The 56906-nt window shown below is 60.6% G+C and carries 54 protein-coding genes and 2 pseudogenes (1 of these 56 running past the window's edge); 37 read left to right on the top strand and 19 right to left on the bottom strand.

Translation table 11 applies throughout. The features are described from left to right. The 4 genes and pseudogenes from AC070A_RS28840 to AC070A_RS28855 form a co-directional block, all read left to right on the top strand. Positions 1-1420, top strand: a 1420-nt coding sequence (locus AC070A_RS28840) for a calcium-binding protein (protein ID WP_494773613.1), incomplete at its 5' end; no start/stop codon positions are given. Positions 1421-1428: 8 nt separating this feature from the next. Beyond that, positions 1429-3162, top strand: coding sequence for a type I secretion system permease/ATPase (locus AC070A_RS28845; RefSeq protein WP_113736941.1), 1734 nt, complete (start codon positions 1429-1431; stop codon positions 3160-3162). An 8-nt stretch (positions 3163-3170) separates the two neighbouring features. After that, positions 3171-4514: an HlyD family type I secretion periplasmic adaptor subunit gene (locus tag AC070A_RS28850; RefSeq protein WP_494773616.1), complete on the top strand. Its 1344-nt coding sequence runs from the start codon at positions 3171-3173 to the stop codon at positions 4512-4514. An 8-nt stretch (positions 4515-4522) separates the two neighbouring features. After that, a pseudogene (locus AC070A_RS28855) lies at positions 4523-4762 on the top strand (LysR substrate-binding domain-containing protein); the annotation flags it as partial. Between the two features lie 28 nt (positions 4763-4790). On the opposite strand, the gene AC070A_RS28860 reads toward AC070A_RS28855, so the two are convergent. The 3 genes from AC070A_RS28860 to AC070A_RS28870 all read right to left on the bottom strand — a co-directional run bounded on the left by AC070A_RS28860 (position 4791) and on the right by AC070A_RS28870 (position 6711). Beyond that, positions 4791-4994 (bottom strand): cold-shock protein, encoded by a 204-nt coding sequence (locus AC070A_RS28860; protein ID WP_057248655.1) that lies wholly within the window; start codon positions 4992-4994, stop codon positions 4791-4793. 209 nt (positions 4995-5203) lie between these two features. Then, entirely contained in the window at positions 5204-5989 is a 786-nt protein-coding gene (locus AC070A_RS28865; protein WP_113736939.1) for a pyrroline-5-carboxylate reductase, read from the bottom strand. Between the two features lie 2 nt (positions 5990-5991). After that, positions 5992-6711: a GntR family transcriptional regulator gene (locus tag AC070A_RS28870; protein WP_057248657.1), complete on the bottom strand. Its 720-nt coding sequence runs from the start codon at positions 6709-6711 to the stop codon at positions 5992-5994. Between the two features lie 199 nt (positions 6712-6910). Between AC070A_RS28870 and AC070A_RS28875 the strand changes: the two genes are divergently transcribed. The 10 genes and pseudogenes from AC070A_RS28875 to AC070A_RS28920 all read left to right on the top strand — a co-directional run bounded on the left by AC070A_RS28875 (position 6911) and on the right by AC070A_RS28920 (position 16194). Next, complete coding sequence (locus AC070A_RS28875) at positions 6911-7741, top strand: substrate-binding periplasmic protein (protein ID WP_057248797.1); 831 nt, start codon at positions 6911-6913, stop codon at positions 7739-7741. Between the two features lie 73 nt (positions 7742-7814). Then, on the top strand, positions 7815-8585 hold the full coding sequence (locus AC070A_RS28880) for an amino acid ABC transporter ATP-binding protein (protein WP_057248658.1): 771 nt from the start codon (positions 7815-7817) through the stop codon (positions 8583-8585). Between the two features lie 10 nt (positions 8586-8595). Beyond that, positions 8596-9264: an amino acid ABC transporter permease gene (locus tag AC070A_RS28885; RefSeq protein WP_057248659.1), complete on the top strand. Its 669-nt coding sequence runs from the start codon at positions 8596-8598 to the stop codon at positions 9262-9264. A 12-nt stretch (positions 9265-9276) separates the two neighbouring features. Further along, entirely contained in the window at positions 9277-9942 is a 666-nt protein-coding gene (locus AC070A_RS28890) for an amino acid ABC transporter permease (RefSeq protein ID WP_057248660.1), read from the top strand. Between the two features lie 35 nt (positions 9943-9977). Continuing rightward, on the top strand, positions 9978-10856 hold the full coding sequence (locus AC070A_RS28895) for a dihydrodipicolinate synthase family protein (RefSeq protein ID WP_057248661.1): 879 nt from the start codon (positions 9978-9980) through the stop codon (positions 10854-10856). Positions 10857-10919: 63 nt separating this feature from the next. Beyond that, positions 10920-12151, top strand: a pseudogene (locus tag AC070A_RS28900) (NAD(P)/FAD-dependent oxidoreductase). A 38-nt stretch (positions 12152-12189) separates the two neighbouring features. Then, positions 12190-13659 (top strand): aldehyde dehydrogenase family protein, encoded by a 1470-nt coding sequence (locus AC070A_RS28905; protein WP_113736938.1) that lies wholly within the window; start codon positions 12190-12192, stop codon positions 13657-13659. Further along, positions 13656-14687 (top strand): proline racemase family protein, encoded by a 1032-nt coding sequence (locus AC070A_RS28910; RefSeq protein ID WP_113736937.1) that lies wholly within the window; start codon positions 13656-13658, stop codon positions 14685-14687. Before AC070A_RS28905 ends, AC070A_RS28910 begins: the two co-directional genes overlap by 4 nt. After that, entirely contained in the window at positions 14684-15436 is a 753-nt protein-coding gene (locus AC070A_RS28915) for an SDR family NAD(P)-dependent oxidoreductase (RefSeq protein WP_113736936.1), read from the top strand. Before AC070A_RS28910 ends, AC070A_RS28915 begins: the two co-directional genes overlap by 4 nt. Before the next feature lie 5 nt (positions 15437-15441). Then, positions 15442-16194 (top strand): SDR family oxidoreductase, encoded by a 753-nt coding sequence (locus AC070A_RS28920; protein ID WP_113736935.1) that lies wholly within the window; start codon positions 15442-15444, stop codon positions 16192-16194. Between the two features lie 432 nt (positions 16195-16626). On the opposite strand, the gene AC070A_RS28925 is transcribed toward AC070A_RS28920, so the two are convergent. Next, positions 16627-17373: a FadR/GntR family transcriptional regulator gene (locus AC070A_RS28925; protein WP_058325941.1), complete on the bottom strand. Its 747-nt coding sequence runs from the start codon at positions 17371-17373 to the stop codon at positions 16627-16629. A gap of 474 nt (positions 17374-17847) precedes the next feature. Here AC070A_RS28925 and AC070A_RS28930 point away from each other — a divergent pair, with 474 nt between their 5' ends. The 10 genes from AC070A_RS28930 to AC070A_RS28975 all read left to right on the top strand — a co-directional run bounded on the left by AC070A_RS28930 (position 17848) and on the right by AC070A_RS28975 (position 28995). After that, the gene (locus AC070A_RS28930; RefSeq protein ID WP_113736934.1) at positions 17848-18321 is read left to right on the top strand and encodes a RidA family protein; all 474 of its coding nucleotides are present in this window, start codon (positions 17848-17850) and stop codon (positions 18319-18321) included. 24 nt (positions 18322-18345) lie between these two features. Then, positions 18346-19101 carry an amino acid ABC transporter ATP-binding protein gene (locus AC070A_RS28935; protein WP_057248668.1) on the top strand — a complete coding sequence of 252 codons (756 nt, stop codon included), beginning with the start codon at positions 18346-18348 and terminating at the stop codon, positions 19099-19101. A 9-nt stretch (positions 19102-19110) separates the two neighbouring features. Beyond that, entirely contained in the window at positions 19111-19779 is a 669-nt protein-coding gene (locus AC070A_RS28940) for an amino acid ABC transporter permease (RefSeq protein WP_057248669.1), read from the top strand. Positions 19780-19789: 10 nt separating this feature from the next. Then, positions 19790-20440, top strand: a complete 651-nt coding sequence (locus tag AC070A_RS28945; RefSeq protein ID WP_113736933.1) for an amino acid ABC transporter permease — start codon at positions 19790-19792, stop codon at positions 20438-20440. 38 nt (positions 20441-20478) lie between these two features. After that, positions 20479-21324 (top strand): transporter substrate-binding domain-containing protein, encoded by an 846-nt coding sequence (locus AC070A_RS28950; RefSeq protein ID WP_113133412.1) that lies wholly within the window; start codon positions 20479-20481, stop codon positions 21322-21324. 167 nt (positions 21325-21491) lie between these two features. Continuing rightward, entirely contained in the window at positions 21492-23582 is a 2091-nt protein-coding gene (locus AC070A_RS28955; RefSeq protein ID WP_113736932.1) for a hydantoinase/oxoprolinase family protein, read from the top strand. A gap of 14 nt (positions 23583-23596) precedes the next feature. After that, positions 23597-25234, top strand: a complete 1638-nt coding sequence (locus AC070A_RS28960; protein WP_113736931.1) for a hydantoinase B/oxoprolinase family protein — start codon at positions 23597-23599, stop codon at positions 25232-25234. A 72-nt stretch (positions 25235-25306) separates the two neighbouring features. Beyond that, positions 25307-26512, top strand: coding sequence for a pyridoxal phosphate-dependent aminotransferase (locus AC070A_RS28965; protein WP_057248674.1), 1206 nt, complete (start codon positions 25307-25309; stop codon positions 26510-26512). A 78-nt stretch (positions 26513-26590) separates the two neighbouring features. Further along, complete coding sequence (gene kdgD / locus AC070A_RS28970) at positions 26591-27499, top strand: 5-dehydro-4-deoxyglucarate dehydratase (RefSeq protein ID WP_057248675.1); 909 nt, start codon at positions 26591-26593, stop codon at positions 27497-27499. 62 nt (positions 27500-27561) lie between these two features. Further along, on the top strand, positions 27562-28995 hold the full coding sequence (locus tag AC070A_RS28975; protein ID WP_113736930.1) for an aldehyde dehydrogenase family protein: 1434 nt from the start codon (positions 27562-27564) through the stop codon (positions 28993-28995). Positions 28996-29329: 334 nt separating this feature from the next. On the opposite strand, the gene AC070A_RS28980 is transcribed toward AC070A_RS28975, so the two are convergent. Together AC070A_RS28980 and AC070A_RS28985 are read right to left on the bottom strand one after the other, a co-directional pair. Then, entirely contained in the window at positions 29330-30424 is a 1095-nt protein-coding gene (locus AC070A_RS28980; RefSeq protein WP_057251579.1) for a nucleotidyltransferase family protein, read from the bottom strand. A gap of 563 nt (positions 30425-30987) precedes the next feature. Then, entirely contained in the window at positions 30988-31944 is a 957-nt protein-coding gene (locus AC070A_RS28985; protein WP_492383635.1) for a LysR substrate-binding domain-containing protein, read from the bottom strand. Positions 31945-32031: 87 nt separating this feature from the next. On the opposite strand from AC070A_RS28985, the gene AC070A_RS28990 reads away from it, so the two are divergent. The 3 genes from AC070A_RS28990 to AC070A_RS29000 are packed head-to-tail and all read left to right on the top strand — an operon-like array spanning position 32032 to position 34499. Next, the gene (locus AC070A_RS28990; protein WP_057251578.1) at positions 32032-32511 is read left to right on the top strand and encodes a RidA family protein; all 480 of its coding nucleotides are present in this window, start codon (positions 32032-32034) and stop codon (positions 32509-32511) included. Next, on the top strand, positions 32505-33701 hold the full coding sequence (locus AC070A_RS28995) for an aminotransferase class V-fold PLP-dependent enzyme (RefSeq protein WP_440661875.1): 1197 nt from the start codon (positions 32505-32507) through the stop codon (positions 33699-33701). Before AC070A_RS28990 ends, AC070A_RS28995 begins: the two co-directional genes overlap by 7 nt. A gap of 15 nt (positions 33702-33716) precedes the next feature. Next, the gene (locus AC070A_RS29000; protein ID WP_113736929.1) at positions 33717-34499 is read left to right on the top strand and encodes an SDR family oxidoreductase; all 783 of its coding nucleotides are present in this window, start codon (positions 33717-33719) and stop codon (positions 34497-34499) included. A gap of 1445 nt (positions 34500-35944) precedes the next feature. Here AC070A_RS29000 and AC070A_RS29005 read toward each other — a convergent pair. The 10 genes from AC070A_RS29005 to AC070A_RS29050 form a co-directional block, all read right to left on the bottom strand. After that, complete coding sequence (locus AC070A_RS29005; RefSeq protein ID WP_112996603.1) at positions 35945-36985, bottom strand: Gfo/Idh/MocA family protein; 1041 nt, start codon at positions 36983-36985, stop codon at positions 35945-35947. Between the two features lie 18 nt (positions 36986-37003). Next, positions 37004-37453 carry a type II 3-dehydroquinate dehydratase gene (aroQ, locus tag AC070A_RS29010; RefSeq protein ID WP_113736927.1) on the bottom strand — a complete coding sequence of 150 codons (450 nt, stop codon included), beginning with the start codon at positions 37451-37453 and terminating at the stop codon, positions 37004-37006. Between the two features lie 27 nt (positions 37454-37480). Next, positions 37481-37849 carry a 5-carboxymethyl-2-hydroxymuconate Delta-isomerase gene (locus AC070A_RS29015; protein WP_113736926.1) on the bottom strand — a complete coding sequence of 123 codons (369 nt, stop codon included), beginning with the start codon at positions 37847-37849 and terminating at the stop codon, positions 37481-37483. 25 nt (positions 37850-37874) lie between these two features. Beyond that, complete coding sequence (locus AC070A_RS29020) at positions 37875-38750, bottom strand: shikimate dehydrogenase (RefSeq protein WP_162728148.1); 876 nt, start codon at positions 38748-38750, stop codon at positions 37875-37877. Between the two features lie 12 nt (positions 38751-38762). After that, positions 38763-39485 carry an amino acid ABC transporter ATP-binding protein gene (locus tag AC070A_RS29025; protein WP_113736946.1) on the bottom strand — a complete coding sequence of 241 codons (723 nt, stop codon included), beginning with the start codon at positions 39483-39485 and terminating at the stop codon, positions 38763-38765. Between the two features lie 64 nt (positions 39486-39549). Continuing rightward, positions 39550-40392 (bottom strand): transporter substrate-binding domain-containing protein, encoded by an 843-nt coding sequence (locus tag AC070A_RS29030; protein ID WP_112996600.1) that lies wholly within the window; start codon positions 40390-40392, stop codon positions 39550-39552. Between the two features lie 52 nt (positions 40393-40444). Further along, entirely contained in the window at positions 40445-41095 is a 651-nt protein-coding gene (locus AC070A_RS29035; protein ID WP_112996599.1) for an amino acid ABC transporter permease, read from the bottom strand. An 11-nt stretch (positions 41096-41106) separates the two neighbouring features. Next, positions 41107-41775, bottom strand: coding sequence for an amino acid ABC transporter permease (locus AC070A_RS29040; protein ID WP_112996598.1), 669 nt, complete (start codon positions 41773-41775; stop codon positions 41107-41109). 75 nt (positions 41776-41850) lie between these two features. Further along, positions 41851-42684, bottom strand: coding sequence for a sugar phosphate isomerase/epimerase family protein (locus AC070A_RS29045; RefSeq protein WP_112996597.1), 834 nt, complete (start codon positions 42682-42684; stop codon positions 41851-41853). Beyond that, positions 42685-43392: a GntR family transcriptional regulator gene (locus tag AC070A_RS29050; RefSeq protein ID WP_492383634.1), complete on the bottom strand. Its 708-nt coding sequence runs from the start codon at positions 43390-43392 to the stop codon at positions 42685-42687. A gap of 314 nt (positions 43393-43706) precedes the next feature. On the opposite strand from AC070A_RS29050, the gene AC070A_RS29055 reads away from it, so the two are divergent. Genes AC070A_RS29055 through AC070A_RS29070 form a run of 4 tightly spaced genes read left to right on the top strand, consistent with a single transcriptional unit; the run spans position 43707 to position 46971 of the window. Beyond that, the gene (locus tag AC070A_RS29055; protein ID WP_112996595.1) at positions 43707-44600 is read left to right on the top strand and encodes a dioxygenase family protein; all 894 of its coding nucleotides are present in this window, start codon (positions 43707-43709) and stop codon (positions 44598-44600) included. A 21-nt stretch (positions 44601-44621) separates the two neighbouring features. Then, positions 44622-45404, top strand: coding sequence for a 2-oxo-hept-4-ene-1,7-dioate hydratase (gene hpaH / locus AC070A_RS29060; protein WP_113736925.1), 783 nt, complete (start codon positions 44622-44624; stop codon positions 45402-45404). Between the two features lie 8 nt (positions 45405-45412). After that, positions 45413-46180: a 4-hydroxy-2-oxoheptanedioate aldolase gene (gene hpaI / locus AC070A_RS29065; RefSeq protein WP_113736924.1), complete on the top strand. Its 768-nt coding sequence runs from the start codon at positions 45413-45415 to the stop codon at positions 46178-46180. A 35-nt stretch (positions 46181-46215) separates the two neighbouring features. Beyond that, positions 46216-46971 carry a transporter substrate-binding domain-containing protein gene (locus AC070A_RS29070; protein WP_113736923.1) on the top strand — a complete coding sequence of 252 codons (756 nt, stop codon included), beginning with the start codon at positions 46216-46218 and terminating at the stop codon, positions 46969-46971. Between the two features lie 353 nt (positions 46972-47324). Here the strand turns inward: AC070A_RS29070 and AC070A_RS29075 are convergent, their stop codons facing one another. Together AC070A_RS29075 and AC070A_RS29080 are read right to left on the bottom strand one after the other, a co-directional pair. Beyond that, positions 47325-47501, bottom strand: coding sequence for a hypothetical protein (locus tag AC070A_RS29075; protein ID WP_244495640.1), 177 nt, complete (start codon positions 47499-47501; stop codon positions 47325-47327). Between the two features lie 80 nt (positions 47502-47581). Then, positions 47582-47770, bottom strand: coding sequence for a hypothetical protein (locus tag AC070A_RS29080; protein WP_492383633.1), 189 nt, complete (start codon positions 47768-47770; stop codon positions 47582-47584). 116 nt (positions 47771-47886) lie between these two features. Between AC070A_RS29080 and AC070A_RS29085 the strand changes: the two genes are divergently transcribed. Beyond that, on the top strand, positions 47887-48060 hold the full coding sequence (locus tag AC070A_RS29085) for a winged helix-turn-helix transcriptional regulator (RefSeq protein ID WP_494773617.1): 174 nt from the start codon (positions 47887-47889) through the stop codon (positions 48058-48060). 791 nt (positions 48061-48851) lie between these two features. Here the strand turns inward: AC070A_RS29085 and AC070A_RS29090 are convergent. Beyond that, entirely contained in the window at positions 48852-49778 is a 927-nt protein-coding gene (locus AC070A_RS29090) for a LysR family transcriptional regulator (RefSeq protein WP_057251583.1), read from the bottom strand. Between the two features lie 160 nt (positions 49779-49938). On the opposite strand from AC070A_RS29090, the gene AC070A_RS29095 reads away from it, so the two are divergent. The 5 genes from AC070A_RS29095 to AC070A_RS29115 all read left to right on the top strand — a co-directional run. After that, positions 49939-51627, top strand: a complete 1689-nt coding sequence (locus AC070A_RS29095) for a GMC family oxidoreductase (RefSeq protein WP_057251582.1) — start codon at positions 49939-49941, stop codon at positions 51625-51627. 24 nt (positions 51628-51651) lie between these two features. Beyond that, entirely contained in the window at positions 51652-54165 is a 2514-nt protein-coding gene (locus AC070A_RS29100; RefSeq protein ID WP_113736922.1) for a CoA transferase, read from the top strand. A 117-nt stretch (positions 54166-54282) separates the two neighbouring features. Beyond that, positions 54283-55284: an ABC transporter substrate-binding protein gene (locus AC070A_RS29105; protein WP_113736921.1), complete on the top strand. Its 1002-nt coding sequence runs from the start codon at positions 54283-54285 to the stop codon at positions 55282-55284. 88 nt (positions 55285-55372) lie between these two features. Continuing rightward, the gene (locus AC070A_RS29110) at positions 55373-56260 is read left to right on the top strand and encodes an ABC transporter permease (RefSeq protein WP_057251574.1); all 888 of its coding nucleotides are present in this window, start codon (positions 55373-55375) and stop codon (positions 56258-56260) included. Beyond that, positions 56253-56906, top strand: partial view of a quaternary amine ABC transporter ATP-binding protein gene (locus AC070A_RS29115; protein ID WP_112996589.1) — the 5' portion only. Its footprint extends 426 nt past the window's final position; only the first 654 of its 1080 coding nucleotides appear in the window; it begins with the start codon at positions 56253-56255; its stop codon lies beyond the right edge, outside the window. Before AC070A_RS29110 ends, AC070A_RS29115 begins: the two co-directional genes overlap by 8 nt.

Below are 56906 nucleotides of genomic sequence, written 5' to 3' on the forward strand. Positions count from 1 at the left end.
CGACAGCGGCGTTTCGTTCAGCTACACGATCAACGACGGCAATGGCGGCAGTGTCGCCGGTACCGCGAGCCTCGACCTCACCCCGGTCAACGACGCGCCCGTCAACACAGTGCCAAGTGCACAGACTGTCAATTCAAATACTGCGAGCGCGATCGGTGGTGTTGCGGTGGCCGATGTGGACAGTGCAAATGTGACCACGGCCGTCTCGGTCTCTCATGGCAAGCTGACGGTCGGGGCGGGCGGTGGCGTGACCGTGAGCAACAACGGCTCCAGTACCGTGACCATCAGCGGGACGCTCACCCAGGTCAATGCTGCGCTGGCTGCGTTGAGCTACATCAGCGATACAAACTATGGCGGCGCCGACACTTTGACGGTTGCAAGTTCCGACGGTCTCCTGAGCGATACCGATACGGTGGCGCTCACGGTCAATCCGCCGCCCAATCAAGCTCCGGCGGTCCCCGCCTTTACCTTTAATGCCGGGGCGGTGAGTGGAGACGATGGCAACAAGCTGCTTTCGGGCACGCATCTCGGCGCCTTCGCCGCGGTCGATCCCAATGGTGATACCGTCACATACGGTTTCGGGGGCGGGGCGACAGCCGGCTTGAGCCTGAACCCGACCACGGGCGCGCTCAACCTTTCCGCTGACCTCAACAATGTCGATCAAACGTTCAACGTGGTCGCCACGGATTCGCATGGAAATCAGTCAACCACGACCACCGTCCGGCTTTGGGTCGGAACCTCGGGCCAGAACACCCCTACCTTCACCAACAATAGCGAAACGATCATCGCTTTCGGTTTGAACCAGAGTGACACGATAACGATCACCGGTGGATCCGGACATGATGTTCTCGTCGGCGGCGGCGGCGCCGACGCCCTCAGCGGGGGCGGCGGCAACGACTGGCTTATCGGCGGCGGCGGCAACGACTGGCTTATCGGCGGCGCCGGCAACAACATTCTCGCCGGCGGGATAGGCGACGACACCTTTGACTTCGGAAACTTCGGCAGTGCGGTGAACCACGTTACGGATTTCGAAACCGGTACGAATTCGACGACCGTCGACAGGCTGCGTTTTGATGTGGGAACCGGGGCGGGCGCGTTCTCCGTCGGGGACAACGATGCGACCGTCGAGAATTTCAAGTCGGGGAACAATGCAGCACTCAATGTCGCTGGCACTGAGCTTGCCGTGAAAACAGATGCGAGCGTTACCAACGTCTCGGTCCAAAGCACGATTAACGGCTACGGCAACATCACCTCTGGCGCGTTCTTCGTCTTCCACAACTCGGATATGGGTCACGCAGCGGTCTACTACGACCCCAATCCTAGTGCCACAGGTGGTGCGATCCTCGTTACAGAACTCGATAATGTCACGCTGCTCGGCAATCTCGGCAACTTGAATGCCGGCGATTTCCAGTTCTCCTAGGAGCGACGATGAGCCGGGCATCAAATCAGTCCTCCCTCCAGGCGGTGATTGCCGAACTCCGGCGTGCCGCCTGGCCGCTCGTGGCCTTCAGCGCGGCGATCAACATCCTGATGTTGACGGCCGCACTCTACATGCTGCAGGTCTATAATCGGGTGCTTTCGAGCCACAGCCTTGAAACGCTGACGGCGCTTACCGTCATGGCCGTCGTTGCGCTCCTGGCTCTGGCCATACTGGAGACCGTGCGATCGCAACTGCTTATCGCGACCGGGATCTGGTTGAACGGTCGCCTGTCGCCGGTTCTCCTTGCCGCGTCGGTCGAGCAGGCGGCCGGAAAGCGGGGCAATGGCGGCGCTCGGACACTGCGCGACCTCGAGCAATTCGGGAATTTCGTAACCGGCTCGGCAATTTTCCCGATACTCGACGCGCCCTGGGCGCCGATCTTCTTTGCGGCAATCTTCCTTTTGCACCCTTGGCTCGGCTGGCTGGCTTTGGGTGGCGGTATAGCGCTTTTCCTTCTGGCCGTGCTTACGGAGCTTGTCACGCGACAGCCGGTTGCCCACGCGAACAGTGCTCAGAGCAAGGCCTATGCGCAAGCGGAAGCAGCGATCCGAAATGCTGAGGCCATACAGGCCATGGGAATGCTGCAGGCGATGATGTCCAGCTGGAAGCCGCTGCAGAAGGCTGCGGCCGAGGGGCAGGCGACTGCAAGCCTTCGTTCGGCTGCCCTTGCCGCGGCGGCACGCTTCCTGCGTCTCGGTCTGCAGATCGGCGTTCTCGGGCTCGGAGCCTATCTTGTCGTGCACGCCGAAGCGTCTCCCGGCGCGATGGTGGCGGCTTCCATCCTGATGGGGCGGGCACTCGCACCCGTCGAGCAGGCGATCGGCACGTGGAAGGCGATCGTGAGCGCGCGATCTGCATATCAGCGACTATCGGGAGTGGCCGGCGCTCGGCGTGAGGAAGCGCCCATTCTGCCATTGCCGCGGCCTGAGGGACGGCTTGTCGTCGAGAACGTCATTGTTGCGCGCGAGGGCGGCGGCGAACCAATCCTGAAGGGCGTGAGCTTCCAGCTCGAACCCGGCGAGGTACTCGCGGTCATTGGTCCGTCTGCGGCGGGCAAGACGAGCCTGGCGAGACTCATCGTGGGGGCTGCTACGGCCGGCCACGGCCGGGTGCTACTCGGTGGCATGGATGTCGCGCAATGGGCGACCGCCGATCGTGGCCAGCATGTCGGCTACCTGCCACAGGACATCGAGCTTTTCTCCGGAACCGTCGCCGAGAACATCGCTCGATTTCAGGAAGTCAACGAGCAATCGTTCCGGGATGTCGTGCGCGCTGCCTGCGAGGCGGGGGTCCACGAGCTCATCAAAGGGCTCCCGAAAGGCTACCACACAGAAATCGGGGAGGCGGGGGCGGTGCTCTCGGGCGGCCAACGCCAACGCATCGCGCTTGCACGCGCGCTCTATCGGGATCCGGCGTTCTTGCTTCTGGACGAACCCAATTCGAACCTTGATCGTGACGGCGAGCAGGCACTGAACAACGCGCTACAAGCGCTGAAGGCTGCGGGAAGAACGGTCGTTCTGATTACGCATCGCTCAAACATGATGGAAAGCGTCGACAAGGTTCTCGTGCTTCAGCGCGGTCAGATCGATCTCTTCGGTCCGCGTGACGATGTGTTACGTGCAATGGAAGAGCGAGCGCGAGCCGCGACGGCTGCCCCGCGATTGGGGATCGTGAGCGCATGACTGCAAAGCTGACAGCCCTTGGTCGCGGCGATCCCACGGCATACACGGCTTCTGACGATCCGCGGCTTCAGCCGCGACTAAAACCCGCCATTGCGATCGGGAGTGTGGTGGTACTCGCATTCTTTGGCATCTTCGGCGGCTGGGCAGCTCTGGCGCCGCTCGACAGCGCGGCAGTTGCGCAGGGCGTCGTCAAGGTCGAGGGCGAACGCAAGGTGATCCAGCATCTCGAAGGCGGTATCGTTTCGAAGCTGAAGGTCGCCGACGGGGAGCACGTCAAAAGTGGCGAGGTCCTGATCAAGCTAGATGACACGCAGGCGGCCGCGCACCTCGATCTCCTCAGGAACCGCTTACTGTCTCGCAAGGCGTCGGCCGCCCGCTTGCGAGCCGAGCGGGACGGTAAAGACGAAATTGTCTTCGAGCGAGAGCTTCTGATCGCCTCGTCCTCGTCGTCCGCCCGAGAAGCGGTTGCGGTGCAGAGCGAAGTTTTTCGGGCGCGGCGTCTGGCTCTTGGCAACGAAACCGGCATTCTGCATCAGCGCATCCTGCAAAGCGAGAATGAGATCAAAGGGCTCGAAGACATGGTCGCGGCCCAGGACCAAGTGATGGCGTCCATTGAAACAGAGGCGGCTGATCTTGAACAGCTGTCGAAGAAGGGCCTCGCCACGCGCGAGCGGCACCTTCAGTTGCGCCGGCGCCAGGGAGAGCTCAAGGGAGAGCGCGCCACGAACATCGCCGCAATCGCACGGATTCGGGAGTCGATGGCGGAGATTGAACAGCAGATCATGAAATTATCCACGACGCGCCTGAACGAGGCGGTTGCCGAGCTCAGCAAAGTGGAGGCCGAACTTTTCGATCTTCAGCAGCAGTTGCGCGCGGCGGAGGACGTGCTTGCCCGCGCTGACATCCGAGCGCCCGTCGACGGCGTTGTCATGGGATTGCAGGTGCACACCGCCGGTGGTGTCGTCCGCCCCGGCGAGCCGTTGATGTCGATTGTGCCCGTCGGCCAGAAACTGGTGGTCGAGGCGATGGTCCGCCCGGAGGATGTCGATTCCATCGCTATCGGTCAGACTGCACACGTCAGGATATCGGCCTTTGCGCGTTACGATATGCAACCGCTCGAGGGACGCGTTGAAGTCGTATCGGCGGATCGGCTGACGGACGACAGAACCGGCGCGGCCTATTTCACCGCCATCATCGTGGTCGATGAGCGAGAACTCGACAAGCTTATCGGCCGCAAGCTTCTGCCGGGTATGACCAGCGAAGTGATGATCCGCACGGGCAGCCGAACGATGCTTGCCTATATCGGCGAGCCGCTTACGCGAACGTTTCGTCGGGCTATGCGGGAGAACTAAAATTCCTTAACATTACTTATAGCTGCGACGATACCTTCTCGTTGGTGTCGCTCGTCTCGGCAGGTCTCGGCATCGGCTTTGCGCCGGAATGGACGAAGGATCTGCCGAACCGCAACTTCGAACTTCGGCCCGTGCGCGGCGTCGATCTCAAGATCGGGCTTGGAGTTGCCTGGAACAAGGACGATACAACGGCGTCGCGGGACGACATCATCGATATAGCCCGGTCGCTGGCGCGGCCGGGCAGGTGATGAGAAACGAATTCCTGAGTCCGTAGGATCAGGCTGGTCTAACGTTTTCGGCCTTCGATTTTCCGGTCTTGCGGTCCTGGCCAAGTTCATAGCTGACCTTTTGGCCGTCGCGAAGTGATGTTGCGCCCTCGATCGCCGACACATGGACAAAGACGTCCGCTCCGCCGTTGTCGGGCGTGATGAAGCCAAAACCCTTGTCCTGGTTGAAGAATTTAACTGTACCGGTTGCCATAGTCGTCCTCGTCGGCTGAGTATCTTTCGTTTTTGCCGCAAGACCTTATCCAGCGGCGGTCTTGGCGGCAATCGCGCGTGTACCCGCAATGCGGCTTTCGAGCTCGGCAGGGTTGTCGGCTCTCTAGCACGGTACGCGGGTAGCGTCTCATGTGGGTCGTCGCGCGCCGCATGCCTGGTCTGAGGTTCGATCGTGGCGAGAGCCGTCTGCTAACGGTTGGTGATGCGCTCGAACACTCTGCCTAGCGCTCGCGTCAGCGCTTCGGTTCCGCCCCGCTCGTCGAAATCCCGGAAAACCTGTTCGTTGAGGCCGCCCTTGGTGGCAAATTCGCGGCTCCTCTCGAAGAAGTCGACATCTGTACCAGCGTGAAGTGCTGCTTCGGAAAGACCGGCAAAGAGCGGCGCGAGATATGAGCGGCCCTTATCTTCCGGCAGACCATTTTCGGCGAGCCACTCGGTCGTGCGGTGCAGGATGCCGAAATAGGTGGCCATCAATGCGCTTGCTGCGGCCAGAAGGTCATATTCGACCTTGGTCTCGCATTCGACGGCGTTGCCAAGCACGTCGAAGATTGCGGCCGTGCCTACGTCCGCCGGAAAGACCGCGGTGACGCCCTTGCGGCGGGCGACGAAGGGCAGGGGGATCGCCTGGGTGAGGTGGACCTCTGTGCCGATCCAGTCGAGGAGCTTTGGCCGGTCGGTTGCCGCAATGACACTGATGATCTTCTGGCCCTCGCGAAACTGCAGAGGACGAATAACCCCTTCGGCGACTTGCGGACGGATTGCCAGCACGACCGTGTCGCAGCCGTCAACAATCGCCTGGTTGTCTGGCCACACGTGTACCTGCGGGAAATCGGAGGCAAGCCTGGCCGAAATGTCCGCGCTGCGTTGAGACACGACGACCTGCGGAACTGCGGCAGGTTCTGCAAGAAGGCCGCGCACCATCGCATCCGTGATCGCGCCAGTGCCGATAAAACCTATGCGTTCGGGCAGGGGCATGGTTACTCCGCCGCCGCAAGCGGCCCGAAAGACACTTCGGTCGTGTAGTTTTCGCGCAGGAAGGCGATGAAGTTGTCCTGAAACTGGCGGGTATGGGCATGCGCCAGCTCGTCTGCACGCTCGACATCCTTGGCGCGGATCGCCTCCAACATCAATTCGTGCTCGTCGGTCAAAAGATAACCGTCACCGGTGCGCTCCAGGTATTCGAAATGGAGGTGGAGCATGCGCTGACCCTGGTTCAGGAGTCGCTCGTAGAACGACGCCAGATAGCCGTTCTTGCCCGCATAGGCGACCGCCATGTGAAACTGCTTGTTGGCCTCCGACATCTTCAGGTGAATGCCGGTTTTGACCGCTATTTCGAATTCCTTCTGACGCTTTGCGATGATCTTCAGGTCCGCCTCGGTGCGCAAGGCTGCCGCCAGCCGAGTGTTCATGCGCTGGGCGACGTCGAGCGCCTCGACATATTTCGGAAAGCTCGCCACCTCGATGGGAGCGACGATGGTGCTGCGGTTGGAAAGCGTGACCACCAGGTCTTCGCCGGCAAGCCGTATGAGCGCTTCGCGCACTGGCGAACGCGACATGTCGAAGCGCTCGGCGAGCGTCATTTCGTCGAGCAACTGGCCCGGCGGCAAGGTGAGGGCAAGGATCTCATTGCGCAGCGTGTCGTAGACACTTTTCCAGCCCGTACCGCGCACCCGTTTCATTTCAATTTCGTCAGACACTTACGCCCCTTTCCGTCTCTTCCGGTCATTGGGCCAGAAAAATCGGCACGCAGCAATCGTAAACTTTTCGCTTGACTTTGTCGACACGGAGACGACATAGTTTTGTCAGTCGACACGGAGCCGACACGAAAACACTAAGAACGGCCAAAGCCGACAGGTGGAACCGCGCGTCTCACGCGCTCAAAATTGGGGAATGCACATGTTCAGAAATGTGATGACGTCCGCTCTGCGGGCGACGGCCGCGCTCGCCCTGGCGGTTGGGCTGTCGACTACGGCGATGGCTGAAACGGCCGAAGGATACTGGCAGGGTGTCCAAAAGAGCGGCACGCTGCGCTGCGGAGCGGCTGTTGCGCCGCCCTATGTGATGCGCGATCCTGCAAGCGGCGAGTACTCCGGCTTCTTTGCCGACCTCTGCCGCGAATTCGCTGAAGTTCTGCAGGTGAAGCCCGAATTCGTCGACACGACCTGGGACAACATCGTTGCGGGCCTTCAGGCCGGAAAATGGGACGTCTCCCTGGCGCTGAACCGTACGCCCGCTCGGGCCATGGCTGTCCAGTTCTCAGTACCGGCGATGGAGTACCAGATCTCACTCGCCTACAACAAGGACAACCCGAAGATCCCAGCGAGTGCGGCTTCCGTTGCCGACATCGACAAGGCGGACGTCACGCTTGCCGTCATGTCCGGCACGGCCCAGGACAAGGCGATTTCCGCCGCGGTCAAGACAGCGACGATCCTGCGCCTGCCGACCAACGACGAAACACGCCTTGCGGTCGTTTCGCGTCGTGCCGACATCCTGGTCGATGCCTCCGACACAAACCAGCTTTTCACCCAGTCGAACCCCGACTGGGCGGTAGCGCTCAATCCGGCGCCGGCGCTCGCCAAGCAGGGCGTGGCGTTCGGATTGCCGCATCAGCTTTCGGCGTCAGATGTCGAAGTGGTCAACATCTTCCTCGAGGAGCGGGTCGCGACCGGCCACGTGGATGCCCTGATCAAGAAGGCCGTGGACGAAGTCCTCAAGGCCGGCAACTGAGCCCGGTCACCAAGCCTACGGAGCTGCCTGTGGCGGCTCCGTTCCCTGTCCCTGAGGTGGAGAGTTTTGGACGATGTCGGATACCGCACCCCTGGTTAAGATCGAAGGACTGCACAAGAGCTATGGCGGCGTCGTGAAGGTGCTGCAGGGCTTGGACATCGAGATGAAGGCGGGCGACCGCGTAGTCGTCATCGGGCCGTCCGGCGGCGGCAAGTCCACCCTCCTGCGCGTGCTGATGGGGCTCGAACAAATCGACGGCGGGTCCATCGTCTTTGGCGGCAAGCCCTACATTTCGGCCAATGGCAACGGCAAGACCGCGATCGATGCCAAGGTCCGTCGCTCGATCGGCATGGTGTTCCAACACTACACGCTCTTCCCGCATCTCGATGTCATCGGCAACCTGATCCTCGCGCCGATGAAGGTGAGGGGGGAGAAGAAGGCCGAGGCTGAGGCAAGGGCGATGGCGCTGTTGACGCGTTTCGGACTTGCGCAAAAGGCAAAAAGCTATCCGGCGCAGCTTTCCGGCGGTCAAAAGCAGCGTGTCGCGATTGCCCGCGCCCTGATGCTTGATCCGAAGCTGATGCTTTTCGACGAGGTCACTTCGGCGCTCGATCCGGAACTCGTGGCTGAAGTCGAGCAGGTGATCCTGCAGCTTGCCAAGCAGCAGATGCCGATGGTGATCGTGACCCACGACATGTGGTTCGCCAAGAATATCGCCTCCCGCGTGATTTTCTGCGCCGGCGGTGTGGTCGTGGAAGACGGTCCGCCGGAACAGGTGCTCGGTTCTCCGAGAGAAGAGCGAACGCGCGAGTTCATCGAGCGGGTCTTCCACATCAAGCACTGAAGGACGAACGATGAACTACAGTTTTGACTTCGCGTCCGTCTTTCGCAATTTCGGACCATTGTGGGACGGTTTGCTCGTCACGATCGAACTGACGATCGCTGCCAATGCCATCGGACTGACATTCGGCTTCGTGCTGGCATTGCTTGTCATGAGCCGCTCGCCGGTGGTCCGGCTGCCGGTCACACTCTTCATCGAGTTCTTCCGCTGCACGCCAGCGATCATCCAGATCGTGTGGTTCTTCTATTGCGTCCCGATGCTTTTCAACGTGTTCCTCGGATCGGTCACGATGGGCATCCTGGCGCTCGGGCTCAATCTCGCGGCATTCAACGCGGAGGCTTATCGTGCCGCCATCCAGGCGGTTCCAAGGGAGCAGCTTGACGCCGGCGTGGCGCTCGGCCTGACCCCGTTCCAGAGGGTGTTCTACATTGTTCTGCCGACGGCGGTCCGCAATTCGATACCGGTTCTTTTGACCAACGGGATCGGCATTTTCCAGCAAAGCGCGCTGGTCGCGATCGTTGCCGTCCAGGACCTGATGTACCAGGGCAAGACCTTGGCCACGCAGACATACCGCCCGATCGAAACCTTCACGATCGTTGCACTCTTCTACTTCGCCGTGTCGTTCCCGGTCTCCCAGATCGTTGGCTATTTGGAACGCCGCCGCGAAGCCCTGGCAAGCTGAGGGAGACAAACGATGACCTTCAATTTTGCCGTCGTACTCAAGTTCCAGGAGGCTCTCTTTCTTGGCCTCTGGATGACGCTCAAACTGACGCTGATCTGCATCGTGCTCGGTTGCGCCCTTGGCTTCCTTGTTGCGCTTGCGAGGACCTCGAAAAATGCCATCCTGCGTGCAGCCTCGAGTGTCTATGTGGAATTTTTCCGCGGCACGCCCGTGCTTGTTCAACTCTTCTGGATCTTTTTCTGCCTGCCGCTGATCCTCGGTGTCGAGTTGTCCAACATGACGTCCGGCGTGATCGCCTTGACGCTCTATATGGGGGCGATCAGCAGCGAGACGTTCCGGGCCTCGCTCAAATCGGTCGGCCGCGAGCAGCTGGATGCCTGCGTTGCGCTCGGTCTTTCTCATTGGGCGCGCACGACCAACGTCGTCCTTCCGCAAGCCGTGCTACGCGCCGCGCCGACGCTTTTGTCAAATTGCGTCAGCCTCTTCAAGGAAAGCGCACTCGTCTCGGCCGTCGGTATGGCGGACCTCATGTTCGTCGGCCAGAACATTTCCAACAACACGGCCCGGCCAATCGAGGTGCTGACGATCGTCGCACTCATCTACTTCGTCATCGCCTTTCCGCTGACGCGCGCCGTCACGGTCATCGAGCGACGCATTCTCAAGCGGTTGGCTCTCTGACGCCACCCTTCGAACCCCCGAATGGAGATAGTCCCATGAAACTTTCAGGCGTCTTGCCAGCCCTCGTTACCCCCTTCGACCGTCAAGGTAGGATCGACTTTGCCGCATTTGGAAAGCATCTGGCCAATCTGCGCGCAGCAGGCGTCACGGGCTGGGTGCCTTGCGGCTCCTCGGGCGAATACAGCTTCATGTCCGATGAAGAGCGCGATGAGGTGCTGAAGTTCGTCAAGGAATTCGCCAAGCCTGGCGAGATCCTGATCGCCGGCACCAACGCGCCATCGACGGCCGGCGTCATTGCCAACACGCTGCGCGCCAAGGCGATGGGTTACGACGCCGTGCTTCTCGCAACGCCCTTTTATACGAAACCCACGCAGGCCGAGCTAGTTGCGCACTTCAAGGCTGTCCTTGAAGCGACCGACATGAAGATCGTGCTCTACAGCTATCCGGATAAGGACGGAGTTGAGCTGGGCTGGGAGGTTCTTGACGCGCTCGCCGACGATCCGCGCATCATCGGCATCAAGGAAAGCTCCGGGTCGCTTCAGCGCGCCATCGGCATTGCGACCCGCTACGAGGGACGCCTCCAGCTGGTTTCCGGATCGGACGACATCGCGCTCGACTTCATGATCTGGGGCGCCGAGAGCTGGATCTGCGGCCCGGCCAACTGCATGGCGAAAGCCGTCTGCGATCTCGACCGCACCTTCAAGTCTGGCGATCTCGCCAAAGCCAAGAGGCAAATGGCGACCCTCTACAAGGCGATGAACATCCTGGAATCGGGCAAGTTCGTGCAGAAGCTCAAATATGGTTGCGAAGTGCAGGGCACGCCGGTCGGCGAGTGCCGAGCGCCCCTCGGTCCGCTCACGGACGAGGAAAAAGCCGAATTCCGCGCCGCCATGGAACCGATCCTCAATTGGTAATCGAGTGCGGCCGGGCTGACGTCCGGCCGCCATCCAAGGAAAACGAGCAGGAGCAAGGCTAGCATGACCACCGTGGTTGTCGGCGCAGGCATCATCGGCACAACCATCGCCTACGAACTGCAAAAGCGAGGGCGGCGGGTCATCTTGCTTGACAAGGGCGAGGTGGGGCGCGGCGCCTCCTACGGCAACATGGCGTCGATCGCGGTGACCGAGTTCATGCCTGCCTCGCGCCCGTCGATCTGGAAGCAGATTCCCGGATGATGCTTGATCCGGAAGGTCCCGTCCGTGTCCGCCCGAGCTACATGCCGAAACTGCTCCCCTGGTTTGCACGTTTTGTCGCCGCCTCGCGACCGGCCAGGCTTCGACAGCTGGAGGCCGAAGGGGCAGCTCTCTGCAGCCGTGTCTATGACGACCTCCTGCCCTTGCTGCGCGAGACGGGGCTGGAAGGCGAATTGACGGAAGAGGGCTGCCTGTCGCTTTACAGCAACGAAGCGGAGTTTCGCGCCGACCGCGAACATATCGAAATCCTCGAGCGTTTCGACTTTCCGCACCAGCGCCTGACGGGTGCTGAGGCGCGGGAGCTCGAACCGGAGCTGTCGGACCGCATCGGTCTCGCCGTCCTCTTCCCCGAGAACCGAAGTTTGCGCGATCCGTTTCGGTTGGTGAACAAACTTGCGCAAAGGTTCACCGCACTCGGTGGAGAATTCCGCCGCTGCGCCGTGGCTGGCTTCGACCGCTCCTCCCGCGTCACTGCCGTCCGGCTCGTCGGGGGAGATCCAATCGCCGCCGATGAGGTTGTGATCTCAGCGGGAGCCCATAGCGGCCTGCTGTCGAAGATGCTGGGCGAACCGATGCCGCTCGAAACCGAGCGTGGCTATCATACCCAGATCATGGCTCCCGGCGTTTCCATGCGCCACTCTATCATCTGGCCAGCCCGCGCCTTCATGGTCACGCCGACGGCAGGCGGTATCCGAGTCGGCGGCACGGTCGAAATGGCGGGCCTCGACGCCGCACCCGACTATCGCCGCTCGAAGATAACCGTGCGGCGGGCCCAAACGGCGTTGCCGAACCTGCGCTGCGAGAACTTTACCGAGTGGATGGGCCATCGTCCGGCGCTTCCAGACACCGTGCCTGTCATGTCGGCCTCGGCCAAAACTCCAGGCGTCTTTTACGCCGCCGGCCATGGACATCTGGGGGTCACCTATGCGGCCACGACCGCGCGCCTGATGGGCGACCTCATCACTGGCCGGACGCCACCCATCGACATGCGCCCCTATCGCGTCGACCGCTTCTAAAGGGCGACCGCACAAAACGCATTCCATGTGAGGACACCATGCAGAACAAGCTTTTCATCGATGGACAATGGATCGCACCAGCCGACGGAAGCCTGCTTCCCGTGATCGATCCGGCGACCGAAGAGGTCTTTCACCACATCGCTGCCGCCGGCGTCGCAGAGGCCGACGCAGCGGTCAAGGCGGCCCGCGAGGCTTTCGACAATGGGCCTTGGCCACGCCTTTCGGGCAAGGAGCGTGCAAGATATCTGCGCGCCATGGCACAAGGCATCCGTGATCGACTGCCGGAATTGGCGCACATGGAAACACGCGACAACGGCAAGCCGTTGCCCGAGTCCGAATGGGACCTGGCGGACGCCGCCGGCTGCTTCGACTTCTATGCCGATCTCGCTGAGGAACTCGATGGCGAAGTCGAAGAAGTGAAGCTTGCGGACCAGCGCTTCGTCTCCAAGGCCGTGCGCGAGCCGCTCGGAGTGGCGGTTGCTATCGTTCCATGGAACTATCCGCTGCTCATGGCCTCGTGGAAAGTGGCACCGGCGCTTGCGGCGGGTTGCACCATGATCCTGAAGCCCGCCGAAACCACCTCGCTGACCGCGCTGGAATTGGGTGCGATCGCGGAGGCTGCGGGCCTTCCCAAAGGCGTGCTGAACATCCTCTCCGGCAAGGGTTCGGTCGTCGGCCAGGCGCTGGTCGAGCATTCGCAGGTGGACAAGGTGGCGTTCACCGGGTCGGGCCCGGTCGGCTCCCGCATCATGGCCGCCGGCGCCAAGGACATCAAACGCATCAGCCTCGAACTCGGCGGCAAGTCTCCTTTCGTCGTCTTTGCCGACAGCGATATCGAGAAGGCCGTCGAATGGATCATGTTTGGTATCTTCTGGAACCAGGGCCAGGTGTGTTCGGCGACTTCGCGGGTGCTGGTGGAGGCACCGCTCTATCCGAAGCTATTGGACCGGCTGGTCGAGGAAGCCAGGAAAATCCGGATCGGCAACGGTCTCGAAGAGGGCACGCTGCTCGGGCCGCTCGTCAACAAGGGGCAGTATGAGGATGTTCTCGGCCATATCGAGCGCGCCGTCGAGCAGGGCGCAAGAGTTGCCTGTGGCGGTAGATACGATGGCTTCGACAAGGGCTTCTGGGTCGCGCCGACGATCCTCACCGATATGACGCTCGAGAGTGATGCCTGGGTCGAGGAGATCTTCGGACCGGTCGTCTGCATCCGTCCCTTCGAGACCGAGAAGGAGGCGATCCGCCTCGCCAACGACTCACGCTTCGGGCTTGCCGCCGCAGTCATGTCGACCGATGACGAACGATGCGAGCGTGTGGCCGCTGCCTTCCGGGCGGGCATCGTCTGGATCAACTGCTCGCAACCGACTTTTACCGAGGCGCCGTGGGGCGGCTACAAGCAGTCCGGCATCGGCCGCGAGCTTGGTCGCTGGGGCCTCGACAACTATCTCGAGACCAAACAGATCACTCGCCTCGTCAGCGATGCACCCTGGGGATGGTATCTGAAATGACCTTCGACAAGTCCCTCGATATCCTGCTTGTCCATTGCCAGGGCGAAAGCGGCAATGTCCTGATCGGTGGCGCGCCAGCTATTCCGGGGGCGACCATTCTTGAGAAGATGAACCATCTGAACAATGTCGATCCGTCATTGCGCCTGTTCCTGACGCGCGAACCGCGAGCGCAGGTCGTTCATACGACAAACCTGCTTCTCGATCCGACCCGGCCGGACGCCGATGCTGCCTTCATCGTCTTGCAGCCGGACCGCGCCCATCCGATGTCGGGGTCCAACTGCATCTGCGTGGTTACTGCGCTCCTGGAAAGTGGTCGGGTGGAAATGTGCGAGCCGGAAACCGTCGTGCGGCTCGACACCGCCGCCGGGCTCATCGTCGCCCGGGCGCATTGCGAAAACGGTCGATGCCTTTCGGTCAGCCTCGACAATGTTCCCGCCTTTGTTCAGCAACTCGACGCCGCGATCGACACGCGCAGATGGGGGCGTATTAAGGGCGACATCGCCTTTGGCGGCGTCTTCTATGCACTGATGGACGTGGATCAGATCGGGCTTCGCATCGCGCCAGATGCGGCCTGGGCGCTCGCCGAAGCCGGAACCGAGATCAAGTCGCTGCTCGCCGATCAGATCGCGGTAAGCCACCCGGACATCCCTGGACTTAACGAGATCGCTTACGTGATGTTCCGCGACTACCAGCAGGATGGCTCAGTGGTAACATGCACGACGCTGAAACCCGGTCGCGTGGATCGCTCGCCCTGCGGTACCGGATCCTCCGCCAATCTTGCGGTGCTCCATGCGCGGGGCAAGGCGAAAACCGGCGACAGACGTCTCTCGCGCAGTATCATAGGTGGTACGTTCACCGCCGAGATCTTGGGCGAGACCACGGTCGGCAACCGCCCGGCGGTTCTGCCGCGTATCACGGGCCAAGGCTACGTCTTCGGCCGGCAGCAGTTGCGGCTGGATCCGCATGATCGGTTCGCTCAGGGTTTTGCCATGTCGGACACGTGGGGACCGCAGGTGGGGGAGCTATGAACCTCAAGGGACAAACCGTTTTGGTAACGGGTGCAACCGGCGCCATCGGGCAGGCGATCTGCCATGCTCTCGCGGCTGATGGGGCGAATGTCGTCGTCCACTACGGCCGCAATCGCGATGCCGCCGAAGCGCTTGTGAACGGGCTCGACGGCAGAGGTTGGTGCGTGCCGGCCGATCTGTCGGACCCGGCCGGCCCTCAGGCCCTGTGGGATCAGGCCGTCTCCGTTGCTGGCCGGCTCACAGGGCTGGTCAACAATGCCGGCATCCGCTCCGAGGTTGCAGTCGATGCGCCCATGGATGAATGGCAGCGGGTCTGGGCGCGTGAAATGCGCGTCAACTTCCTTTCGGCGGTTGATCTGTCGAAACTCGCCATCCAGCATTTCCGCGCCCATGGCGGTGGGCGGATCATCAATATGGCAAGCCGCGCCGGACAGCGCGGCTACACCTCCAGCGCGATGGCCTACGGAGCCTCGAAGGCGGCACTGATCAACCTCACCAAGTCCATCGCGCAGAGCCACGGACATGAAGGCGTGACCGCGGTGGCACTGGCGCCCGGCTGGGTGCGCACCGAAATGGCCGAAGCCTATATCGCCGAGCATGGCGAGGCTGCGGCATTGGCCGGCATTCCCATCGCCAGGATGGCCGCGCCTGAAGAGATCGGCGAGATCACCGCATTTGCCTTCCGTCCTTCGCAGGCCTCCCTCAATGGCGCTGTGCTTGACGTGAACGGCGGCAGCTATCTGAGGTAATTTCCATGCGTTTCAAGGACAAGATCGTAATCGTCACCGGCGCAGCAGGTGGCATCGGCGGGGCGATCAGTGCCCGTTTCGCTGACGAGGGCGCAAGGGTCATCGTCACCGACATGAATGGGGAGGGCGTCGAGGCGACCGTCGCGGAGATTGCGGGCAAGGGCGGCAGCGCGCGGGCGCTCGCCAGCGATATCTCGGGCGCTGAGGGTTGCCGCGCCATCATCGACAATGTGATCTCGACCGAAGGGCGCATCGATGTGCTCTGCAACAATGCCGGCATCAACCGCCGCGGCAATCTTCTCTCGTTGACGCGGGAGGATTGGCGGCTGAGCTTTGCGGTCAATGTCGACGCGATTTTCCATCTTTGCCAGGCGGCGCTGCCCCACATGATCCAGGCGGGCGGCGGCGCCATCGTCAACACGGCATCCCAGTGGGGGCTTTATCCGGCGCCGAACCACATCGCCTATAACGTGACGAAGGCGGCCGTGGCGAGCTTCACGCAGAACCTTGCCCGCGACTACGCGCCGAACAAGATCCGCGTCAATGCCGTCTGCCCGGGCGAAATTCACACGCCCATGTTGGAAGCCGGTGTAAAGCGCTCCGGACGAACGATTGCTGACCTTGACAAACTCGTTCCCTTTGGCCGCATTGGCAAGCCGGAAGAAGTCGCAGCCCTCGTCGCCTTCCTTGCGTCCGACGAGGCAGCCTTCATGTGTGGATCGCTGGTGGAAATCACCGGTGCACAGGCGGTCGCCTGACAAAAGGCTGAAGTCACTCCGGCGGCAGCATGGATGCCACAACAGCTGTCCCAAAGGAAGCTGACGTAAGCCGCATGATCTTGAACAGGCCGCTTGTCGCGCCAGCGCCGTCAAGTAACAAACTGCACGACCCTTTTATTTCCCCAGATCAACTGAATTTCGATGATTTGTATTTTAAATAGGAGGATCTGCATGGGGAGGTAAAGTAGGAAGCCGCCACTATCATGTGCCGGGTTTGTTTCCGGTTTGTGCGTTTAGGATCGCATAATGTATCGACTGGAAGGGCGTTTCGCGAGGAGGGGCGCTATTTCCTGTTGCACTCTCAATCCATCAATACCTGCATAGTGGCCAAATGACCATGTCGACGTTTTCTGCAGGTCTTACGTTGGCCGTTGGCATGTCGACAGTTCAATCTGGTCAAGCGATCGCCTTCTATTCATCCCGCGCGACATTGCTCAAGGGAGAAGCGCCACCATTCGAGAAGCCCCTGTAGCGTAAGTGGCTACGGTTCAAATGCGCCCGCATCGCTTCACGGGCCTGTTCGGAATTGCCGGTGCTGATCGCTTCGCAGATCGCCCTGTGCTCCCGAACCGTGTTCTGCACATACTCTGGTGTGATGAGCTCGGGGTTCACCTGTTTCGAGAAAGCCGGTTGGGGGAGGATCTGGAGGCTCATCAGGTTAAAGAACTCTATGAAGGCGCCGTTATTCGTCGCTTCCGCGATCGATCGGTGGAACACGAAATCCAGGTGGTCGAGGGCGGCCTCGTCGTCGAGCGAGGCTTCGAACTGCCGTGCGGCATTCCAGATATTCGATTCCTGCGCCCATGAACGGCGAGTCGCAGCAAGGCCTGCGGCATGGACCTCGAATGCCATCCGCAGTTCAAGGAGGTCCATGAATGATGTTTTCAGGCGCTGCAAGGGCGCCAGGACAAGTTCCGGATCGTAGTCGTATGGGTCTTCCGGCTTAGGTTTCTCGTGCACGAACACACCGACGCCATGACGTGCCTCGACAACTCCCTCCGACCGTAACGCGGAGACGGCCTCCCTGATGATCGTGCGGCTGACGTTAAACTGCTGCGCCAGTTCATTCAGCGATCCAAGTTTGTGGCCCTTGTCCAGTTGATTGTCGACGATATGGGCCTTCAGGGCCTGTATCGTCCGGCTTGCCAAAGTACTCAAGATTCCACCCGTCTGCTTGGTCGCACGCGTGAGCGGCGTTTGCCAACTGATAGGGATTTGTTGTGTCTTTGACAAGGTAGCATGACGCAGTGAGGTGATGCTACCTCAACTGAAATTTTCGCTCGTCAGGTGTGCGCACTCTCTGCCGAATAGTGGGGCCTGGCCATCTCATTTCTGGCTTTTTTTGGAGCTCGTTGCGAAAATTTTTTTGACGTTGGCGAGAATTCACAGTTTTATAGAACCAATGCTTAGTGGTTAACTATTTGATATTTTGTGATTAATCCCGCTGTCCTGGTTTCTCAGAGCAAAGAGATAGTATCTCTAACTTTTATGTTGACATGAGATACTATTTCACTAATCTCTTCGTCAGAAAAAGCGAGCCAGCGCCACGATCCCCAAGCGAACGTGGCGAATAGCTCCGGGAACAGGAACTGCGCCCAACGGCGCGCACACAAAATCAGGTGGAAAACCGCTATGGGTGACGTCTCCGCACGCCTCTCCGAGCTCGGCATCGTGTTGCCTTCGATTGCCTCGCCCTCAGGCAACTACATTCCGTATCGGTTTGCCGGGAACCTTCTCTTCGTTTCCGGGCAGATCCCTCGGATTGACGGCGTGGAGCATTTTGCCGGGGTCGTAGGGCAGGATGTCTCGCTTGAAGAGGGCTATCAGGCGGCGCGGCTTTGTGCCTTGAACATCCTTGCCCGTGTCAACGACGCGCTCGACGGCGATCTCGACCGGGTAGTGGCCTGCGTTCAGGTCCGTGGCTTCGTCAACGCGAAGGCAGATTTCAAAGGTCACCCCGCGATCGTCGATGGTGCGTCCGACCTTTTCGTCGAAATTCTGGGCGAAAAGGGGCGTCATGTGCGCACGGCACTGGGGGCCGGATCGCTTCCACGTGGATCGTCGGTCGAAGTGGACGCCGTGTTTGTAGTCGCAGCGAAATCCTGACGGTTACAGGAAAGGGAATTGGCCATGGGCGAGAATGAAAGCAACGAAAAAGCCATCGAAATGACGGGTGTCAACAAATGGTATGGTCCGTTGCAGGTACTTAAGGGCGTCGAACTCAACGTTGCGCGGGGCGAGCATATCGTCCTCTGTGGCCCGTCAGGGTCGGGAAAGTCCACACTCATTCGCTGCATCAATCACCTTGAGGAAGTCCAGCAGGGCAGGATCGTCGTCAATGGCACTGCGCTCAACCAGAAAGGGTCGAACGCCGATCACATTCGCCGCGACGTCGGCATGGTTTTCCAGCAGTTCAACCTCTTCCCCCATATGACCGTTCTGGAAAACTGCATGCTGGCCCAGCGCCGGGTCCGAAAGGCGTCGGCGGCGGATGCCAAGGCGAAAGCGATGCGGCATCTGGAGCGCGTGCACATTGCCGAGCAGGCGCAGAAATACCCCGCTCAGCTTTCCGGCGGCCAGCAGCAGCGCGTAGCGATCGCCCGCGCGCTCTGCATGGATCCGAAGATCATGCTGTTCGACGAACCGACCTCGGCGCTCGATCCGGAAATGGTCAAGGAAGTGCTGGACACGATGATCTCCCTTGCCGACGACGGTATCACGATGATCTGCGTGACGCATGAAATGGGGTTCGCGCGTGCCGTCGCGCACCGTGTCATCTTCATGGACCGCGGCGAGATCATCGAGAGCGCCAAGCCGGACGTCTTCTTCAATAATCCGGGCCACGAACGCACCAGGGCGTTCCTCAGCCAGATCCTCAACCACTGAGGGGGGCCGATGAACTACTCCTTCGATTTCGCACCGGTTTTTGCCGCATGGCCCATGCTTTTGGAGGGCGTGATCGGCACACTGAGAATGTCATCGCTCTCCATGGTCTTCGGCCTGAGCCTCGGCATCGTGTTCATGCTGATGCGCATGAGCAAAAGCAACGCTCTTCGGGCGATGGCGATCGGTTACATCGAGCTGATCCGCAACACGCCGATCCTCGTGCAGGTCTTCTTCGTCTTCTTCGGCATGCCGGCCATCGGTATCCGGCTGAGTGGGGAACAGGCGGCGATCCTCGCCATGACGCTTAACTGCGCGGCCTATGCCGCGGAGATCGTGCGCGGCGGGGTACAGTCGATCCGACCCGGGCAGATCGAGGCTGGCAGGGCGCTCGGCCTTCACACGGCCGACATCTATCGTTTCGTTGTGTTTCGTCCGGCTATCCGTGCGGTCTACCCAGCGCTCTGCAGCCAGTTCATCCTGATGATGTTGAACTCCAGTCTGGTGTCTTCCGTCTCGGCGGAGGAACTGACGTACTTCGCCCAGACCCTGGATTCCCAGACGTTCCGCAGCTTCGAGATCTATCTCACGCTTGGCGTCATCTATCTCGTGCTGTCCCAGTTCTTCTCTGCCGCGCTTGGCGTGATCGGCAGGGTCTATTTCTCCTATCCGACGAAGTGAGGGCCTTGCGATGATCCGTCAATTTGGCTGGGGAGAGTTCCTCTTTCTGCTCGAGGGCGCACGCTGGACGGTGGTCCTGACGCTTCTCGCCTTCACCTTCGGCGGCGCGCTCGGGCTGGGGGTGGCGCTCGGCCGCACGAGCAAGTGGAGGCTGCTGCGTATCCTGATGGCGACCTACATTCAGATCTTTCAGGGCACGCCGCTGCTGGTCCAGCTGTTCTTCGTCTATTTCGGCCTGCCGCTTCTGGGTCTTAAGGTGGATGTCTGGGTGGCGCTGACGATCGGGCTTTCGCTGCATACCAGCGCGTTCCTCGGCGAGATCTGGCGTGGCAGCATCCAGGCGGTTCCCGATGGCCAGAGCGAGGCCGCCCGCGCTCTCGGGATCGGCTATGTGCACCGGATGGTGGACGTCGTCCTGCCGCAGGCGTTCCGCATCGGCCTGCCTGCGACAATCAGCTTCCTTGTGAACCTCATCAAGGGTACCGCGCTTGCTGCTCTGCTCGGACTAACGGAGCTCACCCGGTCCGGCCAGCTGATGGCGAACATCACGTTCGAACCGCTGCAGGTCTATGGCGCAGTCGCCCTCGTCTACTTCTTCATATGCCTTCCGCTGACCTTCAGCAGCGCTCGGATCGAACGGCGGCTCAATGCCGATCGGTAAAACAAGAACGCATGACAAAACCAACCAGAGGTGACCACATGTTCAAGACAGCATTGCCCCTTTCGCGTTCGAACGTTCCCGGCGTGTTTGCCGCCGCGCTTTTGGCCACGACCTTGTTCGCGACGACGGCGCTGGCCATAACACCGGAGGAACTTAAGGCCAAGGGCACGGCGACCATCGGCGTGCAGATGGACCAGTTCCCTTGGGGTTTCATCGACCAGAATGGCCAGAATGACGGCTTCGACATCGAAATCGCCAAGCTGATCGCCAAGGAACTTGGTGTAGAGGTCAAGTTCGAGCGCATCACCGGGCAGAATCGCATTCCGCTGCTGGTCAACGGCAATGTCGACTTCCTCGTGCCATCGATGACGATCACCGAGGAGCGCGCCAAGGTCATCCAGTACGTCATCCCCTACTCGTCGAACGATATCACGGTCTGGGCAAAGAAGGATGCGGCGATCAAGGGCAACGACGACCTTGGCAAATACGTCATCGGCGTGAACCGTGGTAGCGTGTTCGAGCCGATCCTCGTCAAGGCTGCACCGCCAACGACCGAGATCAAACGCTTTGACGACGATGCGACGACCGTGCAGGCCCTCCTGTCCGGCCAGGTCGACGCCATCCTTGGCAGCGTGACCTACGGTCTCGTCATCAAGGAGACGGGACACGAAGCGGAGTTCGAGCGCAAGTACAAGGTGGCCGATAATTTTCAGGGCATGGCCGTTCGCAAGGGCGACCAGGAAATGCTCAACTTCCTCACCGATTTTGTGACCAGTCACACGGCTGATGGCTCGCTCGACGCACTTTACAAGAAATGGATCGGCGTCGATCGCGCAAAACTTCCGACAACGCTGCCGGGCGTAGACTTCACCGGCAAGCAATAACGCGCTTGCCCTGCGCAACCGCTGCGCAGGGCACCCCGAAACATCAACAATCGAAGAGCTTTAGCCTCCGCCTGCACGTGCGGGCGGGGAATGCCCACCGCATGTCGAAAACAAGCCCTTGGGCGCGGTGTGGAAGAGAAGTTCGTTCACGGAGCAGAGTCAAGAAAATGGCGAAAGATGGTATGCAGATCAGGGTCGGTGTCGACATCGGCGGCACCTTCACCGACGTTGCGATGGAGGTAGGCACCACGCTCCATTCGATCAAAGTGCTGACCGATTATTCCTATCCGGAAAACGCGATCGTCAGGGGCATCCGGCAGGTCGCCGAGTTGGCAGGCGTCGCACTGTCAGAGATCGACACCGTCATCCATGGCACGACGCTCGCGACGAACGCGCTGATCGAGCGGCGCGGCGCGCGCACTGCCTTCATCACCACCAAGGGCTTTCGCGATGTCATCGAGATGCGGACCGAAAGCCGCTTCGAACAGTATGATCTCAATATTGTGCTGCCTGCGCCGCTTGTGCCCCGCAACGAACGCTTCGTCATCGACGAGCGGATCGGCGCCGACGGTGGTATCCTGAAGCCGCTCGATCTTGCCGAGGTCGGCGCCCTCTGCGACCGTATTATCGCCGCAGGCTATGAAAGCGTCGCAATCGGTTTCATCCATTCATACCTGAATGGCGCGCATGAAAAGGCGGTGCGCGACCGATTGCTGGCGAGGAAGCCGGATCTGTCCGTTTCGATTTCCTCCGAGGTCTCGCCGCAGATGCGCGAGTTCCAGCGCTTTAACACGGTCTGCGCCAACGCGTTCGTCAAGCCGCTGATGGCGTCTTATCTCAATCGTCTCGTCGGCAGGCTGGCGGAAGAGGGCATGCGCAGCCCGGTCTTCATGATCCATTCGGGCGGTGGTATCATCAGCGTCGAGAGCGCTATCGAGTTTCCGGTTCGCCTCCTGGAATCCGGTCCGGCGGGCGGCGCGATCTTCGCCGCGCATATTGCCAGCAGTTACGGGCTCGACCAGGTCCTCTCCTATGATATGGGCGGCACGACCGCAAAAATCTGCCTGATAGAGAACCAGACGCCGAAAACCTCGAAAACCTTTGAGGTGGCCCGCACCTGGCGTTTCAAGAAGGGCAGCGGCATGCCGATCTCCATCCCGGTTATCGAGATGGTAGAGATCGGCGCCGGCGGCGGATCGATCGCCACCGTCGACAGTATGCGTCAGATCCGTGTCGGGCCGCACAGTGCCGGTTCCGAACCGGGGCCGGCCTGCTATGGCCGTGGCGGGGAAAGCCCGACGGTAACTGACGCCGACCTGATCCTCGGCCGCCTCGATGCCGACGAGTTTGCAGGCGGGGCGATGAAGCTTAATGCGCCCGCCTCCGATCGGGCGATGCATGCCGACATCGCGTCGAAACTCGACACCGACATTGCCACTGCGGCCTACGGCCTCAGCGAGGTCGTGGACGAGAACATGAGCAACGCCGCCCGCATGCATGCAGTCGAAAATGGCAAGGAGCTTTCAGAGTTCACCATGATCGCCTTCGGTGGCGCCGCGCCCATCCACGCCGCCCGCCTTTGCGAGAAGCTCGGCATGGCGAATCTACTGATCCCGCCGGGAGCCGGCGTCGGCTCGGCCATCGGGTTCCTGCGCGCGCCCTTCGGCTTCGAGTCGGTTCGCAGCGCCTATAGCCGCCTCAGCCGTTTCGACGCAGATGCGATCAACCGGACGATTTCGGAGCTCGTCGCGGAAGCGACGTCCTTCGTGCGCTCCGGCGCACCGGATGCCGATCCTAATCTCGAGTGTACCGCATACATGCGCTATGTCGGCCAGGGCTGGGAAGTTCCCATCACGATCGATGTGCGTGACTATGCCGATGTCGATGGTGCCCTATTCCGCGCTCTCTTCGACGCGCAGTACGAGCATTTCTTCGGCCGAGTGATTGGCGGCCTCGATGTCGAGATCGTCAGTTGGTCGCTGAGAGCGACATCGAAAGTCACGCCGCCGGTCAGGATCAGCACGGTCGGAAAGGCTGGCGACGCTACGGTGCGCGGCACCCGCGAGATTTTCGACGTCCAGGAAGGCCGCTTCCAGCAGGCCTCGGTCGTCTCCCGCCACGACATGAAGCCGGGCGACTGGGTCGCAGGTCCGGCGGTCATCACCGAACGCGAAACCTCGACCATCATCACGGCGAGCCGCGAGGTCGTCATGCAGGCCGATGGCTGCCTGCTCGTGCGCGCCAAGCAAGCCGCCTGACCGGAGGACAATCCATGAAAACCAATGCACTTTCCGACGTCCACATGCAGATCATGTGGAACCGGCTGATCTCCGTGGTCGAGGAGCAGGCCGTCACGCTGATCCGAACCGCCTTCAGCACCAGCGTACGAGAATCCGGCGACCTGTCCGCCGGCGTGTTCAACCGCGGCGGTAAGATGATCGCCCAGGCGGTGACCGGCACGCCCGGCCACGTCAACGCCATGGCGGAAGCCGTCGGCCATTTCATCCGCGATATCGGTCCGGAGAACATCTTCGAAGGTGACGTCTACATCACCAATGATCCCTGGAAGGGCACCGGCCACCTGCACGACTTTACCGTCGTCTCGCCGAGCTTTCGCAACGGTTCTTTGGTCGGCTACTTCGCCTGCACCGCGCATGTGGTGGATGTTGGCGGCCGTGGCTTCGGCCCGGATGCAAACGAGGTTTACGAGGAAGGCATCTTCGTCCCGATCATGAAATTTGCGGAGCGTGGCAAGGTCAACAAGGATCTCGTGAACATTCTCCGCAACAACGTGCGCGAAAGCCATCAGGTGGTCGGCGACGTCTACTCGCTCGCGGCCTGCAACGAGATCGGCCATCGCCGCCTGATGGACATGATGGACGAGTTCGATCTTGCGGATCTGGAAACGCTGGCCGACTTCATCTTCAATCGCAGCTACGATGCGACGCTGGAGCGGATCGCGGCCCTGCCGAAGGGCTCCTATTCCAATGTAATGCGCGTCGATGGCTATGGCTCGCCGATCGATATCGCCGTTCGCCTTGAAGTGGCCGACGACCATATCCTAGCCGATTTCGACGGCACGTCGCCGCCGAGCCCGAAGGGTATCAACTGCCCGTTCATCTATTCCGCAGCCTATGCCTGCTATGGTCTGAAGTGCTCGATCGCGCCAGAGATTCCGAACAATCACGCATCCCTGCTGCCGTTCCGCGTCATAGCGCCGGAGAACTGCATCCTCAACGCGCAGCATCCGGCGCCTGTATCTGTGCGTCACGTCCTCGGCCATCTCGTTCCCGATGCCGTGCTCGGCGCCGTGCACAAGATACTGCCGGGCCGCGTGCCGGCGGAAGGGGCGGGCGCGCTCTGGAACCTGCATGTCAGCGTACGCCCGCTGCAGGGCGAGAAGGCCCCGGCCGACGGCGGTCAGCGCGCCGAAGTGCTGCTGTTCAACAGCGGCGGCGCCGGTGCGCGTTCGACGCTTGACGGCCTGAGCGCGACGGCATTCCCGAGCGGCGTGCACTCAATGTCGATCGAGGCGACGGAGCATGTCGGCCCGGTCATCTTCTGGCGCAAGGAACTGCGCGACGGATCGGGCGGCGCCGGCCAGTTCCGCGGCGGCCTTGGCCAGGTCGTGGAAATCTCGCCGACCGAAGGTCACGAGATTCATTTCAACGCCATGTTCGACCGCGTCGAGCATCCGGCGCGCGGCCGTGAGGGCGGCGAGAACGGTGCCCCCGGAGCCGTGCTGCTCGATGACGGCACACGCCTTACGTCGAAGGGACGGCAGCATGTGCCGGCGGGGCGCCGGCTCATCCTCGAGCTTCCCGGCGGTGGCGGCTATGGTCCGGCCGATAAGCGCGATCCGGCTGCCGCCAAGCGTGACAGTGCTTTCGATTACGTCGTCGCCAGATAGTCCTCCCGGGGACCGGGCGAGGCGAGAGCGTCGTCCGGTCCCAAATGCCAGATCAATTCAAGGAAGCCGGAGATGAAGTTCGAAAACAAGCGCGCTGGGGGCATCAAGTCGTCCCCCAGCATGGCGATCGCCATGGCCGCCAAGAAACTGGCTGCCGAAGGCCGCGACATCATCGATCTGTCGCTCGGCGAGCCGGATTTCGAGCCGCCAGCCCACGTCGCCGACGCAGCCTGCGAAGCCATTCGCAAGGGCAGGGTGCGCTATGGCGTGCCGGCGGGTATGGAAAGCCTGCGCGCGGCAATCGTCAGCAAGTTCAAGACGGAAAACAGGCTGGATTATGCCATCGACGAGGTGATGGTCGCAAATGGCGCCAAGCAGATCCTGTTTGACGCGTTCCTCGCGACGCTGGAAACCGGTGACGAGGTCATCATCCCCACGCCCTGCTGGGTATCCTACGGCGATATCGTGTCCCTGCATGGCGGCGAGCCGGTCTATGTCAATTGCGGGCCTGACGCCGGCTTCAAGATCACCGCCGAGAGGCTGGAGGCGTCGATCACGCCGAAGACGCGCTGGCTGATGCTGAATTCGCCGTCCAATCCGACGGGCGCAATCTATTCCGCCGATGAATATCGCGCGCTTGCGGAGGTGCTCGCCCTCCATCCGCAGATCCTGGTGCTCTCGGACGAGATCTACGAGCACATTTTGTTGAAGGACGTACCCTTCGCATCCTTTGTGTCGGCCTGCCCCGAACTGCGTGACAGGACGCTGATCGTCAACGGTGTCTCAAAGGCCTATGCGATGACCGGTTGGCGTGTGGGCTATGCCGCCGGTCCGAAAACCCTGATTGCCGCGCTCAACAAGATGCAGTCGCAGAGCGTGACATCCGTCTCGACGGTGGCGCAGGTGGCGGCTCTCGCCGCGCTGACAGGTGACCAGGCTTTCGTCGCGAAAGCGGCGGAAACCTTCGCCGGCCGGGCGAAGATCGTTTCGCAGCGCCTTGCGCAGATCGACAAGCTCGATTTCACCCCGCCGGATGGCGCCTTCTATGCCTTCATCGGCGTTACAAAGCTGCTCGGCCGGACGACGGCGGAAGGAGCGGTGATCGCCGACGACATGGCCCTTGCCTCCCATCTGCTCCAACAGTTCGGCCTGTCGAGCGTACCCGGCGCCGCGTTCGGCGCGCCCGGTTTCATCCGCCTGTCAATTGCGGCATCCGACCGCGAGCTGGAGGGTGCCTGCGACCGCCTTGCCGCGATGGTGCGGTCGCTCGCGGCCTAAGGAAGCGTCCCCCAGCCAACCAGATCAACCAGGGGCATCGGCATTCCCCGATGCTTCCTTCAAAGGAGGGTCACACCCATGAAAACTGAAGAATTGAAACATGCGCTTGGCGCCGGTCTGCTTTCATTCCCGGTGACGCATTTCGATGCGGAGGGCAATTTCAACGCCAAAAGCTATGCCGAACACGTCAACTGGCTTTCCGGCTTTGAGGCGGCCACGCTGTTTGCCGCTGGTGGTACGGGGGAGTTCTTTTCGCTGGCGCCGGAGGAAATTCCGCAGATCGTCCGCGTCGCCAAGGAAGCCGCCGGCAAGACGCCGATCGTCTCGGGTTGCGGCTACGGCACCAATATCGCCGTCTCGATCGCCAAGTCCGTCGAAAAGGCCGGCGCAGACGGCATCCTGCTTTTGCCGCACTACCTCATCGATGCGCCGCAGGAAGGGCTCTACCGGCATATCAAGGCCGTGTGCCAGGCCACGGGTATGGGCGTGATGGTCTATAATCGCGACAATTCCGTTCTGCAGGCCGATACGCTGGCGCGCCTTTGCGACGCTTGCCCGAACCTCGTCGGCTTCAAGGATGGCACCGGCGACATCGGCCTCGTGCGGCAGATCACCGCCAAGATGGGGGACCGCTTGACCTATCTTGGCGGCATGCCGACGGCCGAACTCTTCGCTGAGGCCTACCTTGGTGCAGGCTTTACCACCTATTCTTCGGCGGTCTTCAACTTCGTGCCCGGCCTCGCCATGGATTTTTACAAGGCATTGCGCGCGGGCGAACGCGCCAGGTGCGAGAAAATCCTGATTGATTTCTTCTATCCGTTCATGGCGATCCGTAGCCGTGCGAAGGGCTATGCCGTCTCGGCCATCAAGGCCGGGGTGCGGCTCCAGGGCTTCGATGCCGGTCCGGTTCGCTCGCCACTCCATGACCTGACACCAGAGGAAATGGCTATGATGGACGCCCTTATCGGAAAACATAAGCGTCAGTGAGAAAAGTGGGCCGCCTTCGCGCGGAGGCGGCCCTCGTCGCAGAATGAAAAAGGGGAAAGCCCATGACCATCCACCAGAACCTGATTGCCGGCGAATGGGTCGGCGGTGACGGGGTTGCCAACATCAATCCCTCGAACACCAATGACGTGGTCGGCGAATACGCCCGTGCGTCTGCCGACGATGCGCGTGCTGCGATCGCCGCTGCCAAGGCTGCGTTCCCGACCTGGTCGCGCTCCGGCATCCTCGAGCGCCACGCGATCCTGAGGAAGACCGCCGACGAGATCCTTGCCCGCAAGGACGAGCTCGGAAGGCTGTTGTCGCGCGAGGAAGGCAAGACGCTTGTCGAAGGCATCGGCGAGACGGTGCGTGCCGGCCAGATCTTCGACTTCTTCGCCGGCGAATGCCTGCGACTGGCGGGCGAAGTACTGCCCTCGGCGCGACCCAACATCGGCGTCGAGATCACCCGCGAGCCGGTCGGCGTCGTCGGCATCATCACGCCCTGGAACTTCCCGATCGCCATTCCCGCCTGGAAGATCGCGCCGGCGCTTTGTTACGGCAACACCGTCGTCTTCAAGCCGGCCGAACTGGTGCCCGGCAGTTCCTGGGCGATCGTCGACATCCTCCATCGTGCCGGCCTGCCGAAAGGTGTGTTGAACCTCGTCATGGGCAAGGGCTCGGTCGTCGGCCAGGCGATGCTCGACAGCCCGGATGTGCACGCCATCACCTTCACCGGCTCGACCGGCACCGGCAAACGGGTGGCGCTCGCCTCGGTCGAGCACAATCGCAAGTACCAGCTGGAGATGGGCGGCAAGAACCCGTTCGTCGTGCTCGACGATGCCGATCTCAGTGTTGCGGTCGAAGCGGCGGTCAATTCCGCCTTCTTCTCCACCGGCCAGCGCTGCACCGCGTCGTCGCGCCTCATCGTCACCGAGGGCATTCACGACCGCTTCGTGGCCGCAATGGGCGAACGGATCAAGGGGCTGACAATCGACGACGCGCTGAAGGCCGGCACCCATATCGGCCCGGTGGTCGATGAGGGCCAGCTCAACCAGGACACCGACTACATCGCCATCGGCAAACAGGAGGGCGCGAAGCTCGCCTTTGGCGGCGAGCTGCTGAAGCGCGACACGCCCGGCTTCTACCTGCAGCCAGCGCTGTTCACCGAGGCGACCAATCAGATGCGCATTTCGCGGGAAGAGATCTTCGGGCCGGTGGCGTCCGTCATCCGCGTCAGGGACTACGACGAGGCGCTCGCGGTGGCCAACGACACCCCCTTCGGCCTGTCCTCCGGGATCGCCACCACCAGCCTCAAGCATGCGACCCATTTCAAGCGCAATGCCGAGGCCGGCATGGTCATGGTCAACCTGCCGACCGCCGGCGTCGATTTCCACGTGCCCTTTGGCGGCCGCAAGGGCTCGTCCCACGGCTCGCGCGAGCAGGGACGCTACGCCGCCGAATTCTACACCACCGTCAAGACCGCCTACACGCTGGCTTAAGTGACTGGTTGTTGCTGTCCGGGTTCGTTGATTGAAGAAATGCTGTCATGAACCAAATTCGGCGTCTTGCGTGAACGCTGGACGTGGGCGCGTTCTCGTTATGCGCTTCCAAAATCGCATAATGTATCGACTGGAATGCTGTTTTTCGTGGCCGGTTTTTTAGTCACCCGCACGGCCACCGGCGTTGATGCCCACGGTGGCTGCTTTAGGGAAGGCTGACAAACGCACGCCGGGGACGCTGTTCGTGTCGACGTGAGACCAGAGGCCGTTGCTGGCGATCCGCGACGCCGACGGCCGTTGCGGCGCGAAGGAGCGGCTTGCGTGGCCGGGGAAGTCATTTGGAACGATCATCAGCTCTCAACTTTTCCAAGTCAGGCATCTTCGATCCGAGCGCCTTACCAAGCGCCTTCACACCTTTGGCTGATAGCCTCAAGAGGCCGTTGCAAAGGCCTTCCTTCCAAGAATCTCCCCGATCCCACGCCTCTTCCCAAGCATCGACTAACTCGTATTCGTGGCGCGTCTCTACTAGGGCTTCGAATAGTAGGGAGGCCTGCACCAGGTCTTTGTCCGATTTCACGCGTCCTAGCGTGTCAGTGAGCCTTCTCGAGGCAACGATAAGCTTATGGACGGCATACCGCTCGGGAGCGGGGACCAGGACGTTCACGCCTTCGCGGAAGAGAAGCACCGTGCGGACAGGTTCGTAGATCAGGAAGTCCAGGAACCGGAGGTTTTCTGCCGAAGCGCCGCCGAGGGCGGGCATGGGAGACGGCTTGCCCGTGTATTCGTCCGATCCTCGGTTTCCAGTCAGGAACTCCACTCGGTAGCCCCTACCGTTCTGGAAGGCGACCACCTTGGCTTTGTCCGCTTGGTGCGGCACGGTCCGGAAATCAGGATCGACCGACTGGAGGATATCTAGAATGGGCGGAAGGCTGTCCTGCACCCCGGCCGAGATCGCGAAGTCTTGCGCGAAATCCGCGTCGCCTGTCTGCATGGCAGACGAGGGCAGTCGGACGCCAAGCATCCCCGCATAGGTGCTGAATGCCACCGACCCAATCAGCACCGCACGTAGCCGGAACAAGCCGGCGTCGGCAAGCGCCTTCGTGATATCGCCCGCGAAGGTGTCGGGACCGGGGAGACCGGCACGACGTAGCGTGCTCACCATGCGCCTCCGCTCCCGGAGATCGTCCTTGATCTGCTTGTGCGCCTTCACCCGTGCCGTGATCTCTTCGTCGCTTTCTGGACCGACATAGCTTCGCTTGTATTTGCCCTCGCCATCTGGGAGGTCGAAATACCAGTAATTGCGGTCTTTGACGGTCACGGTCACGAACCATCCTTCCATGGGGAAGTCTGCCAAAAACTGACCGTCGAGCGTCCGTTGCGTCAGCTCCGCGAACATCGTCCGATAGCTGATGTCGATCTCTCTCATCATTGGCATTTCGTCCTTTTGAAAGCGCCGACAAGCGCAGCGATCTGCCTGACGCGCGCTTCCCTTTGACCAAAGTCGTGGTCGCTCATCTTGGTCGCCGTTATAATTTTCTGCCAAGAACTTATAACGCTGTGAGCAAACTGTCAATGTTATAAGTTTCTGCCAAAGCATTATAACCGACGCGCCGTCGGGACCCCGACGATGGATCAGCTCGACAGCGGCTTGCGCACATTGGCGGGAATGCTAAACACGCGCGAGGAGGAGCTCTATTCCACGGAATGAATGGCACCGAATACGGGCCGTACTGATTATCGTCTTCTGGGTGTGCCGGGCAGGGTAGTGACGCTCGAGGTGATAATGGTGGGCCCGGCAGGACGCGAACCTGCACTACCCGAATGCCGCCGTATGTTTACGAACTTAACAAACTTGACGAATTTCCTCTGTCTTGAGGTTAAAGCCGGCCTGCATGTTCATCCAAAATTCGGGCATTGTGCAGAAATACTTGGTGGGGCGCGCCAAGAGGTATCCGCCGGCAGATCTTACCGCTGGGACGGCGATTGCATCGATCAAAAAATGGTGCCGGACGTTCTCTGCGCCGATGGGGTCATTTCGTTTTTCAACCAGCTGACAAGAGCGTCTATCGCTGGAAGTTTCCTCGAGAGCGGGTCGAAGGCTGCCCAGTACGCTGCTTTCTGTGAGCTCAAGGAAGCTGACAAGGGCCTGACCAGCCGCCCCGTCCGAATATGCTCCCGAACAAGAAGGCCTCGCCCCATGGCGACACCCTGACCATCAAGAGCAGCTTGCAATACAATGTTGTAGTCGGTCAGGCGGGTCTGTTTGGCCTTCTCAAGTGGAAATCCGGCTGCCTCCGACCACAGCTGCCATTCGAGGCCGCTCTTGGCCTGCAGTATCTCATGGTTGAGAAGGTCCAGGGGGGATTGAAACTGGGAGCCGTCTCCGTACAGCGCCGGGCTCAACACCGGAGACAAATCTTCGTTTGCGAGGTGCACACAGGACTGCTTGCTCGCGCCAAAATCGCCAAATCGAATCGCGATATCCGCTTCTCCGCGCCCTACATCGACAATTCGCAGGGTCGGATCCAATTCGAGTTCGATCGCTGGATGGCTCTTGAGGAAACCGCCAAGTCTGTTGACCAGCCAGTTCGCGGCGAAAGAGGGGAGCAGGCTCACACGCAACCTGGTCTGCCCGGATCGCGAGCGCACCCTCGCGGTGCCCTCCGACAGCACAGTGAAGGCCTCGTCGACGGTGGCAAGAAACATCGTGCCTGCCTCGGTCAGCTCTATGCTCTTACTCTTGCGACGAAAGAGTGGAGTACCCAGAGCACTCTCGAGCTGCTTGATGTGGTGGCTCACCGCGCTTTGCGTAATTAGCAGTTCCTCGCCCGCCAATCGAAAGCTCCCTCGATTTGCTACCACCTGGAAGACCCTGGCCGCGGAAAGGGGTGGGAGGAATGGGGAACTGCGCAACGTGCCGATGCCTCGCGGATGAATGACGGCTGACATTAACGAATTCGATCGCAGGGCGCAAAGCTTTGAATTGGCGGGCTCCTCGGATTTCTTTCATGAAGCAAGAAAGAAAAGGAGAAAGCGATGACGATTTCCATCCGTGAAAAACTGGCTACTCTTGGCCTAGAACTGCCCGCACCGACTACTCCGGCTGCGAACTACATTTCGGTGGTCCACACGGGCAACCTCTTGTTCATTTCCGGTCAGATCAGCAAGGCCCCGGATGGTGAGATCATTGCAGGCACCCTGGGTGCGGTCATATCTCACGAGCAGGGGGTGCAAGCGGCGCGTATCGCAGCCCTCAACCTTCTCGGACAGATCGCTGCCAATACAGACGGCTCGCTTTCGTCTGTCCGTCGCATCGTGAAGCTTGGCGTATTCGTCGCGGCAACGAGCGAGTTCAAGGATCAGTCGAAGGTTGCAAACGGTGCCTCCGACCTGATGGTTGCGGTGTTCGGCGAAGCCGGGCAGCACACGAGGGCCGCCATTGGTGTCAGTTCGCTTCCCTCGGGGGCAGCCGTCGAGATCGATGCGGTTGTGGAACTGGAGGAGACCAGGTGCTGACCGACGCAAAAATCGACAGCCTGCGCAACGACACACCCGGCTGCGCCGAGCGGAGGCACTTCAATCACGCCGGAGCTTCGCTCCCACCGAGGCGGGTCACCGAAGCAATTGTCGGACACTTGATGCTGGAATCGACGCGAGGTCCGATGGAAGCTGCCGCACTGGTTGCGGACGAACTCGCGATGCTTCGTACCAACGCTGCCAAGTTCATCGGCGCCGACGAAGGCGAGGTTGCGTTCGGTGGATCGGGGTCTGCCCTTTGGGGGAGCGTGTTTGCCGCGTTGCCACAGCTGAGGTCGGGCGAGCGCATTCTAATTGGCCGACAGGAATGGGGCGGTAATGTCGCATCGATGCAGCGTGCGGCAAGCCATGCCGGGGCAAGTATCGAGACCATTCCCTGCAGGGAAGACGGCAGTGTCGATCCGAACGCTCTTTCCGCAATGATCGACGACAAGGTGCGCATGATCTCGCTTACATGGCTTCCTGCCAACGGGGGACTGATAAACGACGCCGAAGCCATCGGGCGGGTGGCCAACGCGGCTGGCATCCCATACTTCGTCGATGCCGGGCAGGCACTTGGTCAGCTCCCTATCGATGTGTCGAGGATAGGTTGCGATGTTCTCAAGGCGGCCGGCAGGAAATACGTTAGAGGGCCGCGCGGAACGGCTCTTTTGTACGTTCGCTCTAAGTTCCTTGAGAAGCTCAATCCCCGTTTCGTCGATGTGAGCTCCGGCCCTCTGGTGAATGGAAAGGTCGAGTTGAGGAAAGACGCCCGTCTATTCGAAACATCCGAAGCGCCTATATCACTGCTTCTGGGGCTCGGCGAAGCGATCGCGCTGGCTTCAGAGTTGGGTGTCGAGGCGATCCAAGTCCGCATCGCCCTCCTGGCAACCCAGCTTCGGGAAGGGTTGAAGCGCATTCCGGCGGTTGAGGTGCGCGATCTCGGGGAGAAACAGTCGGGCCTTGTTTCTTTCACCGTGGAGGGAATTTCGGCATCGGTTGTGAGAAGCAAGCTAGCCGAGAAGAGTATCTCAATCGGGGCAAACGGCATACCCTACACGCCCTTCGACATGACCGCGCGCGGACTACAGGAAATAGCCCGAGCCTCGGTCAGTTACTTCAATACCGCGGGGGAGGTCGATGGCCTCGTCTATGCGGTTGAACAAATCGCAAAAGATGCAAACCAATAGAAGGACGGAACTGCGATGGATCTGGGAATAAAGGGCAAGCGTGCGATCGTCTGCGCGAGTTCAAAAGGGCTGGGCAGAGGCGTGGCGCAGAAGCTTGCGGAGGCGGGCGCGATCGTTACCCTGAACGGTCGTAGCCGGGACACGCTGGAGGCCACCGCGAGGGAGCTACGCGAATTGGCAAACGCCGAAGTCTATGCCGTGGTCGCCGACGTAACGACCGTGGAAGGACGGCAAGAGCTTCTCGAAGCGGAACCGAAAGCCGACATCCTCGTCACCAATGCAGGGGGACCGCCGCCTGGGCTATGGTCTGATTGGGAGACGAATGAATGGTTGAACGCACTGAACGCCAACATGCTGACCCCAATCTTGCTGATGAAAGCGGTTCTGCCCGGCATGATCGGTAGGAGCTGGGGGCGCGTCGTCAACATCACCTCCGCATCAGTAAAGTCACCGATCCCGGAGTTGGGCCTGTCCAACGCATCGCGCAGCGGACTGACCGGTTTCGTGGCAGGGACGGCGAGGCAAGTCGCGAAACATGGCGTAACGATCAACAACCTCCTACCAGGGTCGCATGAGACGGATCGTGTAGCCGTGCTTCTCCAGCGAAGGGCAGAAATGAAGGGCATCTCAATCGACCAGGCGCGGCAGGAGGCGCATGCGGAGAATCCGACCGGGCGCTTCGGCACGATTGAGGAGTTCGGCGCTACCGCGGCATTTCTTTGCAGCCAGTACGCAGGCTATATTGTCGGCCAGAATATCCTGCTCGACGGTGGCGCTTTCAGGTCGACGCTTGCTTGAGTTCCAACGTCTCGCGGCATGCGGCCCATTTCGCTAACTGCAATTCATGCTCGCAGACAGACGACATAATGGATGGAACCCGAACGGGAACGACACTCACTCAGAGGTCGTTCCCGTGCGGCGTCCAGATGGACTTTCCTTTGTAGCATCACCTGTCCGGTGATCCGCACCTGACCCGACTATTCTTTTTGAGCGACCGCCTCACGCAGGCCCTGCGGGCAGAAAAAAACAAGGTCTTTGGCGTCCGCGCCTGCCGCGTTGGATCAATCCAGGATAGGCGTGCAGTCGCAAACTCTAGTTGACAACATATTTCTAATATATCATAAATTGCAATCGTAGGCACTTTGGGGAAGTCGTCACACGGGCTAAGATTCAGTCGGTTGCGTAACTCGGCGAAATCTATTGCCCAAATGGGGTTGCTTTCACTTGAACTCGAGCTGCGAGCAGGGCGAGTTCTACAATTTTCATTAGCGAAAGAAGACAGGGCACCCAGGACGGATGGCGCCTCCAGCAGCGGCGCGCATGCGGCGAATGACGCCCCCGCCAGGGCGACGGCTGCTGCTGCTGTCAGGCGGCGGGCGCCGGATACCAGGATCCCGACCGCCACGGCCATGGTGAACAGAAATGCATTGATGCCGAGCGGCCGCTGGAAGAGCAGGGCGTCGGCCAGCGCCACAAGTACAAGTCCGACGACTGCGCTGGCGTTTCCGCTCCGATCCTGAATGACGGCGTTATCGATTGATGTCATCAACTGTTATCTCCTTGATGCTGTCGCCGGCCGTGGCGAATTCTCGCGCGCCCTCGCGACCGGAAAGGCGGGGCGTGCAATTGGCTTGCGAAAGCAGCCACCATCCGTCTTTGCGGAGGCGATATGGAACTCGGGGGAAGGGGAAGAAAATCTCGGTCTGGGTCATGACAACAGCATGCCGCCCGGATTTGCAGATTCCGTGCAGCCCGTTGGGAATGTTTCAGGAGCATCGGGCTTTCACCGGTCGAGAAAGATCGTTGCTTGTCTGTATCCAGCGCGTGTGTAAGGAAATGCTTGTTGGCGGGTGCGATCAAGGACGCGCTACCGAACGAGGCGGCATGCCTTGCGCTGCTGGGCAGGAGCAGCGAGGCCAAGCTGGCTGCCTGCGCACTGCCTGCCGACTTCGCAGCTGCTCTCTATGCTCGTCTTATGGCTGACCGTATGTAGCTTGGACGAAGACGCCGCTCTGTGGCCGGACGGATTGCGTAACGCGCGAGTTGCAGTCTGACCGGCTTAGAAATGACAGGGCCGCACGTTCGATTCCTCTCAAGAACAGGGTGTTTTAGATAATTGTCTCATCGAGACCACGAATGCAGCCGTCAGAAGCGCGACAAACGCCTGAACACCGATGTCAGCCTTCAAAACGACACCTACCAGATCTTTGGGGTGATCCCCACGCTGAATTTGGCCGTCATGCTTAGTCTAGGACGATGCGTTCGCCGCTTGCTGCGGATTGCTTGACGGCCATAATGACCTTCAATGTGTTCAGCCCCTCGCGCCCGCTGACCAGCGGCGCTTCATCACCACGGATCACCTTGCAGAATTGCCGGATCTGCAGCACCAGCGGGTCTTCGTCCTGAACGGCGACGCGGTGCTTTTCGAAGGGCTCCCACCAGCTGCGTTTTATACCGTTCTTCCACACGTCGAGCGACGGGATAGTCAGGGATCCGTGCGTCCCGCCGATCAGATAGCATACCTCTTCCGTTTTCGGGTAGGCTGGGTTTTCACCCGCCGTCATCTCCCAGCTCCAGGGTGCGACGACGGAGTCCGAAACGGAAGCCGTCGCAAGAAGACCGCTCGCGAATTCCATCAGGATCACTGAGGTCTCCTCGACGACATTGCCGCGGACGGCGCTGGATTCGCTCGCCTGGACGGCAACGATGTCGCCGAAAAGGTAGCGCAGGTTGTCGACGTCGTGGATCAGGTTGAGGAAGATGGGGCCGGCTCCGGCCTGGCGCCGCCAGTCCATGTCGAAATAGTCGTCCGGCTTGAACAGCCAAAACATCGCGTTGGCAACGAGGATGCGGCCAAGCGCGCCGCTGTCGATGATCTCTTTCGCCTTCTGGATCATCGGATTGTGGCGGCGATGGTGCCCGACCAGAAGCGGAACGCCGGCGGCTTCCGCCGCGCCGATCAGCTTTTCACCGGCCGCAATATCATCGGCGATCGGTTTTTCGATCAGCGCCGGCACCCCGGCGGCAACGGCTTCGAGACCGTTGGCAACATGGACCTGGTTGGGCGTCGCGACGATGATGCCGTCGGGACGATCCGTCTCGATCATTGCCGCAAAGCTCGGAAACCATTTAGCGCCAGATTCATGCGCGATCTGCTGCCCGAGCGGCGGCATTGGATCGACGACAGCCAAAAGTTCCGCCTGCGGCTCGGCAAGCACATGCTGGATATGTCGCTTGCCGATCAGGCCGGCGCCGAGCACCGCAAGCCTTACTTTCCGATCCATGTCGAAAACCCCTCGCCGTCACTTCTTCGCGGCAGACGTGATCAGGCTTGCCACCCGGCGGATCGCAAGCTGATAGCCTTCTGTGCCAAGACCGGCGATCACGCCATCGGCGCGGTGCGAAACGAAGGAATGATGGCGGAAGGCTTCGCGCTTGTGGACGTTGGAAATATGCACCTCGATCACCGGCTGCTCGAAGGTGTTCAGCGCGTCGAGAATGGCGACGGAGGTATGGGTGAAGGCGGCTGGATTGATGACGATGCCGGCCCCGTCCTCGCGGGCTTCGTGGATCCAGTCGATGATTTCGTATTCACGATTGCTCTGGTGAAAGCGGATGTCGTAACCGAGTTCAGAGGCGAGCCTGCGGCAATCGGTTTCGACATCAGCGAGCGTCTCGTGGCCGTAGATATCTGGCTGGCGCTTGCCAAGCAGATTGAGGTTCGGGCCGTTGAGGACGTAGATCAGGCTCATTCTTCTTCCTTTCGAATTGCCGGAGGGTCACGGCAGTGTGGTCTCATGGATCGCAAAATCGGGATCCGACTGGATAAGATCGGCACGCAGAGCGCAGCGCCCCTCATCGAGTGCCGGACGTGCGACGCTTTCGGCTGCGTCATAGACCATCTGCAACATCGCTCGCTTTTCGGCCGCCGAGCGTCCGGGCGCGACGCGCAGGATGATCTGCACGAACTGATTGGCTGGATGCTCGTCGGCGACCAGAGAATGCGTGGCCTCGCGCGCAAAGGTGCGCACGGCATTCGACTTGACTGCGCCGCTGTCACGCACACTGCGATGAACGGCCTTCACCAGCGCCGGCATGTCGATGCGGCTCCCGGCTCCCTCGCTGTATTCGATCACGATGTGCGGCATCCTGTCCCTCCTTCGCCAGCCTGGATCAGGAAGCTTTGCACAGGTCGGTGAAATGGCTGCTCATGCGTTCGGCGTCGGGTTCGATACCGCTGAAGAGCTTGAATGCCGCAGCCGCCTGAAACACCGTCATCCCGCCTCCCGGCAAGGTGCGGCAGCCAATGCGGGTGGCAAGCGCCAGAAGCTCGGTCACCAACGGCATGTAGACGATGTCGGCGACCCAATGACGAGGTGCCAGCCAACTTTCCTCGATCGGCAGCCCGGGATGGTTCTTCATTCCAATGGGCGTCGCGTGGATGAGCCCGTCGGCGCTCCGCATAGCTTCGCCCACATCGGTGATCGCAAAAGCCCGTTCGGCAGAAACCCGGCTGTTCAAATCTTCGGCCAGTCGGCCCGCACGGGAAACATCCTGATCGAAAATCGACAGGCGCTCGATGCCGAGTTTCATCGCGGCATGTGCGACCGCGACGCCGGCGCCGCCGGCGCCTAAAAGGACAGCCCGATGCCGCGGGACGTCAGGAAAGCCGCGCCGAAAGTTTTCATAAAAGCCATACCAGTCCGTGTTGTGGCCGGTCCGCTTTCCATCCTTGAAGACGACCGTGTTGACCGCGCCGAGCATGAGCGCGTCCTCGGACATATCTGTCAGATGTGGAATTACCGTCTGCTTGCAGGGATGGGTGATGTTGCTGCCGGCGAAACCGCGGGCTTCCTCTTCCGCCAGAAGGTCAGGCAGGGCGGTGGCCGGAAGGCCGCGCTCCGCAAGGTCAAGGAGTTCATAGCGATAGTCGAGGCCCTGAAGTGCGCCTTCGCGCTCGTGCAGGGCGGGGGATTTCGACATCTGGATGTCCGCGCCGATCAGTCCCACCAACACGGCGCGCTTCATTGTTTCGTTTGAAACAGTCATATGCGGGTCGCCTTAGTGATGAGCCAGGATTTCGCCGAGGAAAGCCTGGGTGCGCGGATGCGTCGGATTGCGGAAAAAGGTTTCCGGCGGTGCCTCTTCGATGATCTCGCCGGAAGCCATGAAGATCACGCGGTCGGCCACCTGCCGGGCAAAGCCCATTTCATGGGTCACGCAGATCATCGTCATGCCGTCTCTGGCCAGACCGATCATCGTGTCGAGGACTTCCTTGACCATCTCAGGATCAAGTGCGCTGGTCGGCTCGTCGAACAGCATGCCTTTCGGCTCCATGCACAGCGCACGCGCAATGGCAACGCGCTGCTGCTGTCCGCCGGAAAGCTGGGCGGGGTACTTGTGGGCCTGGTCGAGAATGCGGACGCGCTCGAGGTATTTACGGGCGATTTTCTCGGCATCCGCCTTGCTGGTGCCACGGACGCGCATCGGCGCAAGCGAGCAGTTTTCAAGGATGGTCATATGCGGGAAGAGGTTGAAGCTCTGAAACACCATGCCGACTTCGCGCCGGACGGCGTCGATCGACTTGCCGCTGTCATCCAACTTTGTCCCCTCGACCATGATCGTGCCGTTCTCGATTTTCTCGAGCGCATTGATGCAGCGGATCAGCGTGGATTTACCGGATCCGGACGGTCCGCAGAGCACGATCTTCTCGCCTTTACGGACCGTTAGGTTGATGTTCTTCAACGCATGGAATGCGCCGTACCATTTATCCACGCTTTCCATCGAAAGAAGCGGGCTTTGAGTGTCAGCGGCGTGCAGCACGGCGATCTCCTGCGCAGAACATGTATCAGTTGATGGTGAAGGGGATGTTCGGGAGGGACTCGGGGAACTTCGGAACCTCCACCTTCATCCACTTCGCATAGACTTTGGCGTGCTCGCCGTTCGCCAGGATCTTGTCGAGGAAGGCGTTGACGGTTTCATTCCAGTCCTTCTCGCCAAGTCGTGTTCCGACGCCATTGAATGTCGTGAGGAAATCGATCTTGCGTTCATATGTGCCGGCACTGGCTGCTTCCAGACGGTCGAGGTAGAACTGGTTGCCGCCGACTGCCTGCACCTGGCCGGAAAGCAGCGCCTGGATGGAAGCGGCATCATCGTCGAAACGCCGGACGGTCGCTTTATCGCCGACAGCGGTGGTCACGGCCTTATCCTGCGAGCTTGACTTTGGAACGCCGATCTCCAGGCCTGCGAGATCGCCGATTTCGGCCATCTTCTTGTCCTTCGGTCCGTAAAGCGAAATTGTGTTGCCAGCATACGGCTTGCTATATTGGATGGACTTCGCTCGTTCCTCCGTCATCGCCATCGTGGCAAACAGGATATCGACCTTGCCGGTGACAAGCGCCGGAATGCGATTGGCGACCGCGAGCGGTGCGAACTCGACCTCTACGCCCAGCTCCTTGGCGAAAAGCTTGGCGATATCGGCGTCGAAGCCGTCCTGAACGCCGCTGGAATTGACGAAGCCCCAGGGAGCGTTGTCGCCCTGAATGCCGACGACGACTTTGCCCTTGGCTTTGACCTCATCCACCGTCGCGGCTTGGGCAGACATCGGCGATAGCCACGGGGCCATCATCAGCGCTGCGGCTGCGAACAGAATTCCACGGCGCTTCAGGCCGGTCTTGAAGCTGCTGATCATTACCTTCTCCTCCTTGGTTGATTAGAGCTTGAGTGTTTGTTGGATTGCCGACTTACCGGGCGGCCTTTGCCATCCGATTTTCGAGCCGGGCCCCGTAGAGAGAAAGGGGCCAGCAAATGATGAAGTAGATCGCGCCGACGATGCCGAAGATCAGCAGCGGCCTGTAGGTCTGGTTCGAGACGATCTGTCCGGCGCGGGCGAGTTCGATGAAGCCGACGATCGCGGCAAGCGAGGTGCCCTTGATGAGCTGGACGAGGAAACCGACGGTTGCTGGCAGCGAGACCTTGAACGCCTGCGGCAGGACCACGTCCTTCATCCGCGACACATAGTGGAGGCCCAGCGCATTGGCTGCCTCCGTCTGGCCTTTCGGGATTGCCTGGATGCCGCCGCGCCAGATCTCCCCGAGAAAGGCGCTGGCATGCAGCGTAAAGGCGATGGCCACAGCCGCCCATGCCTCGATGCTGATGCCGAGAAGCGCGATCCCGTAATAGACGACGAAGAGCTGCATCAGCAGGGGCGTTCCCTGGAAGACGGAGATATAGCCCGCCGCCGTCTTGCGGAGCGCGGATCGTCCGGACGTTCGGGCAAGCGCGATGATGAGTCCGAAAATGCCGCCGCCGATGAAGCCGATCGCAGACAGAAGCAATGTCCACTTCAGACCCTGCAGCAGGAAAAGCATCTCGTTTTGGCCGATCACACCCATTGTCCTGCTCCTCACCGTACCGGATAGCTGAAGAAATGACGGGAGATCAGCGCGAACAGTCCCATCATCATCCAGGAGATGGCGAGGTACATCAGCGTGATGGTGAAATAGACCTCGAAGCTGCGGAACGTGTCGGACTCGATAATCTGTGCGACGGAGGTCAGCTCGTAAGCCGCGATGGACGTGCAGACCGATGTGGTGAGCGTCAGCATGATGAACTGGCTGGTCAGCGAGGGGTAAATCGCCCGAAGCGCCGGCTTCAGGACGATCAGGCGAAAGACCTGCGCCATGTGCAGGCCGAGTGCCAGGCCGGCTTCGACCTGCCCCTTGTGGATGCTGTCGACACCGCCGCGAATGATTTCGATAGCATAGGCGCCGCCATTGATGGCCAGTGCGATGATCGCGGTAACGGTGGGATTGAGGCGAATGCCCATCATAGGCAGGGCGAAGAAGATGAAGAAGATCTGCACCAGGAAAGGGGTATTGCGGACCACTTCGACGAAGGCGATGACGGCCGCGCGCAAGGGACGAATATTCGATGTCCGGGCCGCGACGCCGATCACGCCGATCACCAGCGCCAGCGACATGCCGGCTAAGGCAAGACCGATCGTTGCCAGCGCTGCCATCAGCAGGTCGGGCATCTTTTCGAAGACAACGCTGAAATCCAGCACGTAATTCATGACAATATCTCTCTCCGCCGACAGGCTCCTCTGCCTGTCTCCGTGTCGTATCAGCTGTTGCGCTGTTGCTCGTGCTTAGCCGGTCAACGCACGGGCGGCATCGTTAAGGTGACGCAAATGCTCCTCCGGCGTCTGGTTGGAATGGATAGGCACCTCCACCGAGACCGCAGCGCCTGCGGGCAGCACCCTCATCAGACTCTCAACGGGAAGCTCACCCAGCCCCGGCGCAAAACGTCCCGTTCTGGCCTCACTGACCATTTGATCCGCCGCTCTCGGCGCGGGTCCGCGGGCGTCGCAGAGCTGAATGCTCCTGATCATGCCTGGAGGGGCAGAAGAGACGTCGTTCGCCTGCCCACCATTGCGGAAGAAGTGCAGCGCATCGATCAGCACGCCGGCGTTGTCCCGGTTCGAATCCTGCACGATCGTCAGGCTGTCATCAAAGCTGGCGACAGTGCGCCAACCCATGTTCTCCAGGTCGACGCCCATGCCGAACGTGGCCGCGAAGTCGCAAAGCGCCGCGAATTTGGCGACAAGCCGCCCCCGATCCGGGTCGTCGCCGCAAACGCTGAGACGTCGCGCGCCGAGCGCGCTTGCGGCTTCAAGCATTGACGCCAGATCAACGGGATCGAAGTCCGGCCCGATGACGACGAATTCGATGTCGTAAAGCGAGATTCCTTCCCCATTCAGACGGGCTTTGACGTCTCGAGCGGCATCGCTTCCCACCGGCAGATCATAATAAGGAGCGCCGGGAAATGCCGGATGAAGGCGCAGGCCAATCGAGGAAAAACCAGCTGCGGCTGCGAGCGACACAAATTTCGCCGGCTCGACATCAATCGCGGAAAAATGCGCGACCCCCAGCGACGGCACTGAAATCTTGGCTGGTATTGTTTCCTCCTCCCGGGTCTCCATTCAGGCAATTCCCTTTTCAGCGAGATGCCGTCGCAGATTTGTGCCGGTGCGATGGATGTGTTCGCGCAGCCGATCGCAGGCATAGTCCATGTCCCGCGCCACCGTTCCCTGTGCGATTTCGCTGTGCTCAACACTGACATTTCGGTCGCCGGATGTGCGGGTAAGAAAGGTGCGCCGGTAGCGGTCGTTCAGGTTCAGCATGGTCCTGCAGAAGTTGAGAAGCAGCGGCCTACGGCAGCCCGAAATCAAAGTGAGATGAAACTCCCGATGAACGGCTTCCCACTGCTCAAGCGTTTCGGGTTTCGAGGCATCCCGTTCCGCCCGGTTCAGGCGGTGCAGCGCACGCATGACATTGCCTTCCCATTCGACATCGCCGACACGCATCGATTCTCGCAGCGCATAGGTTTCGAATTCCAAGCGCAAACTGGTGATCTCTTCGAGGTTCGACAGCGAAACGGGCGACACGCGGTAGCCGCGATTGTCTTCGAACTCGACCAACCCGTCTGAAATCAGACGCGCCAACGCCTCCCGCAAAGGACTGAGGCTGACGTTAAAGCTTTGTTTTGCGCGATCGAGATTGATCTTGCTGCCTGCTTCGAGTTCGCCGGAAATGATCGCCTCGCGCAATCGCGACACCAACTGACTGGCGATCGTGTTCTTGCCGTCATCCGGAAAGGATGGCGTTGCCGCCTCCGCGCCGCTTTCCAAAATGAGGCTTCCAGGCCCTGATCGCAATTGACATCCTCCCAGATTGATCCGCCCCGTTTCCGATGGCGGATCTCATTATCGACGATCGATATAATAAACGATTATTATTGTCAAACAGTTTTGGTAAAATATGGAGCAGATCTTCAGAAGCAATTGCCAGAATGACATTTTAGACAATTAAATCAATCACTAATTGATGGTCGTCGGGGCTCTATCGAGAGAACTGAACGAAAATGTCTCCCGCCTTGAGCTCTGGCGGCTTGACAAATAATCGATGATTTATCAAAACAGGCACGCCCACAGGGAGGTGTGAGATGGTGATACGGACCCAAGAGGATGTGACGGCGGCTGTTCTGACGGCTATGGAGCAGACCTCGGATCACCGGCTTCGCGAGATTCTGACGGCGCTGGTGAAGCATCTGCACGCCTTTGTTCGTGAAGTCCGCTTGACGGAGCCGGAGTTTCGCGATGCCACGGCGGTCCTCAACGAAATCGGACAATTGCAAACAGACAGCCATAACGAGTTCGTCCTGATGTCGGGCTCGCTGGGCGTTTCGACGCTGGTCTGCTTGCTCAACAACGGCGATCGGGGACAGACGGAAACCTCCCAGTCGCTGCTTGGCCCCTTCTGGCGCCTCAACTCACCGCGGGTCGACAACGGCGGCACCATTATCCGTTCGGATACGCCCGGGTCTCCGCTGTTTGTGCGGGGCCGGGTTGTTGACAGACACGGAAGTCCGATCGCCGGCGCCGAAGTGGACGTCTGGCATGCCTCGCCGGTCGGCCTCTACGAGAACCAGGATCCCGATCAGGCCGAAATGAATCTGCGAGGTAAATTCACGACAGATGCGGAGGGCCGCTTCTGGTTCAGCACGGTGAAGATGATCGGATATCCGATCCCGGTGGACGGTGTCGTCGGTCGGCTTTTGGAGACGCAAGGACGTCACCCTTATCGCCCGGCGCATCTGCACGCGCTTATCTTCAAGGAGGGCTACAAGACCCTCATCTCGCAGGTTTTCGACCCGAGCGATCCGCATATCGATACGGACGTGCAATTCGGGGTGACGTCGGCACTCACGGGCGATTTCGTGGAGCATGACGAACCGCATCCGGATGATGCGAATGTGAACGTTCCCTGGTTTTCCCTGGAATACACATACGTGATGGAACCCGGCGAAGCGGTTCTGCCGCGCGCACCAATCAAATAAACAAACGGGAGAACCACATCCATGTTGACGGATGAAGAACGCCGCAGCGCGGCACAGGCATTGCTGGCGGCCGAGGAAAACTGCGTGCCGATCCCGCAGCTCAGCAAGACCTATCCGCACATCGAGATCGAGGATGCCTATCGCATCCAGGACCTCTGGGCGGAAGGCAGGATTGCCAAAGGTGCGCGCGTCGCGGGCCACAAGATCGGCCTGACATCGCGGGCCATGCAGATGGCATCGAAGATGACCGAGCCGGATTACGGGCGCATCCTCGATGATGCTCTGTTCAACGACGGCGCCCAGATCAGGGCCGACCTCTTCATCAAGCCGCGCCTTGAAGTTGAACTTGCCTTCATCATGGGCGAGGATCTCGAAGGCCCGAACACCCGCATCTACGACGTCATGCGCGCCACCGAATTCATTGTGCCGGCGCTCGAAATCATCGACTACAGGACCGAAGTTCCCCGTGCGATCACCGATACCATTGCCGACAATGCAGCCTTCGGCGCCATTGTCGTCGGCGGTCGTGTAATCCGGCCGATGGATGTCGATATCCGATGGATCGGGGCGACACTTTCGAAGAACGGGATCATCGAGGAATCCGGCGTTTCGGCTGCCGTCATGGGACATCCCGCAGCGGGTGTCGCCTGGCTCGTCAACAAGCTCCATGCGGTTGGCGGCAAACTGGAGAAGGGGCAGATCGTGCTGGCGGGCTCGTTCACGCGGCCCGTCGATATCGCCGCCGGCGATGTCATCCAGGCGGATTACGGTCAGATCGGCGCGCTCAGCGTTTCATTCCTTTAGGTGGTGTCATGAATCTTCCGGAAAACCGCTTCAAGCGTGCACTTGCCGAGAAAAGGCAGCAAATCGGTCTCTGGTGCAGCCTCCCGGGCAGCTATGCCGCCGAAATCGTCGCGCCCTCCGGATTCGACTGGCTGCTGTTCGATACCGAGCACTCACCCGGCGACGTGCTGACGGTCTTGCCGCAATTGCAGGCAGTTGCGGCCTACGACGTTTCGCCTATCGTGCGCCCTGCCAGCAACGATGCGGTGCTGATCAAGCGATACCTCGACATCGGCGCGCAGACGTTGCTCATTCCCTATGTGCAGAATCGGGAGGAAGCCGAAGCTGCGGTCTCCGCCATGCGATACCCACCTGCCGGTATTCGCGGCGTATCGGGGCTGACGCGGGCGACGCGCTTTGGGCGTGTCGCCGGCTACGCCAGGCGAGCAGAAGAAGAACTGTGTCTTCTTGTGCAACTGGAAACCCGTGCGGCACTCGCGGAACTTGAAGCCATTGCCGCAGTCGATGGCGTCGATGGTATCTTCATCGGCCCGGCCGATCTTGCCGCCAGCCTTGGACATCCGGGGGAGCCCGGCCATCCCGAGGTCGTGGCTGCCGTCGAGGATGCGATCAGTCGCCTTGCGGCTCTCGGCAAGCCGGCCGGCATTCTGACGCCGGACACCACGTTCGCTGCACGCTGTATCGAACTTGGCACCAGCTTTACCGCGGTCGGTATCGACGCTGGCCTTCTCGCACGCGGGACCGAGGCGCTGGCAGCGAAATTCAGGCAACAGTGACCGCAAGACTGTGCTGTCCGGCAGGAGATCGAGACATGACCGACGATATCGCAGCTTCGCTCAGCGCACTGATCCCGAAAGGCTATCTGCGGGTGGCGGTAAACCTTGCCAATATCGCTTTGGTGCAACTCGATCCGAAGACGGGAGCCTTTGAAGGTGTCAGCCCACAACTTGCCAGAGAGTTTGCAGAGCGGCTCGGTTGTCGCGTCGATTTCGTCGCCTACCCATCGGCAGCCAGTATCCTGGACCGGGTCGATCAGGACGAGTGGGACATCGCCTTCCTGGCCGCCGACCCGGCGCGCGAAGACAGGCTGCTGTTCTCGCCTGCCTATGCGCTGATCGAGGGCACGCTTGTGGTTCGAGAGGCAGCACGGTATCGCACGTTTCAAGACGTCGATTCGGAGGGCGTGGAAATTTGCGTCACCCGAAACGCTGCCTATGACCTCTATTTGTCCCGGCGTCTCGCGCATGCCAAAATCGTTCATTCGTCTACGCCGGGGGAAGCCCTTGAAATGCTTGCCGAAGGCAAGCATCACGCCGCGGCGGGTGTGCGGCAAGCGCTTGAGCATTTTGCGAGCGCGCGTGAGGGTTTTCGCGTCCTGGTGGAACCATTCCTCGTTATCAGGCAAACAATCGCCGTCAGTTGTTCCAATCCAGCCGCGGGTCTCTTGGTGCGCGAATTCGTTGAGGAGGTCCTTCAACAAGGCTTCTCGGAAAGCGTCGTTCGCGATGCGCAGCGCAATCGCGTTGCCTTGCGGAATTTAAATGAAAACAAAGGCTTGGTTACATAAAAAGCGTTACCCAACCAATGCGGCGGGTCTGCGGTACTTATCTCTTCAAGGCGAGGGATTGAAAGTCCGCTCTGGGGCCGTTACCAGCCTGGTGGGTTTCGGCTAGGATTTGCGATCAGCTGCTGTTCGGCTACCGAACCAGTTTTGGTCATAGCGGCTGACTGAGACAACTTTCGGAAACGGACATTTCGGTGCCTGAGAGGCAAGCCGCGATTTCAGGTTATCCAAGTGCGGAGGTCGCTTATCAGTACGTGGCGAGCATCGCGGCGTGGGGTCGGACAGCGAATGGGTACGACATCCATTTGTCGTCCCACCCACCCGCTCGAAATCGCGAACCCCAGGCGGTTCGAGGATTACCCCCGACCGGAGGCATCCAGGTTTGCATGGATCCACGCATCGATGTCCGTGACCGGAATGGACTGCCGCGTGTTGAACGTCCCGGCCTTGTCCCACGCGACGCCCCGACCCAAGGCAAATGCAGCGCGGTACTTGCGCATCATGTTCTGCGGATCTTTCGCCAGTTCTTCCATCAGGAAGGGCACGCTCCATTCAGAGCGGCGGAAGGGCCGCCCGAGACCCGCCTCCAGCTTGTCAGCAACCTCGCCCTAAGTCACGGTGTCGCCCGCCAGGAACACGATCTCGTTGCGGATCCGCGGTCGGCGAACACGATTTCCGTGGTCAGCTTCCCGATGTCTTCAGGCGTTGTCAGCGTCGCGGCCGTCTCGAGACTTCCCAGCGCATTGACCTCGAAATTTTTCAAGTCGACGACGCCGAACTCCGGCTCGAACAGGTAGCTCATGAACATCCCGGTCGAGATGATGACCCATTCAGTCTGGGTCTGGGCCTGCAACAGCTCGCGGACGCGGTAACCGCTGGTCGCTCGGCGTCATCCACACGCTCGGCGTCTACGGTAGGCTGCGCCATGCGGAGATCGGGAGGCGCATGCACGGCGTTACGCAGCGAATGCTGACACGGACGTTGCGCCAGTTGGAGCGTGACGGTCTGGTTATCCGAAACGACTTCGGAGAAAACCCACCGAGGGTCGAATACGAGCTGTCCGAAACGGCATGGATCTGCTCCTGCGCATGATCCCGTTGTGGACGTGGATCGTTGAGAACGCGGATCGCTTCCGAAAGTCTAGAGAGGCCTTCGACGCCAGGAGAGATGGCGACTGATTGCGCCGCCAATTGCGGCCCAGGCCTCCGTCGTACATCGAACGGAGGTCGGGCCTTCATGGCATCACTGTGAGGACTGCGTTTGAGGCGCTCCGAGCGGTCGCGATGGAAACGGCCCAGACGACGGCGCGTCTGTTGCCCGGGACCTTATCAAACAAACTGAAGCGCTGGTGGCGCGCTACAAGACCGAGGCGGTTCCGCAAAGCATACGGACGAACCGTTGGACCAGAATGTCCGCTTCCCCGCCCTATCTGATTAAGCGAACGGCAGCTTTCAGAAATTCAACAGCGGCCTGAGTGTCCGACATGGCGCGCAAACCTGCCGTCCCTGCGTACCGAATTGATTGTCCGCTTCGGATTACCAAATCGTGTCCGTGGCCAAAGTGCAGAGTGATAGAAGGGGCCTGTTCTTCACGAGCGCGTTGGACGGCTTGTTGCAACACGCGGCTAGCTGAATAGCTGCCGCGATCCTGCGAACTGGCCTTTCCAACAATTGCGCTCGGCTTTCTTAATTGGGCTAAGCCCCCGACGGACCACGCCGACTGAAGCGATAAACCTCGCAGTGGCTTCTCTTTTTGCTGGCGTCGCACGGGCAATTTACGTCTTTCACGGTAGACAAGCGCTATCGGGCAACGCGTTGTCGTAACGCAGGCCTCCCTCAAAACCATGTCTCGGCGAACCACTGCCTTCACACAGACCGCCCCGACTATATCCAAACCCGCCTTATTGCATCGAAAGCAGCCATTATAGAGGGATCGCCGATACGAGCCTCCAAGCAGAGGAAACTCAGCGTCGTGGAGATTTTAACATTCTCAGCGATGACAAGGCCGTGTGCCTGTTGTTCATGAAGGGCAATCGACTCTCGGCAAAGGCTCAATCCCACCCCTGTCCGTACCATGGCAACCATGGACGTCTCCTGATCCACTTGGGCGACTATATTTTGCCGGACGCCTAAATCGGTAAATAGGCGCGACAGCAATCGATTGTGGACCGAGGCCTGCGGTGTGCCGATCCAAGGAAGCGATGCGAGCTGTGACCAATCCGCGCCGCGCACGAGACCGGCGAGCGATGGTGGAGCGACGACGCGATAGGTTAATTGCGCCAGCTCGCGGGCATGAAAAAGCGGTGCGGCACTTTCTCCGGTAATCTCGGCGGAAGGATCATAATCTCTTGGGTCGCCGAGATAGAAACCGGCATCGAGTTCATTTCGCCTCAGCCCCTCCGGAACGTCGCCGCTCATGCCATGGCGCAGTGTGGTTTCTATGCCCGGCCCGCTTTCGATCAGCGCCTTCAGAAACGCCCCCAACCGGGTGAACTCCGGGTCGATGATCGTGCCGATCCGCAGTTTCCCCCGCACACGTGTCGCCAAATGTCCGGCCGTCTGCCCAAAATCCGTCAATGCCGTCAGCACCTGCTCCGCCTTGGCTGCCAGCAGGGCTCCTTCCTGCGTCAGTTCCAGCCCCGTGGACGTCCGCCGGAACAAGGTGAGCCCGGTATCGGCGGCAAGGCGCTTCAGTTGCAGAGTGACCGCCGGTTGGGTGACGTGCAGTTGCTCCGCGGCGCGCGTGACGTTGCCCTCGCGCGCGACGGTGACGAATGCCTTCAATTTTCTCAGGTCGATTGACTGAAGCATATTAATTCTACTTATAATGACTTGCGTCATTTGTCATTGGATTTCCGGGCCGCTCCTCCGCTATTCCTGAAAATAGAGATGAGGAGGAGGCTAAAATGCTACGGCAAATCGTCGAAGCTTATGATTGTGCGGTGTTGCATCGCAGCAGGCGGGCAAGCCGATGACCAGCCGCGCTTCTTACCGCGCCGCCGATAGTTTTGACTATATCATCGTCGGTGGAGGCTCCGCAGGCTGTCTGCTCGCCAATCGCCTCAGCCGCGATCCCGCGATGCGCGTGCTGCTGCTAGAAGCTGGCCGAAAGGACGACTATCACTGGATTCACATCCCCGTCGGCTATCTCTATTGCATCGGTAATCCGCGCACCGACTGGCTGTACAAGACCGAACCGGATGCCGGTTTGAACGGCCGGTCGCTGCGCTATCCGCGCGGCAAGACGCTCGGCGGCTGCTCCTCGATCAATGGCATGATCTATATGCGCGGCCAGGCGCGCGATTTCGACGGCTGGGCGGCGGCGACCGGCGATAACGCCTGGTCCTGGCAGAATTGCCTGCCCGATTTCAAGGCGCATGAGGATCATTATCGGCTGGACAACGGCGCGGACCCAAAGACCGGCGGCAACAGCCGCTTCTCCGACATGCACGGCCACGGTGGCGAATGGCGGATAGAGAAGCAGCGGCTCAAATGGGACATCCTCGAATCCTTCGCCGAGGCCGCCGTCGAGGCCGGTATTCCGCGCTCCGACGATTTCAACAGCGGCGACAACGAGGGCGTCGGCTATTTCGAAGTCAACCAGCGATCCGGCTGGCGCTGGAACACGTCGAAGGCTTTCCTGCGCCCGGCGAAAAACCGCCTGAACCTGACGGTCTGGACTCAGGCCCATGTCGAACGGCTGATCCTGGAAGCCGAGGCGTCCGGCCGCAAGCGTTGTGCCGGCATCGTTGTCCAGCGGCAGGGGCAAAGGGCAGAGGTCAGAGCGCGCAGGGAGGTCATCCTGTCGGCCGGCGCCATCGGCTCGCCGCAGATCCTGCAATTGTCGGGGATCGGGCCGGGCTCTCTCCTGAAGCGCCATGGTGTCGAGGTCGCCCACGACCTGCCGGGCGTCGGGGAAAATCTTCAGGACCATCTGCAGATTCGCGCGGTCTTCAAGGTCGGCAATGCCAAGACGCTGAACACGCTCGCCAACAGCCTGTTCGGCAAGGCGATGATCGGGCTCGAATATGTGCTGAAACGCAGCGGACCCATGAGCATGTCGCCCTCGCAGCTCGGCGCTTTCACCCGGTCGGACGACAGCCAGGCGCACGCCAACCTCGAATATCACGTCCAGCCGCTCAGCCTCGACGCCTTCGGCGAGCCATTGCACAGCATTCCTGCCTTCACCGCGAGCGTCTGCAACCTCAACCCGACCAGCGTCGGAAGCGTGCGCATTCGCTCCGATAAGGCCGTCGACGCCCCGGCGATTGCGCCGAACTATCTGAGCACGGAAGAGGACCGCCGCATCGCTGCCGAGAGCTTGCGGCAAGTCCGCAGGATCGTGTCGCAGCCGGCATTGGCCAAATACCAGCCTGAGGAATGGAAGCCCGGCTTGCAGTTCCAGAGCGACGAGGAACTGGCCAGGTTGGCGGGCGATATCGCCAACACCATTTTTCATCCGGTCGGGACGACGAAGATGGGCCACGATGACGATCCGATGGCAGTGGTGGATAGCCGTCTCAGGGTGCGGGGCATTGAGGGCCTGCGCGTCGTCGATGCGGGAATCATGCCGAAGATCACCAGTGGTAACACCAACGCGCCGACGCTGATGATCGCCGAAAAGGCGGCCGGCTGGATCGTCGCCGATCGGCGCGCATAGAAAACTCTTGGGGAGATAAGAGCAATGACATCGATCGCGCGTTCCGCGCTTCCGCTTTCCGGCGTTCGGGTGGTTGATTTCGGGCAATATATTGCCGGCCCGGCCGTGGCCATGATTCTTGGTGATCTTGGCGCGACCGTCGTGCATGTCGATCCGCCCGGCGGTCCGCTCTGGGACAATCCCGCCAACGCCATCCTCAATCGCAACAAGCTGATCGTCACCCTCGATCTCAAGTCGGAAGAGGGGGTGGATGAGGCAAAAGCGCTGGTCGCCGAGGCCGATATTGTCGTTGAGAATTTCCGCCCCGGCGTGCTCGCCCGGCTTGGAATCGATTTTGCGGCGTTGCGCAAGGCTCGGCCGGAACTGATCACCCTGTCGATCCCCGGTTTCGCCTCCGACGATCAGCTTCGCCGTGACTGGCGGGCCTTCGAGGCGGTAATTGCGGCGTCCTCCGGCGTCTTCACGGATATGGGACTCAATCGCGTCCTGATGGGCATCAATCCGTCTTTCTCGCCGCTGCCACTCTCTTCCGCTTACGGCACAATGCTTGCAGCGTCCGCAACGGTGCTGGCGCTTCAGGCGTGCGAGCGCACCGGGCACGGCGATCATATCGAAGTGCCGCTGGCAAGTGCCGTCATGGAGGGCCTCTCCTACAATTCGATCCTGATCGATGATTATCCGCTGCGTTACCAGACCCAGCGCGAGCGGGAGATCGAGCGCCGGCGCGGCGAGGGCATGCCGATGGATATGTCCTATGACGACCTCCAGGAGTTCCTCGATCCCTTCTATCGCAGCTATATGTGCGCCGACGGGCGGATGTTCTACGTCGTCTGCCCCAGCCACAAGAACCATGCGAAGCGCTGCCTGCAAGCCCTCGGTCTCTACGATGAACTGGTGGCCGAGGGACTGCGCGAGGAGGAAGACACCTATCTTCCGGTCTCGCAATGGTCGTCGGACGTTTCGCTTGGCGTCTATCCGCTCCCGAAATTCTGGGCCGACAAGATCGCGGCCCGCATGAAGCAGGTCTTCCTGACGAAGACGGCGGCCGAATGGGAGCGCATCTTCGGGGAAGGGCTGTTTCCGGGCGCGCCGCAACGCTGGTTGAAGGAATGGATCGCCGACGATCACGCCAAGGCCGCCGGCCTGATGATCGAGGTCGACGATCCGATCCTTGGCCGCATGACCCAGCCGGGGCCGATGGCCTGGCTGCAAGAGAGCGCCGAAGCCATGCTGACGCCGCACCCTCGGCGTTGGGGAACGGTCGAGGATGCGCTGGCGATGCTTGCGGACATAGAGCGCTCGTCCTTGCCGGCGCCCGCAAACGACACGCCCGGTGGGTGGTTGGATGGCATCAGGGTCCTTGATCTCTGCAATGTAATCGCCGGCCCGCATTCGGTCGCCTATCTCGCCCGCTTCGGCGCGGAGGTTATCAAGATCGATCCGGCCAAGCCGCTCTATGATTGTTGGAATACCGTGATCTTCGGCATGTCGCACATGCGCGGAAAGCAGTCCGTGCTGCTGAACATCGGTTCGCCCGATGGCCGCGTTGTCTTCGAGGAACTGGTGCGCTCTGTCGATGTCGTGGTCTGGAATGCGACCGACCGCCAGGTCAAGGCGATGGGGCTCGATGCCGAAAGCCTGAAGGCGCTCAACCGCCAAGCGATTTTCTGCCAGCTCGATTGTTTCGGCGGCGTGCGCACCGGCCCGCGCACCGACTATCTCGGCTATGACGATCTCGTGCAATCGGCAACCGGCATCATGCTGCGCTTCGGCGGCTCGATGGAGACGCCGGAAGAACATGCCCATGTCGGCACCATCGATGTCATGTGCGGCTTCGGCGCGGCGCTGGGCATTGCCGCCGCCCTCTACCAGAAATCCAGAACCGGGATCGTCGGCCGCCCGCGCACGTCGCTGTCGGCGCTGACCGGCCTCGCGCAGATACCGTTCTGCTATGACTATGTCGACCGCGGCCCCTTCGATGAGCCGTCCGGTCGCGAAACGAAAGGTTATAACGCGCTGTCGCGGCTCTACGAGACGGCCTCGGGGGATCACCTTCTTCTGTGCGCCTCGGAAGCCGACCTCCTGCGCTTCGGCAAGGTCGAGGGTCTCAGGGGGATTGTCGAAATGTCGGCAACCGACCGCGAGGCCTATCTGGCGAAAGCCTTCATGACGGCACCTGCGGGAACCTGGCAGCAGCGCCTGCGAGAAGCCGATATCGGCGTATCGCTCTGCGAGAACATCGAAACGATCCGCAGCCGCAGTGCCCGCATTGCCGACGGCACGCCGGGGATCGACCGCGGCAGCTATTCCTTCTCGATCTTCCCGAACCATCCGAGCGGCCATAAGGTCACGCAGCTCGACCCCTTCGCCATCCGTCCGGCTGTCGGCAAGGTCACCGCTGTCGCGCCGGCGGAGAAGTACGGAGCGTCCACACGCGCCGTTCTCCGGACCCTGAACTACACCGAAGCCGAGATCGATCGGCTGATTGCCTCCGGTGCGATCAGCGAGACCTGGAGTGAGGAGTATCTGCCGAGCTAGCAGGAAACGGCGGCTTCGGGTTCTGAGGAGGATACCGAAGCCGCCGGCGGCCCGCCGAGATATGCGATGGCGTTGACGGGCTTGGAATTTCAACATCGCACATAGGGAGGAAGTGCCATGAAAGAACTCTTCGCCTCGACATGCCTTGCAGCAGCCATGCTGACCTTCGGCAATGCTGCGCAGGCTGCGAATTGCGGTGACGTCACCATCGCCAGCATGAACTGGCAGAGCGCCGAAGTGCTCGCCAGCCTGGACAAGTTTATCCTGAACGAAGGTTACGGTTGCAACGCCGAAATCATACAGGGCGATACTGTCCCGACGATCACATCGATGACCGAGAAGGGCCAACCCGACATCGCGCCCGAAGGATGGGTCGATCTTCTGCCCGATGTCGTCAACGCCGGCGTTGCAAACGGAAAGCTCGTCGTTGCATCGACCGTCCTGACCGATGGTGCGGTGCAGGGCTGGTGGATGCCGAAATACCTTGCTGACGCTCATCCGGACGTCAAGACGATCGATGATGTCCTCAAGCATCCGGAGCTGTTCCCGGATCCCGAAGACAAATCGAAAGGTGCGATCCACAATGGCCCGCAGGGCTGGGGTGGTACGGTCGTGACCTCGCAGCTTTACAAGGCCTATGGCGGCGAAGCGGCGAACTTCACGCTGGTCGATACGGGTTCCGCCGCTGGCCTCGACGGCTCGATCGCCAAGGCCTACGAGCGCAAGGAAGGCTGGGTCGGCTACTACTGGGCTCCGACTGCGCTTCTCGGCAAGTACGACATGGTCAAGCTCGACTATGGCGTGCCGTACGACGCGGCCGAGTGGAAGCGCTGCAATACCGTCGCGGATTGCCCGGACCCGAAAAAGAATGAATGGCCGAAGGACACCGTCCAGACGCTCGTGACCAAAGCGTTCTCCGAGCGCGCCGGCGAGGATGTCATGGGCTACCTCAACAAGCGCGCCTGGTCGAACGACACGGTCAACAAGCTTATGGCCTGGATGACCGACAATCAGGCAAGCGGCGATGATGGCGCAAAGCACTTCCTCGAGGAGAACGAGGCCATGTGGAAGGAATGGGTATCGCCTGAGGCAGCTGAGAAGATCAAGGCGGCGCTTTGATCTCGTTCAAGACGTTGCTGGCGCCTAACGCGCAGGCAACGAACAGCGCGTCCGAGGATGCGCTCGCCGTTATCGAGGAGGATAGATTTTGGATTGGCTGTTCAGCTTTCCGCACATGGATGATGCGTCTTTACGCGATCTCAAGAAGGCGATCGACGAAGGGTTCCGCGGTTTTACGCGGGCTTATGGGGACGGTCTTGAAGCAATATTCGAGCCGCTACAGCACTTTCTGATCTGGTCCGAGCGCTTCATGACCCAGACGCCCTGGCCGATCATCCTCTTGCTCATCGCCGCCGTCGCCTGGTTCGCCAGCCGCAACTGGAAGATCGTCGCGGGAACGGTCGTGACGCTTCTGCTCATCGGCTACTTCGACATGTGGGACGATACGATGAAGACGGTCTCGATGATCTTCGTCTGCACGGTTCTGTCGATCGTCGTCGGTATCCCCATCGGTATTGCCATGTCCCGGTCGGACAGGGTGCAGAATATCGTCAATCCGGTTCTGGACGTCATGCAGACCATGCCGAGCTTCGTCTACCTCATTCCGGTTGTCATGCTGCTCGGCATCGGCAAGGTTCCGGGCCTCATCGCGGTGGTCATCTATGCCATCCCGCCGATGATCCGCCTCACCAATCTCGGCATCCGCCTCGTTGACAAGGATGTACTCGAAGCCGCCGATGCCTTTGGTTCCTCGAACTGGCAGAAGCTGAAGAACGTGCAGATGCCGCTTGCGCTCCCCACCATCATGGCCGGCACCAACCAGACGATCATGATGGCGCTCGCTATGGTCGTCATCGCCTCGATGATCGGCGTTCAGGGCCTTGGACAGCCGGTGCTGAAGGCGATCTCGAACCAGTATTTCACGCTGGGCATCTTCAACGGTCTCGCGATCGTCGGCATCGCCATTATCTTCGACCGCGTCAGCCAAGCCTTTGGTGCGCGCCTTCAAAAGCACCGGGAGGTGGTTCATGGGTAATAAAAAAATTGGTGGCTTCGGCATCGAAATCAAAAAGCTCTACAAAATCTTCGGCCCCAACGGTGCGGATTGTGTAAAGCTTGTCGAGCAAGGCGTTACGAAGACGGAATTGAACGCAAAACATGGCCATGTCCTCGGTCTGAGAGACATCAACATCTCGATGCCTGCTGGTGGCATTCAGGTGATCATGGGACTTTCGGGATCAGGAAAGTCCACGCTCATCCGCCACATCAATCGCCTTATCGATCCGACGTCAGGCGAGGTCGTCATCGGCGACGAGGATGTGGTCAAGATGGATGCCGTGCAGTTGCGTGAGTTCCGTCGGCATCAGACCGCCATGGTGTTCCAGAAGTTTGCGCTTCTCCCGCATCGCACCGTTCTCGAAAACACCCTCTATGGCCTGGAGATACAAGGGGCACCTCGTAACCGGCAGGTCGACTGCGCCATGCGGTGGATCGAACGTGTCGGACTCAAGGGTTTCGAGAGCAAATATCCCAATCAGTTGTCGGGCGGTATGCAACAGCGTGTCGGTCTTGCCCGTGCGCTGGCGAACGATGCGCCGATCCTGCTGATGGACGAGGCGTTTTCTGCGCTGGACCCGCTCATTCGCGTCGACATGCAGACCGTACTCCTCGATCTACAGAAG

This window comes from Ensifer sp. GW101-20A05 (assembly GCF_059424735.1).

Excerpts from the sequence above, each read along its gene's own strand:
- AC070A_RS28845 (WP_113736941.1), top strand. The coding sequence starts at position 1,429 with ATGAGCCGGGCATCAAATCAGTCCTCCCTCCAGGCGGTGATTGCCGAA.
- AC070A_RS28860 (WP_057248655.1), bottom strand. The coding sequence starts at position 4,994 with ATGGCAACCGGTACAGTTAAATTCTTCAACCAGGACAAGGGTTTTGGC.
- AC070A_RS28865 (WP_113736939.1), bottom strand. The coding sequence starts at position 5,989 with ATGCCCCTGCCCGAACGCATAGGTTTTATCGGCACTGGCGCGATCACG.
- AC070A_RS28875 (WP_057248797.1), top strand. The coding sequence starts at position 6,911 with ATGTTCAGAAATGTGATGACGTCCGCTCTGCGGGCGACGGCCGCGCTC.
- AC070A_RS28880 (WP_057248658.1), top strand. The coding sequence starts at position 7,815 with ATGTCGGATACCGCACCCCTGGTTAAGATCGAAGGACTGCACAAGAGC.
- AC070A_RS28885 (WP_057248659.1), top strand. The coding sequence starts at position 8,596 with ATGAACTACAGTTTTGACTTCGCGTCCGTCTTTCGCAATTTCGGACCA.
- AC070A_RS28890 (WP_057248660.1), top strand. The coding sequence starts at position 9,277 with ATGACCTTCAATTTTGCCGTCGTACTCAAGTTCCAGGAGGCTCTCTTT.
- AC070A_RS28895 (WP_057248661.1), top strand. The coding sequence starts at position 9,978 with ATGAAACTTTCAGGCGTCTTGCCAGCCCTCGTTACCCCCTTCGACCGT.
- AC070A_RS28905 (WP_113736938.1), top strand. The coding sequence starts at position 12,190 with ATGCAGAACAAGCTTTTCATCGATGGACAATGGATCGCACCAGCCGAC.
- AC070A_RS28910 (WP_113736937.1), top strand. The coding sequence starts at position 13,656 with ATGACCTTCGACAAGTCCCTCGATATCCTGCTTGTCCATTGCCAGGGC.
- AC070A_RS28915 (WP_113736936.1), top strand. The coding sequence starts at position 14,684 with ATGAACCTCAAGGGACAAACCGTTTTGGTAACGGGTGCAACCGGCGCC.
- AC070A_RS28920 (WP_113736935.1), top strand. The coding sequence starts at position 15,442 with ATGCGTTTCAAGGACAAGATCGTAATCGTCACCGGCGCAGCAGGTGGC.
- AC070A_RS28930 (WP_113736934.1), top strand. The coding sequence starts at position 17,848 with ATGGGTGACGTCTCCGCACGCCTCTCCGAGCTCGGCATCGTGTTGCCT.
- AC070A_RS28935 (WP_057248668.1), top strand. The coding sequence starts at position 18,346 with ATGGGCGAGAATGAAAGCAACGAAAAAGCCATCGAAATGACGGGTGTC.
- AC070A_RS28940 (WP_057248669.1), top strand. The coding sequence starts at position 19,111 with ATGAACTACTCCTTCGATTTCGCACCGGTTTTTGCCGCATGGCCCATG.
- AC070A_RS28945 (WP_113736933.1), top strand. The coding sequence starts at position 19,790 with ATGATCCGTCAATTTGGCTGGGGAGAGTTCCTCTTTCTGCTCGAGGGC.
- AC070A_RS28950 (WP_113133412.1), top strand. The coding sequence starts at position 20,479 with ATGTTCAAGACAGCATTGCCCCTTTCGCGTTCGAACGTTCCCGGCGTG.
- AC070A_RS28955 (WP_113736932.1), top strand. The coding sequence starts at position 21,492 with ATGGCGAAAGATGGTATGCAGATCAGGGTCGGTGTCGACATCGGCGGC.
- AC070A_RS28960 (WP_113736931.1), top strand. The coding sequence starts at position 23,597 with ATGAAAACCAATGCACTTTCCGACGTCCACATGCAGATCATGTGGAAC.
- AC070A_RS28965 (WP_057248674.1), top strand. The coding sequence starts at position 25,307 with ATGAAGTTCGAAAACAAGCGCGCTGGGGGCATCAAGTCGTCCCCCAGC.
- kdgD (WP_057248675.1), top strand. The coding sequence starts at position 26,591 with ATGAAAACTGAAGAATTGAAACATGCGCTTGGCGCCGGTCTGCTTTCA.
- AC070A_RS28975 (WP_113736930.1), top strand. The coding sequence starts at position 27,562 with ATGACCATCCACCAGAACCTGATTGCCGGCGAATGGGTCGGCGGTGAC.
- AC070A_RS28980 (WP_057251579.1), bottom strand. The coding sequence starts at position 30,424 with ATGATGAGAGAGATCGACATCAGCTATCGGACGATGTTCGCGGAGCTG.
- AC070A_RS28985 (WP_492383635.1), bottom strand. The coding sequence starts at position 31,944 with ATGTCAGCCGTCATTCATCCGCGAGGCATCGGCACGTTGCGCAGTTCC.
- AC070A_RS28990 (WP_057251578.1), top strand. The coding sequence starts at position 32,032 with ATGACGATTTCCATCCGTGAAAAACTGGCTACTCTTGGCCTAGAACTG.
- AC070A_RS29000 (WP_113736929.1), top strand. The coding sequence starts at position 33,717 with ATGGATCTGGGAATAAAGGGCAAGCGTGCGATCGTCTGCGCGAGTTCA.
- AC070A_RS29005 (WP_112996603.1), bottom strand. The coding sequence starts at position 36,985 with ATGGATCGGAAAGTAAGGCTTGCGGTGCTCGGCGCCGGCCTGATCGGC.
- aroQ (WP_113736927.1), bottom strand. The coding sequence starts at position 37,453 with ATGAGCCTGATCTACGTCCTCAACGGCCCGAACCTCAATCTGCTTGGC.
- AC070A_RS29015 (WP_113736926.1), bottom strand. The coding sequence starts at position 37,849 with ATGCCGCACATCGTGATCGAATACAGCGAGGGAGCCGGGAGCCGCATC.
- AC070A_RS29020 (WP_162728148.1), bottom strand. The coding sequence starts at position 38,750 with ATGACTGTTTCAAACGAAACAATGAAGCGCGCCGTGTTGGTGGGACTG.
- AC070A_RS29025 (WP_113736946.1), bottom strand. The coding sequence starts at position 39,485 with ATGGAAAGCGTGGATAAATGGTACGGCGCATTCCATGCGTTGAAGAAC.
- AC070A_RS29030 (WP_112996600.1), bottom strand. The coding sequence starts at position 40,392 with ATGATCAGCAGCTTCAAGACCGGCCTGAAGCGCCGTGGAATTCTGTTC.
- AC070A_RS29035 (WP_112996599.1), bottom strand. The coding sequence starts at position 41,095 with ATGGGTGTGATCGGCCAAAACGAGATGCTTTTCCTGCTGCAGGGTCTG.
- AC070A_RS29040 (WP_112996598.1), bottom strand. The coding sequence starts at position 41,775 with ATGAATTACGTGCTGGATTTCAGCGTTGTCTTCGAAAAGATGCCCGAC.
- AC070A_RS29045 (WP_112996597.1), bottom strand. The coding sequence starts at position 42,684 with ATGGAGACCCGGGAGGAGGAAACAATACCAGCCAAGATTTCAGTGCCG.
- AC070A_RS29055 (WP_112996595.1), top strand. The coding sequence starts at position 43,707 with ATGGTGATACGGACCCAAGAGGATGTGACGGCGGCTGTTCTGACGGCT.
- hpaH (WP_113736925.1), top strand. The coding sequence starts at position 44,622 with ATGTTGACGGATGAAGAACGCCGCAGCGCGGCACAGGCATTGCTGGCG.
- hpaI (WP_113736924.1), top strand. The coding sequence starts at position 45,413 with ATGAATCTTCCGGAAAACCGCTTCAAGCGTGCACTTGCCGAGAAAAGG.
- AC070A_RS29070 (WP_113736923.1), top strand. The coding sequence starts at position 46,216 with ATGACCGACGATATCGCAGCTTCGCTCAGCGCACTGATCCCGAAAGGC.
- AC070A_RS29075 (WP_244495640.1), bottom strand. The coding sequence starts at position 47,501 with ATGGAAGAACTGGCGAAAGATCCGCAGAACATGATGCGCAAGTACCGC.
- AC070A_RS29080 (WP_492383633.1), bottom strand. The coding sequence starts at position 47,770 with ATGAGCTACCTGTTCGAGCCGGAGTTCGGCGTCGTCGACTTGAAAAAT.
- AC070A_RS29090 (WP_057251583.1), bottom strand. The coding sequence starts at position 49,778 with ATGCTTCAGTCAATCGACCTGAGAAAATTGAAGGCATTCGTCACCGTC.
- AC070A_RS29095 (WP_057251582.1), top strand. The coding sequence starts at position 49,939 with ATGACCAGCCGCGCTTCTTACCGCGCCGCCGATAGTTTTGACTATATC.
- AC070A_RS29100 (WP_113736922.1), top strand. The coding sequence starts at position 51,652 with ATGACATCGATCGCGCGTTCCGCGCTTCCGCTTTCCGGCGTTCGGGTG.
- AC070A_RS29105 (WP_113736921.1), top strand. The coding sequence starts at position 54,283 with ATGAAAGAACTCTTCGCCTCGACATGCCTTGCAGCAGCCATGCTGACC.